Genomic DNA, 56,750 nt, shown 5'->3' with positions numbered 1-56,750 from the left:
CCGGGCGAGAAAGGCGGTGAGCGGCTCGGTGCAGTTGCGCAGCTTGTGCAGGTGCGTGACGGTGCGCGGGGCCTTCAGCGCGAACAGGAAGTCTTCCGGCGTCCGGGCCCGCCAGGCGGCGAAGGTCGCTTCCTCGGGGAGCCCGTAGAACGTGCTGTTGACCTCGACCGCGTGGAAGTCCCGGGCGTAGTGCGGGAGCCACTCGTCCGCGGGGAGGTCCGCAGGGTAGTAGGGGCCTTGCCAGTGGCGAAAGCTCCAGCCGGAGGTCCCGACGCGGACGGTGGGCTCGGTGCCCGACGCGTGGCTCACGGCAGGGCCGAGGTCGCGGGCCCGCAAGGCGTCCTCACCGCAGGCCTTCAACGCCGGCGTCCGATCTCGCCCGCCAGCGCACCCAGGTCCACCGTGTCGCTGGCGTCGATCGGCAGGGCCACCCCCGCCTCGTCCGCGTCCAACGGACGCCAGGCCTCGAGCTGCCGGTCCACCACCGCGGCGGTGGCCTCGGAGGCGTCCCCCCCGGTCCCCTCCCGTTCGGTCAGGCGGGCCCGGAGGGTCTCGCGCCGGGCCGTCAGGTCGAGGACGAGGAACGGTATCCCCAGCTCCCCGGCGATCGCCGCGAAGGGTTCCCGGTGGGCACGCTCGAGGAACACGGCGTCGGCGACGACGGGCAGCCCGGCGGACGCCACCTCCCGCGCCAGCTCCGCCAGCCGCGCGTAGGTCGCCTGGCTCATCTCGCGGGTGTAGATCCCGGTGTCGAAGCCCGACCCCGACGGCGCGTCGGGCGCCAGGTTCGCCAGCCGCTTGCGCTCCACGTCGGACCGGACGCGCACCGCCCCCAGGCGCTCGGCCAGGCCTCCCGCGAGCCAGCTCTTGCCGACGCCGGAGGGGCCCCGGGTGATGGCGAGGAAGGGCCGCCCCGCAGCGGTGTACCCTTCGGCGAGGCTGAGATAGCCGAGGAAGGACGCCTCGGCGGCCGCCCGGTCGCCCGCGGACAGCCCCGGTTGCGCCAGGCGGATGGCGGTCACCTTGGCGCGCACCATGGCCCGGTAGGCCTGGTAGTAGTGCAGCAGGGAGAGACCCGCGTAGTCGCCGGTGCGCTCGAGGTAGGCGTTGAGGAAGCGCCAGGCATAGTCAGGCCGGCCGCGCTGCTCCAGGTCCATGCACAGGAACGCGACCTCGCTCATGACGTCGATCCAGCGCAGGTTCGCGTTGAACTCGATCCCGTCGAAGATCGCGACGTCGCCGTCCACCAGGGCCATGTTGCCGAGGTGCATGTCGCCGTGGCACTCGCGGACGAAACCGTCCCGGCGCCGCGCGGCCATGCGGGGCGCGAGCCGCCGGTAGGCCTCCTCGCTCGCCGCCTGCAGACCCTCGAGGCGCACCACCACGTCCGGCCCCGAGACGAGCGCCAGGGTCTGGACGAAGTTCTCGGCGACGGGGTGATGGGCGCGCTCGGGTGTGCCGAAGTCGCTCTCTGCGGGGGCCCGCTCGGCGCGGGCGTGGAAGTCGGCCGCGATGCGGGCGATGCGGTCGATGCGCTCCGGCGGGAGCTCGCCGCCGGCGATCAGCCGGTCGAGCAGCCCCGCCTCGTCGAACTGGCGCATCTTGACGGCGTATTCCACGGGCTCGCCCGGGCCCCCGAGCACCGGCGCCTCCGGTGTGCCGGTGAGGGCCACGACGTCCAGGTACAGCGAGGGCGCGAGCCGCCGGTTCAGGCGCAACTCCTCCCGGCAGCAGTGGGCGCGCTTCTCGAGCGTGCTGAAGTCGAGGAAGCCCAGGTCGAGCGGTTTCTTGACCTTGTAGGCGTAGTCGCCGGTGAGGAAGACCCAGGAGATGTGGGTCTCCACCAGGCGCAGGCCGCGCACCGGGTGGGGGTAGAAGCCGGGCTCGAGCAGACGCTGGACGTTCAGTCCGCCGGCGGGGGACGTCATTGCGGCAGCGGCCGGGTCACCGCAGACCCGCTCCCCCCGGAACGTTCGACCGACCCGATGCAGCGGTAGACGCCGAAGGTCTGGCGCCCGCCCTCGATGCCGCCCTCGGGCGCGATCGAGTCACCCCCCATCTTTGCGGCCTCGTTGCGGCCGAGCTGCTGCACCTCCTCGGCGACCGTGGGGTAGCTGCGGCCGATGAAGCCGAGCACGGTGGTGCTCGTGGTCGCCGTCGTGCGCCCGAGCTTCTGGCAGACGGTGACCTCCTCGGGCTTCATCAGGCGCACCCTCTCGCCGCCGGGGGAGAGCGTCACCCAGGAACATCCGGCGAGCGCCGTGACGAGGATCGATGCGGGGAGGAGAAGCGCGTGGCGTGGTGTGTTCACGGTCGGTGCCCTGCGGGGTGCGAATGCCTGGCCCCATTGTAGTGCAAAGCCCGCTGTGCGGGCCGTGGGGGCAGGGTGGGAGGGGTGGGCAGGGTGGGCCGAGGGGGGCGGGGAGCGCGCTGCCTTCGCCCGGGCGCGCGCCGGGCCTCAGGCGAGGCTCGCCTCGAAGTCGTACTCCAGCCCCGGGCGGGGCTCCTGGATGTAGTCGCCCTGGGCGTAGTCCACGCCGCAGTGCCACAGGACCGCCAGGCCGCTCGCCTCCTCGATGCCGCTGGCGATGGTGACCCGCTCCAGGCGGCGGGCGTTGTCCTGGAAGGACCGCAGGGCGACCCGGCGCTGCTCGTTGCGGGCGAGGCCCTCGACGAAGCCGCTGCCGAGGCGCACGTAGCGGGCGTCCACGTGGTGCACGAGGCTCAGGCCCGAGGTCCGCGGCCCCGCGTCGTCGGCGATGGCCGCGGCGCAGCCCAGGCGCTGGAGCGCGCTGACGAAGGCCTGGGCGAAGCGGACCTGACGGCGCGCGGCGGTCTCCCGCACCTCGAAGACGAACTGGCCCCCGTCCAGCTGGTTGCGGTGCAGCAGGCGGCTGAGGTGCAGGGGTACCGCCTTGCTCTCGATCGCCGAGTCCGAGAGGCGGACCAGCATGGTCGGCTCGATGCCGGCGGCGCGCTGGGCCTGGGCCTCGGCGAGCGCCCGCTCCACCACCCAGAAATCGAGCTTCATGGCGAGCTCGCCGTCGGAGCCCATGCACTCGAAGGGGTCCAGCGGGAAGGGGTTGCCCTGGCGGTCCAGCATGCGCAGCTGCGTCTGGTAAAAGGGCCTCGGCTGGCCGTGCAGCGGGATGACGGGTTGATACCACAGGGCCAGACGGTCGTCGCCGAGTGCGTTCCAGACGACGTCCGGGGCGACGGTCCGGCGCAGGCTGCCCGCCCCGTCGCCGGCGTTGGCCTCGAAGCGCCGGACCTGGTTGCCCCCCGCCAGGATGGCGCGCCGGCAGGCCTGGTCGGCCCGGCTCAGGACGACCCGCAGGTCGGAGACGCCGGGGGTGACGGCGGCGATGCCGAGGCTCGCCGTCGTCGCGAAGAACTGGCCCCCGACCTCGGTCACCGTCGCCTTGATCGCGGCCCGGACGCGCTCGGCCCGCTGGTCCACCCGCCCCGCGTCGTCGTCCACGGTGAGGATCGCGAAACTGTGGTCGCCGAAGCGCGCGAAGAGGCGACCCGGGGGGACCTCCCGCCGCACCACCTCGGACAACTCCGCCACGATCGCGTCACAGGTCGTGATGCCCCCGGACTGCCGCAGGGAGCGGAAATTCTCGAGCTCCACCAGGACCAGGTGGCCGCCGGTGCGCTCCGTCGGCGGGCGGTCGAGGTAGCGGGTGAGGGCCTCGAGGAAGTAGCCCCGGTTGGGCAGGCCCGTCAGGTAGTCGCGCCCGGCTTCCCCGGGGCCGGGGAGGTTCGACCAGCCGTTCCCGTCCGCGGGCCCGCCCTCCGAACCGGGGAGCCGGTGGGGCGCCTCGGCGCCGGTGAGGCCACCCTGCGCGGGCCGGTCCGGGCGCAGCCCGTGGAGGCGCTCCAGGCGCCGCAGGCGCCGCCGGTCCTCGAGGGAGGCCACCTCCCTGCGCACCACGGCGAGGAGGTGGTCGCGGTTCGTGGGGTCGACGACGTCCCGCGCCCCCAGGGCGAGCAGGGCGACGTCCTCCCCCTGGCGGCGGGCGGGTGCCACCCCCACCAGGGGGAGGTCCCGGTGGGTGGTGCGCAGCACGGTCAGCGCGCGCGGGATGCCGAAGCCGGGGACGCGCTGGGTCGCGAGGACCAGGTCCCAGGGGCGTTCGCGCAGCGCCTCGGCAAGCGCCGCCGGGTTGTCCACCACCGCGCCCGAGATGGCGTACCCCCCCTGGCGCAGGACCGCGAGCAGCTCGTCGGCGCCGGAGTCCGAGCGGTCGATGACGACGACGTGCAATCGCTGGCGGGGGTCCATCGCTCGGTGCGACCTGCGGGAGGTCGCGTGTGCCCTCGATGCCGCGCAAATGGGGAGCGCAAACAGGGATAAGAGCAAATTGCGGGCCCGTTCGCAAAAAACAGGCCCTTCACAGTGCGTTGCAGAGTGGGGCGGCGCAGGGACCGGGGCGGCCTGTCAGGCCCGGCGACAGGGGGCGGTGGCCGGGCAGGGCGCCGGGGAGCCGCGGGGGCCGTGGGCCCCCGGGGAAAACCGGCCCGGGGGCCGGGCGTTGGGGCGGACACCGCGGACGGGCCAGAGGAAGCGCGGCACTGTAAAGCCTACCGACACCACCGGGCCCCCAGACCGGGATGCCCCGGGGCCCCTGGGGCGCGCCGGTGCCCCAGGGCGCGGCGGGGGCCCGCGGGAGCTGCGGGCCAGGCCCCCACAGGGTCCGGGGGCGGATTCAGGTGAGCGTGCGTACGCCCTCGTCCGTGCCGAGGATCAGCACGTCCGCAGGGCGGCGCGCGAAGACCCCGTTCGTGACCACGCCCGTGATCTGGTTCAACTCGGCCTCGACCGCCACCGGGTCGGTGAGGTTCAGGTTGTAGACGTCGAGGACGACGTTGCCGTTGTCGGTGACGAAGCCGTCACGCCAGATGGGGTTGCCGCCGAGCCTGACGATCTGCCGGGCCACGTAGCTGCGTGCCATGGGAATGACCTCGACCGGCACGGGGAACTTGCCGAGAACGGCGACGAGCTTGGAGTCGTCCGCGATGCACACGAACTTCTCCGCCGCCGCGGCGAGGATCTTCTCCCGGGTGAGCGCGCCGCCGCCGCCCTTCACCAGCCGCAGGTTGCGGTCCGCCTCGTCGGCGCCGTCCACGTACACCGGGACGCTGCCCACGCCGTTCAGGTCGTAGACCGGGATGCCGTGGCGGCGCAGGCGCGCCGCGGTGGCATCGGAGCTCGCCACCGTGCCCTCGATGCGCCTGCGCAGGGAGGCGAGCAGCTCGATGAAATGGTTCGCGGTGCTCCCCGTGCCGACCCCGATCACGGCGTCGTCCGCGACATACTCGAGGGCCGCCTGGGCCGCCGCCTTCTTCTTGTCGTCCTGCGTCATGATCGCTTCCTCGTGGGTGCCGGACATGCCATCTTTGCAGTATAGGCCCCTTCGGCGAAGCCCCCCCCAATGCCCCTCCAGTACATCGAGCGCATCCTGAAGTCCCGGGTCTACGACGTGGCCCGGGAGACGCCCCTCGAGGCGGCGCGGCTGCTCTCGGCGCGCCTCGGCAACGCGGTCTTCCTCAAGCGCGAGGACCTGCAGGCGGTGTTCTCGTTCAAGATCCGGGGGGCCTACAACAAGATCGCGGGCCTGTCGCCGGAGGGGCGGGCGCGGGGCGTGATCACCGCCTCGGCGGGCAACCACGCCCAGGGCGTGGCGCTGTCGGCCCGCCGGCTCGGCATCCGCGCCCTCATCGTGATGCCGGAGACGACCCCCGCCATCAAGGTCGCGGCGGTGCGCCGGTTGGGGGGCGAGGCCGTGCTCCACGGCGGCGCCTACGACGAGGCCTACGAGCACGCGGCGCAGATCGCCTGGCGCGAGGGGATGACCTTCGTGCACCCCTACGACGACCCGGAGGTCATCGCGGGCCAGGGCACCGTGGCGATGGAGATCCTGCGCCAGCACCCCGGGCCGCTGCACGCGATCTTCGTGCCGGTCGGCGGCGGCGGGCTCATCGCCGGGATCGCCGCCTACGTGAAGACCTTCTGGCCCGAGGTGAAGGTGATCGGAGTGGAGCCCGACGACGCGCCGAGCCTCGAGCGGGCGCTGGCCGCCGGGAAGCGGGTCGTCCTCGAGTCCGTGGGCATCTTCGCCGACGGCGTGGCGGTGCGCCAGGTTGGGGAGGAGCCCTTCCGGGTCTGCCGCGAGGCGGTCGACGAGGTGCTGCTCGTGACCGGCGACGAGATCTGCGCCGCCATCAAGGACATCTTCGACGAGACGCGCTCCGTCGCGGAGCCCGCCGGCGCCCTGGCCGTGGCCGGCCTGAAGAAATACGTCGAGCGCGAGGGGCTGCGCGGGGCGGACCTCGTCGCCATCGACTCCGGGGCGAACATCAACTTCGACCGGCTGCGCTACATCGCGGAGCGCGCCGAGACCGGCGAGCAGCGCGAGGCCCTCCTCGCCGTCACCATCCCGGAGGAGCCGGGGAGCTTCCGGAGCTTCTGCGAGGCGATCGGCCACCGCAGCATCACGGAGTTCAATTACCGCTACGCGAGCGCGAGCCGGGCCCACGTCTTCGCAGGGATTGAGCTGCGCGAGGGGCGGGCCGACAAGGATCGGCTCGTGGGCGAGCTGCGCGCGAAGGGTTATGCGGTCCTCGACCTGTCGGACAACGAGATGGCGAAGCTGCACGTCCGCTACATGGTGGGCGGGCGGGCCCCCGAGGTGGTGGACGAGGTCCTGTACCGCTTCGAGTTCCCCGAGCGCCCCGGGGCGCTGCTGCACTTCCTGACCCAGATGGGCTCGCGCTGGAACATCAGCCTCTTCCACTACCGGAACCTCGGCGCGGACTACGGGCGGGTGCTCGTGGGGGTGCAGGTCCCGCCCGCGGACGCGGGGCGGTTCCAGAAGTTCCTGGCCGACCTCGGCTATCCCCGGGAGGAGGAGACGGGCAACCCGGCGTACCGGCTGTTCCTCAGCTGAGGAGTCCCCGCCCGGCCGGGATATACTGGCTTTCATGCGCTACGTATCCACCCGGGGCGGGATGCCGCCTCTGCCGTTCTGCGACATCCTCCTGGAGGGCCTCGCGCCCGACGGCGGCCTCACGGTCCCCGAGGGCTACCCGCCGGTGGACCGCGCCACGCTCGCCGCGTGGCGGGGCCTCGGGTACCGGGAGCTCGCCTTCGAGGTGCTCTCGCGCTTCATCGACGACATCCCTGCCGGGGACCTGCGGGGGATCGTCGAGCGGACCTACACCGCCCGGGCCTTCGGCTCGGAGGCCATCACGCCGCTGCGCACCTTCGAGCCCGGGCTGCACCTGCTGCAGCTCTCGAACGGGCCGACCCTCGCGTTCAAGGACGTCGCGATGCAGCTGCTCGGCAACCTGTTCGAGCACGAGCTCGGGCGGCGCGGCGAGACCCTGAACATCCTCGGGGCCACCTCCGGCGACACGGGCTCCGCCGCGGAGTACGCGGTGCGCGGCAAGCGCGGCGTGCGCATCTTCATGCTCTCGCCCTACGGCAAGATGAGCGCGTTCCAGACGGCGCAGATGTACTCGCTCGCGGACGCCAACGTGTTCAACCTTGCGGTACGCGGGGTGTTCGACGACTGCCAGGACATCGTGAAGCAGGTCTCCGCGGACCTGGACTTCAAGGCCCGCTACCGGATCGGCACGGTCAATTCCATCAACTGGGCGCGCCTGGTGGCCCAGGTGGTGTACTACTTCCGGGGCTACTTCGCGGCCACGCGCTCGAACGACGAGGAGGTCTCCTTCGCCGTTCCCTCCGGGAATTTCGGCAACATCTGCGCGGGCCACGTCGCCCGCAGCATGGGTCTGCCCATCCGCCGGCTGGTGCTCGCCACCAACGAGAACGACGTGCTGGACGAGTTCTTCCGCACCGGCCTGTACCGCCCGCGCAGCGGCGCCGAGGTGCACCAGACCTCGAGCCCGTCGATGGACATCTCCAGGGCCTCGAACTTCGAGCGTTACGTCTACGACGTCGTGGGGCGGGACGCGGGGAGGGTGCGCGAGCTGTGGCGGCGGATCGGCGCCGAGGGCCACTTCGACCTCGCCGGCACGCCGGACTTCGAGCGTGTGCGCACGAGCGGCTTCGTCTCCGGCTCGAGCACCCACGCCGACCGCCTGCGCACCATCCGTGCGGTGTACGAGCGCCACGGCTACATGGTGGACACCCACACCGCCGACGGGATCAAGGTCGCCCTCGAGCACCGGGAGCCGGGCGTGCCCATGGTGTGCCTGGAGACCGCGCTCGCGGCCAAGTTCGAGGACACGATCCGCGAGGCCCTCGGGCGCGCCCCCGAGCGCCCGCCCGCCTACGCGGACCTCGAGTCGCGCCCCCGGCGCTTCGAGGTTCTCGACGTGGACACCGCCGCCGTGAAGCGCTTCATCGCGGAGCACGCCGAGGGGCCTGCCTAGGGGCCCGGCTGGCGGGCAGGGTGGCCGATGTCCTCGCCCCAGCGCTTGACCCTGCCCACGGCGACGTCAAAGAGGTCGAGGACCCGGCCTACCGTGTCGTCGACGATGTCGTCCACCGTCTTCGGCAGGGTGTAGAAGGCCGGCACCGGCGGCATCACCACGGCCCCCGCCTCGGTCGCCGCCAGCATGTTGCGCAGGTGCCCGGCGTGCAGCGGGGTCTCGCGCACGACCAGCACGAGCCGCCGGCGCTGCTTCAGCACCACGTCGGCGGCCCGCGTGAGGAGCGTCGAGGTGACGCCCGTGGCGATCTCGGCGAGGCTCTTCACGGAGCAGGGGATCACGACCATCCCGAGGGTGGGGAAGGACCCGCTGGAGATGGCCGCGCCGAGGTCGTCCACCTCGTAGGACACGTCGGCGAGGGCGCGGAGCTCCCGGGCCCCGAGGGCGGTCTCCTGGGCCCGGGTCAGGTCCGCCGCCCGGGACACCACCAGGTGGGTCTCCACGCCGGTGGGGCGCAGCCACTCGAGCAGCCGCACACCGTAGAGGACCCCGGTTGCGCCGCTGATCCCGACAATCAGTCGTCTGCTCGCCACTGCGCCTCCCCGGTCACCCCTCGCCCGCGACCTCCTTGCGATAGTAGTCCATCAGGATCTGCGCTACCTCGGGGTGCGAGAACTCCCGCGGCGGGGCGATGCCCCGGGAGAGCATCTCGCGCACCTTCGTCCCCGAGAGCAGCACGAAGTCCTCCTTCGTGTGGTCGGGGGCGTCGCGCATCATCACCACCCGGTTCAGCTTCTTCGACCAAGCGGTGTGGTCCGCCTTGAAGATCTCGATCTCGAGCGCCCCCTTCGGCACCTCCTCGTCGAAGATCCTCTGGGCGTCGAAGGCCCCGTAGTAGTCGCCCACGCCTGCGTGGTCGCGGCCCACGATGAAGTGCGTGGCGCCCATGTTCTGGCGGAACACCGCGTGCAGCACCGCCTCGCGCGGACCCGCGTACAGCATGTCGAAGCCGTAGCCGGTCACCATCGCGCTGTTCGGCGGGAAGTAGAGCTCCACCATCTTGCGGATGGCGGCGTCGCGCACCGGCGCGGGGATGTCGCCCGCCTTCAGGCGCCCGAGCAGCATGTGGATCACCACGCCGTCCGCCCCCACCGCCTGCATGCCCATCTTGCAGAGCTCCTCGTGCGCGAGGTGCATGGGGTTGCGGGTCTGGAAGGCGATCACGCGGCGCCAGCCGCGCTCGGCGATCTCGTTGCGGACCTCGACCGCGGTGCGGAAGGTGTCCGGGAATTCACTCTGGAAGTAGCTGAAGCCGAGCACCTCGATCGGCCCCGAGACGCAGTACCGGCCGAGCGAGCGGAAGGTCGCCACGCCCGCGTGCGCGGGGTCGAGCGTGCGGAACACCTTCTCCACGATGAAGTCGAGCGCCGGGTCCGCGAGCTCCTCCACGGCCTCCACGTCCATGACCGCGAGGACGGGGTGGCCCTCGACGTTCGGGTCGCGCAGGGCGATGCGCCTCGCACCCTTCACGCTCGCCGGGTCCCGGGTCAGGTTCAGCACCGGCACCGGCCAGAAGAGCCCGCCCGTCGTGCGCATGCGCTCGGCGACGGAGAGCGCGTCGGCCGCGCTCATGAAGCCGGTGAGGGGGTTGAAGTAGCCCGCCCCCAGCATCACGGCGTTCGCGGCGGCGGCCGAATTCAGAAGCAGGGACGGCAGGCGCTCGGCCTCCTGCAGCAGCTCCCGGTGGCGCGCCGGGTCGTACACGAAGAGGGGATTCAGCGTGTCGGAGCCGTGGGGCTTGATCATCGTAGGCTTGCTCTCCTGAACGGGCGGGCCCCCGGGGTGACCCGGCGGGGTGGGGCCGGTGCGCGAGAAGGCGGTATTCTGACCCGTCGTCGGGGGGGAGCGCACCCGTCCCACCGGCACTGGCCCATGCCACTGGTCCCCCCTACCTCCCGGGCGGCGCCCGCGCTAGCCTTGGGGAGGAGGATCCATGGGATGCCCGCAAACCTGACCCGCGAGTACCAGCCGGCCGAGGCGCCTGCCGTCGCCGTGGACCACGCGGTCTCGGGGGCGGGGGTGGCGTGACCGAGCTGCGCACTTGATCGCGCCCGCGCCCGCGCCCGCGCCCGCGCCCGCGCCCGCGAACGGGAAGGGGCCGCGCCGCCACTGGGCCCCCCTCGGCACGCCGGAGGGCAATGGGGTGCTCACCGGCCTCGGCTCGGCCCTCGCCGGCGTCGTCCCCCTGCTCGCGCTCCTCGCGCTCGCCTACCTCTCGGCGCGGGACCAGGTGGCGCGCGAGACGGACATCGCGGTCCGGCTCGCAGTGCGCAACGCCGAGCACGTCTTCGACTGGGCGCTGGCCGACCTGAACCGGGTCATGCCGCTCGTCGACGCCCCCTGCTCGCCCCAGACGGTGGAACGTTTGCGCCGTGTGGTCCTCGAATCGGCGGCAGCCCGGGAGGTGGGCCTGTTCCGCGCCGACCTGCAGGTCCACTGCACGAGCCGGGGACCGGTGGGCGTGTACCCCCCGGCGGCGGACCGGGCCCGCTTCCCCGCCGAGGGCACCTTCGTGGGCTTCTACGAGTCCGAGCTCGTCGACGACCCGGCGGTGGTCGTGCACCGCCGCGTCGTGGGGGGTGCCGGGGCCGGGGTCCTGGTGTCTCCCTCGGAGTTCCGCAACGACGTCCTCGGCGAGGTGCTCGGCCTCCAGGGCGGCTTCCGGATGGAGGTGGTGGGCGGGCCCGTCGTGGCCGAGAGCCCCGGCATGGTGCCCACCGGCACCCGGGGTTATCTCTTCGCCGCCGCGGAATCCGCCCGGCACCGGGTCCGGGTCGAGGCCGCCCGGCCCGACTCCGACGTGCTGGACGCCTTCCTCGAGCGCATCCCCCGGTTCGGGTGGGTGGGGGTGGCCCTGGGCACGCTGGCCGCCGTGGCCTTCTCCCGCGCCATGCGCCGGCGGCTCTCGCTCGAGACGGAGCTGCGCACGGCGCTGCGCCGGGGGGAGCTCGAGGTCCACTACCAGCCGCTCGTGGACCTCGCCGCGGGGCGCTGCGCCGGGGCCGAGGCGCTGGTGCGCTGGCGCCACCCCCAGCGTGGGCTGGTGCACCCTGGGCTCTTCATCGCGATGGCGGAGGAGACGGGGCTCGTCATGCCCATGACCGACTGGATGCTGAGGCGCGTGCGCGACGACGTCCTGCAGTGGTTCCGCGCGATCCCCGACTTCCACGTCGCGGTCAACCTGGCGGCCCAGCATTTCGCCGACGAGGCCATCGTCGAGGAGGTCCGGTCGGTCCTGCAGGGGTCCGGGCTCGAGCCCTCGGTCCTGATGCTGGAGGCGACCGAGCGTCAGCTCATCGAGGGCGGAGAGGGCGCCGCGCGGCGGGTGATGGAGTCCCTGCGGGCGCTCGGCTGCTCTCTCGCGGTGGACGACTTCGGCACCGGCCAGAGCAGCCTCTCCTACCTGCAGCGCTTCCCGATGGACTACCTGAAGGTGGACAAGAGCTTCGTCGACACCATCGGCACCGACTCGGTGAGCCGCCCGGTCCTGGACGCGATCATCGACCTCGGCCACCGGCTCGGTCTCACCGTGATCGCGGAGGGGGTCGAACATCCCCACCAGGTCGAGTACCTGCGCCAGCGGGGTGTGCAGCTGGCCCAGGGGTTCCTGTTCTCGCCGCCTCTGCCGGCGGCGGAGCTGGCGGACTACATGGCGGCCTGCGACGCCGCCGCGTGGGTCGCGAAGCGGTGAAGGGGCTTTCCGGACCCAGGGGATCCACGACCACCGCGCCTGCGCCCGGCCCGGGGTGCGCCCCGTGAGTCTTCCCGTCCTGGTGCTGCTTGCGGTCTTCGCCGCCATCGCCTTCCGCCGGGTGGGGCGCCTGCGCATCCGGATCTGGCAGGCCATGAGCGCCGGTGCCCTCGCGGTGCTCCTGAGCGGGGACATCTCCCCGGCGGACGCGCTGCGGTCCATCGACCCGGACGTCATGCTGTTCCTGTTCGGGATGTTCGTGGTGGGCGAGGCCCTGGTGGCGAGCGGGTACCTCTACACCCTCGCCTGTCACACCCTCGGCCGGACCCGGAGCACCGACACCCTGGTGCTCGCGGTGCTGTTCGGCGCCGGCCTCGCATCCGCCCTGTTGATGAACGACACCCTCGCGATCGTGGGGACGCCGCTCATGCTGCGGCTCGCCGGGAGGCACCGGATCGACGGCCGCGTGCTGCTGCTGACCCTGTCCTTCGCCGTCACCACGGGCAGCGTGATGAGCCCGATCGGTAACCCCCAGAACCTCCTGATCGCCATCGGGGGGGGTGTGGCCAGTCCCTTCGCCACCTTCCTGCGCCACCTCTTCGTCCCCACCGTGCTGAGCCTCTTCGCGGCCTACGCGGTGCTGCGGGTGGCCTACCGGCGCGAATTCCACGGCGGCGCGCTGGAGCAAGCCGAGGCCGGCCCCGGCGACCCGGCCCTCGCCCGGCTGGCGCGCCTCTCGCTGGCGGTCGTGGTTCTGATGGTGGTCGCGAAGGTCGCCCTGGTCTGGACCGGTGCGCCCTTCGAGGTGCGCCTGTCCTGGATCGCTATCGCGGGGGCCCTGCCCGTGCTCGCCGCGAGCCCGCGGCGCGGGGAGATCCTGCGGCGCCTGGACTGGCCGACGCTGCTGTTCTTCGCCGCGATGTTCGTGCTGACGGCGAGCGTCTGGCAGACCGGTTTCTTCCAGGACGCCCTCGGGCGCCTCGGCCTCGACCTCACCGGCACGGGCGCCGTCCTGGGCGTGGGGGTGCTCCTGAGCCAGCTCGTCTCCAACGTCCCGCTGGTCGCCCTGTACCTGCCCCTCCTGCAGCACGCGGGGGTCTCCGAGGCCGGGCTGCTCGCGCTCGCCGCGGGGAGCACGCTCGCCGGCAATCTGCTCATCCTCGGTGCGGCAAGCAACGTCATCATCGTCGAGGCGGCCGACCGGCGCGGGACCCACGTGAGCTTCGCGGAATTCGCCCGCGTGGGTATCCCGCTCACCCTGCTGCAGGTGGCCATCTTCCGGGTGTTCCTCGGTGCGTAGGCGCGCGGCCGACCCCGGTTCCGGCGCCGGCGGGCGGGTCCGCTCGCGCGCCGTGCTCTCCCTCGCCGTGCCCCTCGGCCTCACCCTCTGCGGCCTAGTCGCCCTGCCATTCCTTCTGCACTATCACCTGGAGACCGAGCGGGCGCGCCAGCACGCGCTCGACGGCGAGAACCGGATCCTCGAGCTCGCCCAGCAGGCCGCTGTGCAGGAGGTGGCCAGCGTGCTGTCCGACCTGCGCTTCCTGCACGAGCAGAACGAGATGCGGGAGTTCCTGCGCGGGGATGTCCCGGCGGCACGGGAGAGGCTCGCCGCCGAGTACCTCACGTTCGTCAGCCAGAAGCCGCGCTACGAGCAGGCCGCGGTCATCGGTGCCGACGGGCGGGAGGTGGTGCGGGTCGACGGGAACGACGGCCGGCCCGCCCTGGCTGCCGCACCGGTGCTCGAGTCGAGAGGGGACTGCGCGCACTTCCAGGAGACGATGCGCCTCGGGCGCGGTGAGGTCCACCTCTCGCCCCTCGACCTGAGCCTCCGGGGCGGTGCCGTGCAGATGCCCCTCGGTCCCGTCCTGCGGGCCTCCGTCGCGCTGTTCGGCCCGGACGGGGAGCGCCGGGGTGTGCTGACGCTGAGTTACCACGGGCGGCGCCTGCTCACTCGCCTGCGCGCGTACGCGCAGGGGGGGCCGAGCCAGCTGTGGCTGCTGAACGAGCAGGGCTACTGGCTCGCGGGACCCGACCCGGCGCTCGAATGGGGCTTCGCGTTCCCGGAGCGTGCAGACCGGACCCTGGCGGCCCGGGAGCCCGAGGCCTGGGAGCGCATCCGCGCGGAGGTGGCCGGCACCGTCGACACTGCGGACGGTCTCCTCACCTTCCGCAGGGTCTACCCGCTCGCCGGGGACGTGTCCGCCTCGGACCCGCCCGCGATGGCCTCGCCCCACCGCTACTCCTGGACCCTCGCGACCCTGCTGCCCCACAAGGCGCTCTCCGAGCGCATGGCCGGGCTCGCGGGGACGCTGCTGGCGATCTACGCGGTCACGGCCCCCCTGGTCTTCGGCGGGACGCTCTGGATCACCTACCGTTCCGCGCGCGGGCGGGTCCGGCTGCGCGATGCCCAGCGCCGGGAGCGGGAGCGGATGCTGGAGCTCGCCCACGTGAACCGGCTCGCCAGCGTCGGGGAGATGGCGACCCAGATGGCCCACCAGGTCAACCAGCCCCTGACCGCCATCGTCACCTACTGCGCGGCGGCGCAGCGCAGCCTGCAGTCCGGCGCCGGGGACCCCTCGCGCCTGCGCGAGTGGGTCGACGCCATCGGGGAGGAGGCCCAGCGCGTCAGCGCCATCGTGGGCGGGCTGCGGGAATTCGTACGCTGGGGCAAGATGGCCCCCGTCCCCCTGGACCTCGCGGAGATCGTCGCGGGGGTGGTGGGGGTGCTGCGCCCCGATGCCGACCGCAGGCGCGTGAAGCTGAGTGTCGAGACCCGCCCCGACCTGCCGAGGGTGCTCGCCGACCGGGTCCTGATCGCCCAGGCGCTCCTGAACCTCGTGCGCAACGCGATCGAGGCCGTGTCGGCCGAGCCTCCCGAGCGGCGCCGGGTCGTCGTCTCGCTTGCGCCCGAGGGCCACCGGGTGACGGTGTCCGTCGCCGACACGGGGCCGGGCGTCGACCCCGAGCTCACGGGACGGCTCTTCGACTCCTTCGTGACCACGAAACCCGAGGGCCTCGGCATGGGGTTGTCGATCACGCGGTCGATCGTGGAGGCCCACGGGGGGCAGTTGCGCTACGAGCCGGCCCCCTCGGGCGGCGCGGTGTTCTCTTTCAGCCTGCGGAGGTCAGCGCCATGAGCGCGGGGGACGAGGTGCGGGTGTTCATCGTCGACGACGACGCGTCGGTACGCCGCTCGCTGCGGGCGCTGCTCGGGGAGGTGGGAGTCCCGGCCGCCGACTTTCCCTCCGCCGAGGCGCTCCTCGAGGTCGTTGGCGAGGACACGCGCGGCTGCGTGCTGCTCGACGTGCGCATGCCCGGGATGAGCGGCCTGCAGCTGCAGGAGATCCTTCGCGAGCGGGGCCTGAAGCTCCTGGTGATCGTCCTCACCGGGCACGCCGACGTCCCCATGGCGGTGCGCGCGATGAAGGCGGGTGCGGTCGACTTCATCGAGAAGCCGTTCAACCCGCAGCTCCTGATCGAGCGGATCCAGGCCTGCCTCGAGGCCGAGGCCCAGACCTTCGCCCGGGGGCAACGGCGCTGGGACGCCGAGGCGCTCCTGCACTCGATCTCCACGCGCGAGCGGGAGGTGCTCGAGTTGTTGGTCACCGGCAAGCCGAGCAAGGTGATCGCCTCCACGCTCGGAATCAGCGAGAAGACGGTGGACGTGCACCGTTCCCACCTCATGCGCAAGACCGGCACGCGCTCGGTGGCCGAGCTGGTGCAGCTGTGGGTCGTCGCGTGCGGGAAGGAGCCGGTGTCCTAGGGGGCTCTCGGACCTGCCGCCAGGCACGTGCCCACTGTCGCCTGGGCGCACCCCGGGGCGCGCGGGTGCGCGGCCGGGGATGGAGAGGCGATTCAGATCTCGATGGACATCCCGAGACCGTCGCTGTGCGTCACGGTCCCCTGGAACATCCGCGGCCGCGCTCCCTCGTACACGCCCATCAGGTCCTCGATGAGGAGTTCCGTGCCGACCGGAAACGCGATGGGCCCCTGGCGCAGGTCGATCACCTGCTCGCCGGCCTCGCGGATCCCATACAGGCCGATGGGGTGACCCTGATAGCGCAGGTGCACGAGAGGAAGCTTCGTCCTCGCGCCGTGCAGTCCCCGCTCGGGCGGCGTCGTTGCGCGTACGTCCATCATGGGTTTCGTCCTCCTTATCGGGCCCCCCGCACGTATCCTTATACGGGACTTGGAGCATCCCTGAAATCGGCGGTTTATCTATGGCAACTAAGGGATTCCTTAGATGGGATGACCCCTGCCTTCGGCGTGCATGGGCGACCGGGCTAGGCTATAGAGAGTAGTCGGAGCGGCGCCGGGCGCGCTGCGACGATCCACCCGACGGCAAGGAGCATCGAGATGCGCATGCAGGCGAAACACGTTGGATTCTTTGTCCTGACCTTCGCGGCGGTACCCGTGTGGGCCCAGGGCGGACAGCCCTACCCCCAACCGGACCCCGCCGCGGGCTACGGCCAGGCCGCACCCTACGGTCAGCCCCCGGCTTATGGTCAGCCCCCGGCCTACGGTCAGCCTCCGGCTTATGGTCAGCCTCCGGCCTACGGTCAGCCCGGCGGGTATGCACCGCCCCCGGGTTACCCGCCGCCCGGTGCCGGTTACGGGCAGGCGCCCGGCTACGGTGGGAGCGGCCCCGCACCGCTGGCGCCGCGGCGCTACGTGCCGCTGCGTGAGCTGGACCCCTTCGTGAAGGACGCACCGCCCCCCGGGGGTGGTCCCGGTCAGCCCGGCGCCCCCGGTCCCGGCGGGCCGGCGCCTGGCGGCGAGGCCGGTCCCGGGGCAGCCCCGGGAGCGGCTCCGTTCGGGGCGCCGCCGGAGAAGAAGACGGGCCCGATGGACAAGATGATGGGCCCGATGGAGAAGATGACGCAGCCCATGCAGAAGATGACGCAGCCGATGGAGAAGATGATGGGGCCCATGGGGAGCATGTTCGGGGGCAAGGAAGAGCCCGCCGCGCCCGCTGGCTACGGTCCCGCGCCCTACGGTGCCCCGGGCTACGGCGCCCCGGGCTACGGCGGTGGACCCGGCGTCGGTGGCGCGCCTTACGGTCAGCCCGGCGCCCCGGCCTACGGTCCGGGCGGGTACGGCGGACGTTGATCCCCGACGGGGACCGGGCACAGTCGCCGGGGTCGGATGCAGCACCCGGCCCCGGCGACTGTAAGCCGCGAGCGGTCGCGGGCGCAGGGGCGGGGCGATGGACCCCGGGCCTCGTCCTGGCCGCGATCGCGCTGGTGTTGCAGGCGTGTGCGTCCGCGCCGCCCAAGGCGGTCGACGACGCCTGTGCGATCTTCCGGGAGAAGCCGGACTGGTGGGAGGCGACCCGCGAGGCCGAGCAGAAGTGGGGCGCGCCGGTGCCCCTGCAACTCGCCATCGTCCGCCAGGAGTCGGGTTTTCGCGAGGACGCCAAGCCGCCCCGTGACACGCTGCTCGGCATCCCCATGTGGTGGCGGTTGTCGAACGCCTACGGCTTCGCCCAGGTGAAGGACGAGACCTGGGACTGGTACCGGGACCGCACCGGCAACCGCTGGGCCGACCGGGACGACTTCGAGGACGTCGCGGACTTCATCGGCTGGTATTCCGACGTGAGCCACCGCACCCTGGGGATCGGGAAGTCCGACGCCTTCAACCAGTACCTGGCCTACCACGAGGGGCACGGAGGATGGAAGCGCAGGACCTATCGGGAGAAGGACTGGCTCGTGGGGGTCGCGCGCAAGGTCGAGCGTTACGCGCGCACCTACGGCGAGCAACTGCGCACCTGCCGCAAGGAGCTCGAGGAAGACCGGAGCTGGTGGCCCCTGTAGAAGGGCGGGCCGGCGTCCCCCCGCGTGCGTCTCCCCGGGCCTTGGGGAGGCCCCGGCGGGAATACCGGCCGCCGGGTGTTACCGGCGGCCGGGTGGGGGCTTACCAGAACTGATGCGGGCTCACCAGGCGATGTAGGCGTAGCCCTTTTCCTGCAGTTCCATCAGGTCGGCCGCTCCGACTGGAACCACCTTCACGAACGGCAGCATGTCCTCGGCCTTCCAGTTCAGGCCCTCCATGGTCCGCGCGCAGGCGTGGAACTCGACGCCGTAGTCCGCGAGGCTCGAGACCCGCTGCCGGATCAACTCCTCCACGGGACGTCCCGGTTTCTTCGCCACGATGTGGATCCCCTCGCCGAAGCAGGTCACCACGACGTGGATGTCGTCGGTGTACTCCCGCAGCATGGCGGAGACCGATCCGAGCACGTGCTCGTGGTAGGTGTTGTCCGCCTCGTTGAACTGGTAGAGGACCTTGTGCGTGGGCTCGTCGCCCGGGAATTTCGTGTCGTCGGCGGCCTCGGCACGACGTCCGACGGTGCCCGCCACGAGGGCACTGCCGGTGCCGAGGAGCGCCGCCAGCCACCGCCTGCGTGTGCCACTCACCGGGGTTCCACCCTTCATCCACTCGCTCCACCTGGACACTGCTTCACCCTCCTGTCTCTGGCCGAATTCTCGTTAATCCTAGCAGTTGGCCTGCCGGAACTGCAGCGCGGCGGGCGGGACCGGCGCCCGGGCCCTGTTCCCGCTCAACGCAGACGGCGCCGGAAGGAAGGCTCGGGCAGCCGGCGGCCCACCTGCTTGCGCACACAGGCCTGCACGGCCCCCGGCAGACTCTGGGTGAGCACCTGGACGGACACGCAAGCCATGAACCGGAGCATCCAGCCGGCGCTGGCGTTCGTCAGGTCCACCTGCTGTCGGCGCAGCTCCTCCAGGAGCTCGGATTTCCGATATTTCTTGCGTCCCAGTTGGCGGGGTGCCGCCCGGGTGGCCGTGCGACCCAGGCAGCTGGCGACCGCCACGGGCAAGGGCTCGGTCGCGGTTCGCCTCGCCACGCAGAGGGACAGGCGCAGCATGGCCCCGGCGGACCGGTCGACGACGCGGATGCCCTGGCGGCGCGCCTCCCGCAGGATGCGGGAGTGCAGGCTCTCGCGGGGCGGCCGCAGGCGGCTCACGAGCCGCTCCAGGGGAGACCGGCTCTTGCGGAACCGCTTGAGCGGCCCCATCAGCCGTAGGTGTCCCGGGTGATGTTCTCGTACCAGCTCTTGCCGTACTCGGCCTCGCGCCGGCGCTGCTCGATGGGTGCGTTCTCCGGTGAGTAGCCCCCGGCGCCCGGCACCTCGATGATCCGGCCCTCGGGCCCGATCGTGTAGATGCTTGCGGCGGAGATGCCGTAGTCCGGGGCGAGCAGGCTCCAGCAGGTGTTGGTGTAGGCAGGCCGCGGCGGCCGGGTCCCGAGGATCGTCGAGGCGATGTGGGCGGCTGCCACTTTGGCCTGGGTGTTGGACGAGTAGGCCGCCTTCGCCATCGCCCCGGCGCTGGTGGCGTCGCCGACCACGTACACCCCTTTGGCGCGGGTGGACTCGAAGCTCTCCGGCACGATGGGGCACCAGCCCCGCTCGTCGGTGAGCCCGGACTTCTCCGCGAGCAGGCCCGCCTTCTGGGGCGGGACGACGTTCAGCACGTCGGGCCTGTACTCGTCGAACTCGGCGCGCACGACGCGCGTCTTCGGGTCGATCGACTCGACCTTGCCGCCCTCGGCGCCGGGGCGCCACTCGACCATGTCGCCGTAGTTGTGCTTCCAGCCCTCCAGGAACAGGGGTCTCTTGGAGAAGGAGTCCTTCGGGTCGAGGATCAGCACCTTCGACCTGGCTTTGCCGTGGTGGGTCAGGTAGTGGGCGATCTGGGCGGCCCGCTCGTAGGGTCCCGGAGGGCAGCGGTAGGGGGTGGGCGGTGCGACGATGACGAGCAGGCCCCCGTCGCGCATCGCCTCGATCTGGCGCCGCAGCAGGAGCGTCTGGGCACCGGCCTTCCACGCGTGGGGAATCGTCTCGCTCGCCGCCTCGTCGTAGCCCGGGATCGCGCCCCAGCGAAAGGCGATCCCCGGGGCGACGACCAGGAAGTCCGCGGTGAAGGTCTTACCCCCCCCCGTCTTCACCGTCTTCGTTGCGGGGTCGAGGTCCAGCACCTCGTCGATCACCACGTGGACCCCGCGCCGGGCGAGCCCGGCGTAGCCGAACGTGAGCGATGCGATGTCCCGCTCGCCGCTCAGCACCTCGTTGCTGAAGGGGCAGCTCACGTACGACTCGTCCTTCTCGATCAGGGTGACCTCGGCGTCCGGGGCGTACTCCCGGGTGTACCGGGCCGCGGTGGCCCCGGCGAAGCCTCCGCCCACCACCACTACCCGTGCCGCTGCCGCCCCCCGGGACCGTCTGGGGAGACCGACCGCGGCGAGCGCCGCCGCTGCACCGGCCCGCTGGATGAACTCCCGACGCTCGATCGTGCTCACGGCCTGCTCTCCTCCTGTCCGTTCACCCCTGGCGCGGCGGCGCCCGTCGCGCTGCGCCGCTCGCGGGCGGGGGGTTGCGTGGGGCACGCTGCTCGCAGATCATTTTCGGTCTAGCTGTCAGTGTAGCCCGAGGCGGGGAAAGCGGCCCGTCGAGACCCGAGGGAGCTCTGGATGGTGCACGCACTCGCACGCCTGTGGATCTTCGTCCTGGCCCTCGGCGCGGCAGGCGCCGGCGCCGCCGAGGGCCCCCGCGACGAAGCCTTCTGGTACGGCACCGCCCCGGACGGCTCGCCGACCGTGCGCCTGCACTTCTTCTGGAGCGCGACCTGCCCCCACTGCCAGGTGGCGAAGCCGTTCGTCGACGCGCTGCCCGGGCGCTATCCGTGGATCGAACTGCGCAGCTACGAGATCAGCGGGAGCCAGAAGAATGTCGACCTGTACGTCGGCGCCGCCCGGTCGGTGGGCGGCGAGGCCCGCTCGGTCCCGGGTTTCCTCTTCTGCCGCAAGATCGAGGTCGGTTTCCACGACGCCGAGACGACCGGGGCCGAGCTGGCCCGCAAGCTCGAGGCCTGCCGCTCGGCGCGGGTGGCTGCGCTCGCGGGTGCCGCCGCGGGCGGGCCCGGAGGCACCCCTGGCGAAGGGGCCCCGGCCGTGCCCGGGGCGAGGGAGACGGCCGAGGCCACCCAGGCGAGCCTCCCGGTGCTGGGGACCGTCGACCTCGAGCGCTGGTCCCTGCCCCTGCTCACCGTCGTGCTGGCGTCGCTCGACGCCTTCAACCCCTGCGCCTTCTTCGTGCTGCTCTTCCTGCTGAGCCTGCTCGTGCACGCCCGCAGCCGCGCGCGCATGCTCTTCATCGGCGGGGTCTTCGTGCTGTTCTCCGGGCTCGTCTACTTCGCCTTCATGGCCGCCTGGCTGAACGTGTTCCTGATGATGGGGGAGATCCGGGGCGTCACCCTCGCGGCGGGGCTCCTCGCCGTCTTGATCGCGGCGGTGAACCTGAAGGACTACTTCTGGTTCCGACAGGGGTTGAGCCTCTCCATCCCGGAGTCTGCCAAGCCGGGGCTGTTCAAGCGCATGCGCGGCGTCGCCACCGCCGGGGGCGTGGTCCCCATGGTGGTCGGCACGGTGCTGCTGGCGGTGGTCGCGAACTCCTACGAGCTCCTCTGCACGGCGGGCTTCCCTATGGTGTTCACCCGCGCCCTCACCCTGCAGGACCTGGGGGGAGCGGGTTACTACGGATACCTCGTGCTCTACAACGTCATCTACGTGATCCCCCTGGCGCTCATCGTGCTCGTGTTCACCTACACGCTCGGCAGCCGCAAGCTCTCCGAGCGTGAGGGGCGCCTCCTGAAGCTCCTGTCGGGCTACATGATGCTGGGGTTGGGGCTGATGCTCGTCTTCGCCCCGCAGTTCCTCACCCACGCCGGGTCGGCCATCGGCGTGCTGGCGCTCGCGCTGCTCGCCACGGGTGTGACCGCGTGGCTCACGCCGCAGGCCGGTCTCCCCGCCGCGCGCGGGTCCCGCCCCTAGACGGCCGGTTCCGGCAGGGCCCGGGGCCGGCGGCGCCCCCCGGGGAAGGGAGGGTGGGAAAGGGCCCATGGCCATCGCCTGGCGCAACACCTATGAGCGGTACGGGGTCATCGCGAAGGCCCTGCACTGGGCGGTGGCGTTCCTCGTCGCCGTGCAGTTCGCCACTGCGGCCCTGATGGCCGGGGCCTGCGAAGGGGGCGCTCGTGGGCCGGGGCCGGGCGAGGGGCTCTTCCTGGGCACCCACCGCTCGGTCGGACTGCTGCTGCTCGCCCTCACGGCGGTTCGCGCCCTCTGGCGCTGGGCGGCGGGCCTGCCCCACTGGGCGCCCGGGCTCCCGCCCTGGGAGCGAGAGCTCTCGCGAGCGACCGATTGGGCGCTCTATCGGGTCCTCTGGCTGCTGCCGCTCTCCGGCCTGCTGCAGGCCCTGGGGGAGGGCGCGGAGGTCGGCTTCTTCGGGCTCTGGGAGCTGCCGGGGCTCGCCGGGGCAGAACCGGTGCTCTCCCGGGTGGGCGGCGTGGGCCACCGGCTGGTGGCCTGGGCCCTGGTGGCCGCGGTGACGGTCCACCTGGGGCTGGTGGTGAAGCACCAGTGGGTGGACCGGGACGGTCTCGTGCGCCGGATGCAGCCCTGAAGCGGCGTGGCGAGCACAAAAAAGGGGCGCCCCGGAGGGCGCCCCTGGCACTGCAGGGACCGACCAGCCGACCTAGCCGACCTTCTCCTCGGCGGAGTCGCTGTCGCCCTTGTTGTCCTTCCAGGACAGCTTCAGGGTGTCACCCGCCTTCGCGTTCACTTTGAACGCCAGGTACGGGTTCTTGGAGATGCCGGAGCTCCACTGCCCCGTCAGCACCGGCTTGCCGTTCAACTCGGCAACCATGTCCTGAATGAAGTGCGCCGGCACGACTTCGCCGGTCGTCTTGTTCTTGCTCATCAGCTCCATCGGATGGCTGATGAGTGCCTTGACCTCTGCCACGCCGTCGACAGCCTTGGCGCGGATCTTAATGGTGCCACTGGCCATATCTCACCTCTTCTCCGATCTTGCCGTTAGCCGCCGCAGCCACCGATGGTGACCTTGACCTCTTTCTTGGCCTCGTAGACCTTGCCGCCGGCCTTCACGAGGGCCTGCACGTTCATCGTCGAACCCATCTTGATACGGATCGAGACGTACGGCAGGGCGCCAGCGCCCAGGTCGAAGGACGCGATCAACGGCAGCGCGTTCTTCTCGGCAACGATGGAGATCGACTGCACGTCCTTCATCGTCGACTCGACGGTCACGGGCACGACCGCCCCGTTCTCCGCGATGTCCGGAGCCTTCACGGTGACGTCCGCGCTCGCCGCGGCGCCCGCCAGCCCGAGGGCCTTCAGGGCGTCGTCCACTGCCTTGGCCTCGAAGGCCTCCTTCGACCAGGCAGCCAGCACCTGCTGCGGGGCCAACAACCCGGCGCCTACCGCGACGCCGATCGCGCTGCTGGCCAGCGCACCCTTCAGTATCGTCCTGCGCTGAATGCTCATGTTGCTGAAATTCCTCGTTCGTTGTCAGTCACACCCAACCGCGTGTAGACCTGCGTGACGGCCCTATTGCCCCGCCATCGGCAACGGGGGCCTCGCCGCACCCGTAACGGGCTAACGCTAACGGACTGTCGGGAGTCTTCACGTCTGTCCACGGCGGCCTCCCCTTCGCCCACCCCAGCAGACAACAGGCCAGGACAAAGGTTCAACCGAACCGAAAACGCAGGCGCGACGGTAGTCTGCCCCACGAAATCCAACAGGTCAAACGAGCGCCGGACCCACCACGGCGAGACCGGCGAGAGAAATTGCGCCGCGTCAAATATGGCGTGCCGAGAAACGGCGCGGGACCGCCGGTCCCCTCACCGCCCCGAGCGCCGCTTGGCCTTCAGCTCCGCGAGCTCCTCCTTGAGCGGGGCGAGCCGGGCGTCGATTCGCGACGCGGCGTAGAAGTCGTCGCCCGCCTCCTTGCGCGCCCGCTCCAGGTGATCGACGGCCTCCTGCACCTGGCCCATCTGGTACTGGTACTCGGCCATCGCCAGGTGCGCCTCGAGCAGGTTCCCGGCCAGCTCCTGGCTGCGGGCGAGGAGCCGATGGTAGTTGGGGCCGGGCTCGCGGTTGCGCCCATAGGCGAGCAGGGCGTCCCGTGCCTCGCGCACCCGGCCGGTGCGCAGCAGTGCGTCCACGTAGGCAAAGGTGAGCACCCGGTCCTGGGGGTAGAGGGCAAGCCCCTCCCGCAACAGCTCGAGGGCCTTCCCGGTCTGGCCCGTCGCCTGCTCGAGCTGGGCCCGCTCGGCGCGCAGGGCCGCGTTGTCCGGGTCGGCCTGGGAGAGCGTCCGCATCTCCGCCAGGGCCGCGGCGGCCTTGCCCGCGCGCTTCAGGGCGAGCGCGTGGCCGTAGCGGGCCGCCGTGGCCCGGACCCCCTGACTCCCAGCGAGGGTCCGCTCGAAGTCCCGCTGCGCCTGGACCGGGTTCTCCGCGGACAGGGCCTGGATCTTGGCCCGGACCATGGAGAAGGCGAGGCTGTCCGGCTGGTGCCCGGAAGGGTATTGCTCGGCGCGGGCGCGGCTGTCGGCGATCCGGGACTCGGTCACCGGGTGCGTGCTCAGGAACTCCGGCGGCTTGCGCGCGTACTGGGTGCTCTTCTGCAGGCGCTCGAAGAAGGCGGGCATGCTGCGCGGGTCGAAGCCGGCCCCGGCGAGGGCGGCGATGCCTACCCGGTCCGCTTCCGCCTCGTGCGCCCGGGTGAAGTCGATCTGCAGCTGCAGGGCGCCCGCCTGGGTGGCCGCGATCGCGGCCATGCCCGCCTGGCCGCTCTGGGAGGCGAGCAGGACGGCCGCTGCCAGGGCGGCGAGCGTCGGGATCGTCATCTGGCTCGCCGCCTCGAACCGGCGGGCGATGTGGCCCTGGGTCACGTGGGCGACCTCGTGCGCGAGGACCGCTGCGAGCTCGCTCTCGGACTCCGTGGCGAGGATGAGCCCGGTGTGCACGGCCACGTAACCGCCGGGTGCTGCGAAGGCGTTGATGCGGGGGTCCTGGACGACGAAGAAGGTGAAGCGTTCGGGACCCCCGTCGCTGTGGGCCACGACCCGCTGGCCGAGGCCCTGCAGATAGGTCTCGACCTCGGGGTCCTCCAGGATCACGGCGTCCCGGCGCAGGGCGCGCATCAGCGCCTCGCCGATGGCCTGCTCGCGCTGGGAGGACAGCACGCTGCGCGAGGACGCCCCGATGTCGGGCAGCTCGATGCGGTCGGCCGCGACGGCCGAGGCGAGCGTCAACGCGGCGCCGGCCACGACGCCCGCGCCGGCGCGCAGCCGGCGGCTCATCACGGTTGTGAACAAGGTCTTCTCACCTCGCCGGGCGCACCCCGGTTACTTTACAATGATGAATCCTTTCCCGCAGGGACAACACGGGCGCCGAGTCGTTCACCCCGGACCTGCCACCCACCGCCAGCGAGGGAAGAGCCCGCCATGCCGAAGAACGCCTTCTACGCCCAGTCGGGTGGAGTCACCGCCGTCATCAACGCGAGCGCCGCTGGCGTGATCGAGACGGCGCGCCGGCACCCGGACCGGATCGGAAAGGTCTACGCTGGGCGGAGCGGCATCATCGGGGCGCTCACCGAGGACCTCATCGATACGAGCTTCGAGTCGCCGGAGGCGATCGCAGCCCTGCGCCACACCCCGTCCGGGGCCTTCGGGTCCGCCCGGTACAAGCTGAAGAGCCTCGAGGCGAGCCAGGTCGAGTACGAGCGCCTGATGGAGGTCTTCCGGGCCCATGACATCGGGTATTTCTTCTACAACGGTGGGGGTGACTCGGCGGACACCTGCCTGAAGGTCTCCCAGCTCTCCGAGCGGGCGGGTTTTCCAATCCAGGCGGTGCACGTGCCGAAGACGGTGGACAACGACCTGCCGGTCACCGACAACTGCCCGGGCTTCGGGTCGGTGGCGAAGTACATCGCGGTCTCCACCCGCGAGGCGAGCTTCGACGTGCGCTCCATGTCCTCGACCTCCACCAAGGTGTTCGTTCTCGAGGTGATGGGGCGCCACGCCGGGTGGATAGCGGCCGCGGGCGGGCTCGCCTCGGACGCGGCCACGCCCATCCCCATCGTCATCCTGTTCCCCGAGGTCCCCTTCGACCAGGAGCGCTTCCTCGCCCGGGTGAAGGAGAACGTGGAGCGCTGGGACTACTGCACGGTGGTGGTCTCCGAAGGGACCCGCTCGCCCGACGGCAGGTTCCTCGCCGAGGCCGGCACGCGCGACGCCTTCGGGCACGCGCAGCTCGGCGGCGCCGCGCCGGTGGTGGCGCAGATGGTGAAGGACGCCTTCGGCTACAAGTACCACTGGGCGGTGGCGGACTACCTGCAGCGCTCGGCGCGCCACCTGGCCTCGAGGACGGACGTGGAGCAGGCCTACGCCATGGGCAAGGCCGCCGTGGAGCTGGCGCTCGCCGGTGAGAACTCGGTCATGCCCACCATCGTGCGCGAGTCCAGCTCGCCCTACCGCTGGAGCGTCGGCCACGCCGAGCTCTCGCGCGTGGCGAACGTGGAGAAGATGATGCCGAAGGAATTCATCTCGGCAGACGGCTTCGGGATCACCGGCGCCTGCCGGGAGTACCTGCTGCCGTTGATCCAGGGCGAGGACTACCCGCCCTACCACAACGGGCTGCCCGCCTACGTCACCCTGCGCAACGTGGCGGTGGCGAAGAAGTGTCCGGAGTTCAAGCTGAAGAAATGAGCAGTGGAAGGCCACGCGGCGGCCCCGGCGGGGTCGCCGCACTGTAGGGGCGGCGGCGTGGGGACGCCTGTCCGCCCGGTTCGCGACCCGTAGGGAGGGAAGTCGATGTTGATCTTTGCTCTGCTCAGTGCCCTGGTGGCACTCGCATTCGGCGTCTGGTCGATGCGCTGGGTCCTTGCCCAGCCGGCCGGCAACGCCCGGATGCAGGAGATTGCGGCGGCCATCCAGGAAGGCGCCAGTGCCTACCTGAACCGCCAGTACACCACCATCGCCATCGTCGGTGTGGTCCTCTTCGCCGTGCTGTGGTACTTCCTGCACGCGCCCACGGCGATCGGCTTCGCCATCGGCGCGGTGTTCTCCGCGGCAGCGGGCTACATCGGGATGAATATCTCGGTGCGCGCCAACGTGCGCACGGCGCAGGCCGCCGACTCCGGGCTGAACGCGGCGCTGCAGCTCGCCTTCCGGGGCGGTGCCATCACCGGCCTGCTGGTGGTCGGGCTGGGCCTGCTCGGTGTCGCGGGCTACTACGCGATCCTGGTCTACGGCGTGGGGTTGGAGGTGAAGGAGACCCTGCACGCCCTGGTCGGGCTCGGCTTCGGCGGCTCCCTCATCTCGATCTTCGCCCGGTTGGGCGGTGGCATCTTCACCAAGGGCGCGGACGTCGGCGCCGACCTGGTGGGCAAGGTCGAGGCCGGCATCCCCGAGGACGACCCCCGCAACCCCGCGGTGATCGCGGACAACGTGGGCGACAACGTGGGCGACTGCGCCGGAATGGCGGCCGACCTCTTCGAGACCTACGCCGTCACCATCATCGCCACCATGCTGCTCGGCTCGCTGGTCTTCGGCGTGGCCGGTGACGGCACCGCAGCGGTCATCTACCCGCTCGCCCTCGGCGGCGCCTCCATCATCGCCTCGGTGGTCGGCTCGCTGTTCGTGAAGGAGGCGAAGAACGGCAAGATCATGGGCGCCCTGTACCGGGGCCTCATCGTGGCCGGCGCCCTCGCCGCTGCGTTCTTCCTCCCCATCACGTACTTCATGATGGGTGACGTTCTGGCGGCCAAGGGCCTCGGCTTCGGCGCGCTCTACGGGGCGGCGCTGGTCGGTCTCGTGCTGACCGGCGCGATGGTGTGGGTCACCGAGTACTACACCGCCAAGGAGTACGCCCCGGTGAAGCACATCGCCGCGGCGTCGACCACCGGTCACGCGACCAACATCATCGCGGGGCTCGGCGTGTCCATGAAGTCCACCGCCATCCCGGTGCTGCTGGTGGCGGCGGCGATCTGGGCCTCCCACGCCCTCGCGGGCCTGTACGGGATCGCCATCGCGGCGACCGCCATGCTCTCCATGACCGGCATCATCGTGGCGATCGACGCCTACGGCCCGATCACCGACAACGCCGGCGGCATCGCGGAGATGGCGAACCTGCCCGAGAAGATCCGCAACATCACCGACCCGCTCGACGCGGTGGGCAACACGACCAAGGCCGTGACCAAGGGCTACGCCATCGGCTCGGCTGGGCTGGCGGCGCTGGTGCTCTTCGCGGACTACACCCACGGGCTCGAGGCGGCGAACAAGGCGGTGACCTTCGACCTCTCGAACCACATGGTCATCATCGGCCTGTTCATCGGCGGCCTCGTCCCCTACCTCTTCGGCGCGATGGCGATGGAGGCGGTGGGCCGCGCGGCGGGGGGCATCGTGGTGGAGGTCCGGCGCCAGTTCCGCGAGATCAAGGGCATCATGGAGGGCAAGGCGAAGCCCGACTACTCGCGGGCGGTGGACATGCTGACGCGGTCGGCCATCAAGGAGATGGTGGTGCCCTCGCTGCTCCCGGTGGCGATTCCGGTCGTCGTCGGCCTGGTGCTGGGCCCGCAGGCCCTTGGTGGCGTGCTGCTCGGCGCCATCGTCACGGGGCTCTTCGTGGCCATCTCCATGACCACCGGTGGCGGCGCCTGGGACAATGCCAAGAAGTACATCGAGGACGGCGCTCACGGCGGCAAGGGTTCCGACGCCCACAAGGCGGCGGTGACCGGTGACACCGTCGGCGACCCGTACAAGGACACGGCGGGCCCGGCAGTCAACCCGCTCATCAAGATCATCAACATCGTCGCCCTGCTGATCATCCCGCTGCTGCCGGCGGCTTGATGGGGCAGGGGCCCGCGGCGCCCGCCGCGGGTGGGGAACGAGGCCGTGCCGGATCCGTCCGGTGCGGCCTCGCGCTTTCTGCCCCGTCCGCGCGCAGCGGGCGGGGCCCAACCTCAGGAGAAGGCCGATGAACCTGGACCGTGTGGACTCCGGCCGTGACGTGCCGAACGAAGTGAACGTCATCATCGAGATCCCGGCCCACGCGGACCCGGTGAAGTACGAAGTCGACAAGAAGACCGGCGCGATGTTCGTCGACCGGTTCATGACCAGCGCGATGCACTACCCCTGCAACTACGGCTACATCCCCCGCACGCTCTCCGCCGACGGGGACCCGGTCGACGTGCTGGTGGTGACGCCCTATCCGCTCATCAGCGGCTCGGTGGTCCGCTGCCGGCCGGTGGCGGTGCTGAAGATGACCGACGAGTCGGGCGACGACGCCAAGGTGCTCGCGGTGCCCGCGGCGAAGCTCTGCAAGGGCTACGAGCGGGTCTCCCGTGCCGAGGACCTGCCGCCGACGCTCCTCGACCAGATCGCGCACTTCTTCGAGCACTACAAGGACCTGGAAGAGGGCAAGTGGGTCCGGGTCCAGGGCTGGGGGTCGCTCGAAGACGCCCGGGCCGAGATCGAGAACGGCGTTCGGATGTACGGCGAGGCCCCCGAGCGGCCCCGGTTCTGAGGGCGGCGCCTGCGGGGGCTAGGGGCTGCGCGGTATCGCGAGCCCCGCCTCGCGCAGGAGCTCGGCCGTCTCGTGCAGCGCCAACCCCATGACCCCGGAGTAGCTGCCCTCGAGCCGGGTGACGAAGACCGCCGCGACCCCCTGGATCCCGTAGGCCCCGGCCTTGTCGAGGGGCTCCCCGGTGGCGCAGTAAGCGGCGCGCTCCGCGGCGGTGGTGTCCCGCAGCCACACCGTGCTGGTGGAGACCCGCACCGCCTCCCGGCCCGGTCGGGCGAGGGCCACGGCCGAGACGACCCGGTGGCTCCGCCCGGACAGGCGCGCCAGCATCGCCGCCGCGTGGGCCGCGTCGCGCGGCTTGCCCAGCACCTCCCCGTCCAGCACCACCTCGGTGTCGGCCCCCAGCACGGGGGTCGGGTCCCGCGGGGCGAGTCCGGCCCGGCCGGCCCGCGCCTTCGCGAGGGCGAGGCGCTGCACGAGCGCTGCCGGGTCCTCCCCCGGGCGCGGGGTCTCGTCGACCTCCGCCGGAACGACCCGGAAGCGGACCCCGATCTGGCCGAGCAGCTCCTGCCGGCGGGGTGAGCGGGAGGCGAGGTAGAGGTCCGGAGGGGCCGTGGGGGAGTCGGGCGGGCCCCCGGCGCCCGGGCCCCGGGGGGTGCGCCGCCCGGTCCCCGGGGTGGTGGGCCCCGGGGCCCGGAGGGGACTCCCCGCCACCGCGCCCCGGTGGTACGGGTGGCCCGCGAGGATGCTCCAGGCACGGTAGAGCTGCTCGGCCACCAGGACCCGCACCAGCATGTGGGGCAGGGTGAGGGCGGAGAGGGACCAGACCTGTCCCGCGGCCTGCAGGCACTCGGGGGCGAGCCCGTCGGCGCCCCCCACCAGCAGGGCCACGTCCCGGCCGCCCCCGAGCCAACCCTCCAGCCGGCGGGAGAGCTCGAGGGTGTCCCAGGGCGCCCCCCGCTCGTCCAGGGCCACGACGACCGCGCCGGCGGGGACTGCCGCCAGCAGTCGCTCGCCCTCGGCGGCCCGGCCCTGGCTCGCGGGCAGGCCCCGCTGGCGCGCCGGCAGCTCGACCTCGCGCAGGACCAGCGTGCACTCCCGGGGCATCCTGCGGGCGTATTCCTGGACGCCCTCCGCGACCCAGCGAGGCATCCCGGCTCCCACGGCGACCAGGTGGACGCGCACCGGGGGTTACCCCGCGGTCGCCTCCCGGCCGGGCGGCACCGTCCACAGGCGCTCGAGCTGGTAGAAGTCCCGCACCCTGGGCAGCATGACGTGCACCACCACGTCGGCGAGGTCGATCAGCACCCACTCGCCCTCCTGGTCCCCCTCGACCCCGAGCGGCGGGTGGCCGGCCTCGCTCGCGCGGGTGCCCACGTTGCGGGCCAGCGCCCGCACGTGGCGGTCGGAGTTGCCGCTCGCCACCACCATGAAGTCGGTCCACGAGACCTTGCCGCGGACGTCCAGGACGATCACGTCCAGGGCTTTCAGTTCCTCGAGGGCCGCGACGGCCAGGTCGCGCAGGGATTCAGTGTCGTGCAAGGTACAGTCCTCTCTCTCGGATGATTTCCAGTACAGGGTCGGGCAGGAGCCAGCGCGGGTCCCGGCCGGCGGCGAGGAGCGCCCGGATGCGGGTCGCCGAGACCTCGAGCCCCGGCAGGTCCACCAGCACGACGCCGCCGGCCAAGCGCCCGGCCAGCCCCTCGGGACGCTCCACGCGGGCCCCTTGCAGGAGCTCGGCGACAGGGCCCCGGGCCGGGAGCCGCCCCCCGGGGCGCCGGGCGACCGCGAGGTGCGCGAGCGCCGGGATCTCCCGCCAGCGGTGCCAGGTGTCGAGGCCGCGGAACGCGTCGGCGCCGAGGCACAGGCAGAGCGGCTCCTCCGGGTGCTCGGCACGCAGCTCGGCGAGGGTGTCGACGGTGTAGGAGGGGCCGGGGCGCGCGAGCTCCCGCCCGTCCACCTCCAGGGCGCGCGTCCCTGCCACCGCGGCCTCGAGCATCGCCAGCCGGTCCTCGGGCGCTGCGGCCGGGACCGGCCGGTGCGGGGGCACGCGCGCCGGGACGAGCTTCAGCACGCGCAGCCGGAGCGCCTCGACGGCCTCGAGCGCGAACCGCAGGTGGCCGTGGTGAACGGGGTCGAAGGTGCCCCCGAGGACTCCGATCACTGGCGGATGTGCCCGTCCCCCAGGACCACGAACTTCTGGGAGGTCAGCCCCTCGAGCCCGACCGGCCCGCGGGCGTGGAGCTTGTCCGTGCTGATGCCGATCTCGGCCCCGAGCCCGTACTCGAATCCGTCGGAGAAGCGGGTCGAGGCGTTGACCATCACCGAGCTCGAATCGACCTCGGCGAGGAAGCGCCGGGCCCGCGTGAAGTCCTCGGTCACGATCGCGTCGGTGTGGTGGGAGCCGTAGCGCTCGATGTGGTCGATGGCCTCGTCGAGGCCGTCGACGACGCGCACGGACAGGATGGGCGCCAGGTACTCCGTGCTCCAGTCCTCCTCGGTCGCCTCCCGGGCGTAGGGCAGGAAGGCCCGGGTCTCGGGGCAGCCGCGGAGCTCCACGCCTGCGTCCCGGTACATCTCCCCCAGGACCGGCAGGATGGACGGCGCGATGGCCCGGGCCACCAGCAGGGTCTCCATGGTGTTGCAGGTGCCGTAGCGCTGGGTCTTCGCGTTGTAGGCCACCCTCACCGCCTTCTCCATCGCGGCCCGGTCGTCGATGTAGACGTGGCAGATCCCGTCCAGGTGCTTGATGACGGGGATCCGGGCCTCCTCGGTGATGCGGGCGATGAGCCCCTTGCCGCCCCGGGGGACGATGACGTCCACGTACTCACGCATGCGGATGAGCTCGCCCACCGCGGCGCGGTCGGCCGTCTCCACCACCTGCACCGCGGCCCGTGGCAGCTCGGCGGCGGCCAGGCCCTCCTGGATGCACTCGGCGATGGCGCGGTTGCTGTGCAGCGACTCCGACCCCCCGCGCAGGATGCTCGCGTTGCCGGCCTTCAGGCAGAGCGCGGCGGCGTCCGCGGTCACGTTGGGCCGCGACTCGTAGATGATCCCGATGACGCCGAGCGGCACCCGCATGCGCCCGACCTGGATCCCCGTCGGGCGGTAGGCCATGCCGGTGATCTCGCCGATCGGGTCGGGCAGGGCGGCCACCTCGCGCAGGCCCTGGGCCATGGCCTGGATGCGCGGGTCGGTCAGCGCGAGGCGGTCGAGGAAGGCGTCGTCGAGACCCCGGGCGCGACCCTCGGCGAGGTCGCGCTCGTTGGCCTCGCGCAGGGCATCGGCCTGGGCGAGGAGGGCGTCGGCGGTGCGCAGCAGGGCCAGGTTCTTGGGGCTGGTGCCCGCGGCGGCAAGGGCGCGGGCGGCGCGCCGGGCGTTGCGCCCGAGCTCGAGCATGTAGGCTTGGATGTCCATGGCGGCCTCGCTGGTCGTGAGGCGGCGATCATGTACCACGCGGGGCGCGGAGGCCACAGCGTCACGGGGGCCCGGGGGACTTTCCCGCGACCTCCAGCACCAGGCGGGACAGCTCCGTCCAGGGGTCCGCAGGCTCCAGGCCCTTGACCATGCGGTCGATCGAGCCCAGCCGGCGCAGGAGCGCGAGCCACCGGGAGGGCTCGTGGCGCTCGAGCGCGGAGCGCACGGCCCCCTGGCGGCTCTCCCAGACCCGATAACGGGGGAAGAGCCGGGCGAGGGGCTCGCCCCGGGCCGCCGCCCGGGCGATGGACGCCAGCGTCCGCAGCTCCCGGGCGAGGGCCCAGACCACGAGGGGCGCCTCGACGCCCTCCGCGCGCAGGCCCTCCAGCACCCGGGCGCCGCGCCGGGCGTCGCCGGCTACCACGGCGTCCACGAGGTCGAAGACGTCGTAGCGCGCGCTCTCCCCAGTGCTCGCGAGGACCTCCCGGACGTCGACGCGGCCGCCCGGGTGCAGCAGGGCCAGCTTGTCGAGCTCCTGGGCGCAGGCGAGGAGGTTCCCCTGGGTGCGCTCGGCGAGGAGTGCCGCCGCCTCGGCGCTGAGCTCGAGCCCCGCGCGCCGGCCCCGAGCCTTCACCCACCCCGGCATCTCCGGGAGGGCCACCGGGCGCGTGGGTACCGAGACGCCGGCCTTCTCCAGGGCCTCGAGCCAGGCGGCGGAGCGCTGCTTCGGCTCGAGCCTGCCGAGCACCACGAGGAACACCACGTCCGGGGGCGGCTTCCCGGCGAGCCGGGCGAGCACCGCGGCGCCCGCGTGCCCCGGGCGGGAGCCCGGCAGGCGGACCTCGAGCAGGCGCCGGGGGGCGAACAGGGAGGGGCTCGCGGCCTCGGTGCCGAGCGCGGCCCAGTCCGCGTCGGTCACGGGCTCGAAGGTCACCCGCTCCGAGAAGCCCCGGTCCCGGGCGCTCGCCCGGATGGCGTCGACCACCTCGTCGGTCTGCAGCGGCTCGCCGCCGTGGACGACGTAGATCGGCCGCAGGCCCGCGGCGAGCTGGCGGCTCAGCTGCTCAGGGCTGGCCTGCACCGGCGGCGCCTTCGCCCCGCAGGGCGAACCGCAGGCGGCGCAGGACCTGCTGCACCGCGTCGCGCCTCATCTCGGCGTAGATGAGGGCCTCTTCGTCGCCCATGGCGATGACGGCCGTCGGATCGAAGGTGTAGTCGCGCACCAGGCTCACCGTCTGCGGGGGCAGGATGGCGCTCCCGTCCTTGCGTGCGAGCTGGTAGGTGAGCGCGTAGGAGAGCTCGTACTCCCGGGCCTTCCCGGTCCTGGGGTCGACCGCCAGCAGCCGCCGGTCCTGCCTCTCGCCGGTGACCAGCACCGCCACGTCCGCGTCCGCGCGGTCCGTCACCTGCCGGGCGCCGCCCGCCTCGAGGTACATGGCGATGGGCTCCCCGAGGAGCGCGCTCGGGGCCTGCACGTAGACCTTCGAAACGCCGGGCGGCAGCTCCACCGCCCCCCTCGGGTGGAAGCCGCAGGCCCCCACCAGCAGGGCGAGGACCGCCAGCGCCGGGACGACCGCCGGCAGGGGGATGCGGCCGCCGCCCGCGCCCCGGCCTCGCCCCGAGGACTCGTGCCCCGAGGACTCGTGCCCCGAGGGCTCGCGCCCGGAGGAGTCTTGCCCGGAGGGCATCATCCCTGCACCACCACGTTGACGAGCTTGCCGGGCACCACGATCACCTTGCGCACCACCTTGTCGGCGATGAACCGGCGGACGTTCTCGCTGGCGAGGGCGGCGGCCTCGACCTCGGCCTGCCCCGCCCCCGCAGGGACGCTGACCCGCCCCCGGAGCTTGCCGTTCACCTGCACCACGAGCTCCACGGTGTCGCGGGTCAGGGCCGTGGGGTCGGGGACCGGCCAGGGGGCGTCCACCAGGGCCCCGGCGTGGCCGAGCTCCCGCCACAGCACGTGGGACGCGTGGGGGACGATGGGGGAGAGCAGGAGCACCACCGCCTCGAGGCCCTCCTGCATCAGGGCCCGGTCCGCGGGGGACTCGCCGCCCGCGCGGGCGAGGGCGTTGACGAGCTCCATCACCGCCGCGATGGCGGTGTTGAAGGTGTAGCGCCGGCCGAGGTCGTCGGTGACCTTGGCGATGGTCTCGTGGACCTGGCGGCGCAGCTCCCGCTGCCGGTCGTCGAGCGCCGAGGCGTCGAGCCGCCCGGCGCCGATCCCTGCGCCAGCGAGCGCGGGCGCAGGCCCGGCGTTGACGTGCGCGGCCACCAGCTTCCACAGCCGCTTGAGGAACCGGGAGGCGCCCTCCACGGCGTTGTCCGACCACTCCAGGGACTGCTCCGGCGGGGCCGCGAACATGATGAAGAGCCGCGCCGTGTCCGCGCCGTAGCGATCGATGAGCGCCTGGGGGTCGACGCCGTTCCTCTTGGACTTGGACATCGTCCCGATGCCGCCGTACTCCACCGGCTTGCCGTCGCCCCTCGCACTCGCGCCGGTGACCCGGCCCCCCTCGTCGAGCCGCAGATCGAGCTCGTCCGGGGCGAAGTAGGTGATGCCGCCCTTCTCGCCCTGGCGGAAGAAGATGTGGTTCAGCACCATGCCCTGGGTGAGCAGGCGCTCGAAGGGCTCGTCGTAGCTGACGAGCCCCAGGTCGCGCATCACCTTGCTCCAGAAGCGCGAGTAGAGCAGGTGCAGGATGGCGTGCTCGATGCCCCCGATGTACTGGTCCACCGGCATCCAGTAGCCGACCCGCCCGTCGACCATCGCGCCCGCCGCGTCGGAGCTGCAGTAGCGGGCGTAGTACCAGGACGAGTCCACGAAGGTGTCCATGGTGTCGGTCTCGCGCCGGGCCGGCCCGGCGCAGCGCGGGCAGGTGCAGGCGAGGAAGTCCTCGCGCTTGGCCAGGGGGTTGCCACTGCCGTCGGGGACCACGTCCTCGGGCAGCACCACCGGGAGTTGGTCGTCCGGAACCGGGACCTCGCCGCACCGAGCGCAGTGGACGACGGGGATCGGGCAGCCCCAGTAGCGCTGGCGGGAGATCGCCCAGTCGCGCAGCCGCCACATCACCTGCTGGTCGCCGAGCCCGCGGGCCCGCAGGTCCGCGGCGATCGCCTCCACGGCGTGGTCGTAGTCCAGGCCGTCGTAGGGGGCGGAGTGCACGCAGCGCCCGTGCTCGGCGTACCAGGGCTGCCAGGCCTCGTCGGAGAACGGCCTGCCGTCGTCCCAGGCGATGGACTGGCGGATCGGCAGGCCGTACTGCCGGGCGAAGGCGAAGTCGCGCTCGTCGTGGGCGGGGACCGCCATCACCGCACCCTCGCCGTAGCCCATCAGCACGTAGTTGCCGACCCAGACCGGCACCTCGGCCCCGGTGAGGGGGTGGGTGACGGTGAGTCCGGTGGGCATCCCCTTCTTCTCCACCGTGGCGAGGTCCGCCTCCATCACGCTGCCCCGGCGGCACTCGTCCACGAAGGCGGCGAGGGCCGGGTCCCGGGCCGCGGCGTAGGCCGCCAGCGGGTGCTCGGCCGCCACTGCGCAGAAGGTCACGCCCATGATGGTGTCGGCGCGCGTGGTGAACACCCACAGGCGCTCCTCGCGCCCCTCCAGCGTGTAGGGAAAGGCGAAGCGCACGCCCTGGCTCTTACCGATCCAGTTGGCCTGCATGGTGCGCACGCGCTCGGGCCAGCCGGGGAGCCGGTCCAGGTCCGCCAGGAGCTCCTCGGCGTAGCGCGTGATCGCCAGGTTGTACATGGGGATCTCGCGCTTCTCGACCGGCGCGCCCGTGCGCCAGCCGCGCCCGTCGATCACCTGCTCGTTGGCGAGCACGGTCTGGTCGACGGGGTCCCAGTTCACCACCCCGGTCTTCTGGTAGGCGATCCCCTTCTCCAGCATCCGCAGGAACAGCCACTGGTTCCAGCGGTAGTACTCCGGCTTGCAGGTGGCCAGCTCCCGGGACCAGTCGATCGCGAAGCCGAGCGAGCGCAGCTGGCGCTTCATGTAGGCGATGTTTTCGTAGGTCCAGCGCGCCGGCGGCACGCCGTTCGCGATGGCCGCGTTCTCGGCGGGCAGCCCGAAGGCGTCCCAGCCCATCGGCTGCAGCACGTTGCGGCCCTGCATGCGCTGGTAGCGGGCGATCACGTCGCCGATCGTGTAGTTGCGCACGTGCCCCATGTGCAGGCGCCCGCTCGGGTACGGGAACATGGACAGGCAGTAGAACTTCTCCCGGCCGGGGTCCTCGCGGACGCGGAACACCTCGTTCTCGTCCCAGTATCGCTGGGCCTCGGCCTCTACCTCTCGGGGTTCGTAGCGCTCGTCCATGGGGGTCGTCAGATGGGCCAGTGACAGGCGCGTGAGCATAGCCCACGTGGGGCGGGGGCTCTAGCCGGCGGTCGAAAAGGCGTTATCCTGCTTCCCCTCTCACGCCCCTCTGAGGAGAACCCAGCATGACCCGTTTTGCACGCACCACCTGCCTTGCGCTCGCCTGTGTCTTTGGCCTGAGCGCCTGCGCCACCGACGAGTACGGCCAGCGCGCCCCCATGAGCGACACCGCCAAGGGCGGGATGATCGGCGCCGGCCTCGGGGCGGCGGTCGGGGCCCTTGTGGCCGACAAGCACGGCAAGGGCGCGCTCATCGGCGCGGTCGGCGGCGGCGTCGCCGGCGCCCTCGTGGGCAAGTACATGGACGACCAGAAGCGGGACTTCCAGAAGGTCCTGCAGCCGGAGATCGCCTCGGGGGCCATCACCCTGCAGGCCCAGCCCAACAACCAGCTCGTGGTCAGCATGACCGGCGGGACGGCCTTCGACACGGGCTCGAACCAGATCAAGGCCGCCTTCTACCCGAGCCTCGACAAGATCGCCGGGGTGGTGAACCGCTACGGCAAGACCCAGCTGGCGATCGTGGGCCACACCGACAGTACCGGCGCGCTGCAGATGAACATGGACCTGTCCCAGCGCCGCGCCGGAGCGGTGCAGGACTACCTGCTCTCTCGCCAGGTCATTCCCCAGCGCCTGAGCGCGACCGGCGTCGGGCCGAACCAGCCCCGGGCGGACAACGCCACCGAGGCGGGCCGGGCCCTGAACCGCCGCGTGGAGATCACCATCATCCCCGTGGTCGAGGGCTGACGGCTACGGCCCTCGCTCAGCCGAGGGCCCGCTTGTCGGCCACCAGCTTGTCGATGAGGGGGCCGAGGATCACCTCCATCGCGAGCCCCATCTTGCCGCCCGGCACGACGAGGGTGTTGCGCCGGGACATGAACGAGTCCCGCAGCATCGACAGCAGGTAGGGGAAGTCGACCTTCAGCTTCGCGGGCTCCCGGAAGCGGATCACCACGAAGCTCTCGTCCGCCGTGGGGATGTCCCGGGCGATGAACGGGTTCGAGGTGTCCACGGTCGGGACGCGCTGGAAGTTGATGTCGGTGCGCGAGAACTGCGGCGCGATGTAGTGCACGTAGTCGGGCATGCGCCGCAGGATGATCTCGGTCACGTCCTCCGGGCGGTAGCCCCGCTCCCCGGTGTCCCGGAAGATCTTCTGGATCCACTCCAGGTTCACGATCGGCACCACGCCGATCAGCAGGTCTATGTGCCGGGCGACGTTGGCCGTGTCGGTCACCACGCCCCCGTGCAGACCCTCGTAGAACAGCAGGTCGGTCTTCTCCGGGATGTCCTGCCACGGGGTGAACTCCCCGGCCTTCTGGCGGTAGAGCGCGGCCTCTTCCTCGTCGTGCACGTAGTAGCGCCGCTGGCCCCGCCCGTTCTCGCCGTAGGTGCGGAAGGTGTCCTCGAGCTTCTCGAAGAGGTTCGCGTCGGGACCGAAGTGGCTCAGCGTGCGCCCTTCGGCCTGGGCCTTCTTCACCCGCTCCCGCATCTCCACCCGGCTGTAGCGGTGGAAGCTGTCGCCCTCGTAGATCGCCGGGGTGATCCCCTCGCGGCGGAAGATGTGCTCGAAGGCCCGCTTGACGGTGGTGGTGCCCGCGCCCGACGAGCCCGTGACCGCGACGATGGGGTGTTTGCGCGACATCGAAGACTCCTCCTTTCCTGGCACGCCCTCACGCCGGGGTCGCCCCTCGGCCCGTTGGCCGCCGTGCGCCCCGTGCCCCGCGCTCGCGCCCGGTTCCGACCGGGAGTCTAGTCGAATCGCGATCCGCCCGCGCGCCTCTCCCGGGAACGCCTCCAGGGCCAGCGGCCGGCCGGGGCGAAGGTGCGCACCAGGAGGCGCAGGCGCTCCAGGTCCCCGCCCGAAGGGGCGTAGCGCACGGCGACATAGGCGCCCGTGACCGACTCGATGGCCCCCGCCTCGGCGGGCAGGGACCGGCTGGCGCGCCGCGCGAAGGCGAGGGGGGCTTCGGCTGGGGCCCGCGCGACACCCCGGCGCGCGAGGACCCGGCAGAACCGGTCGTAGGCCCGGCGCGCCGGGTCGAGCCGCCGCCCGCGCCGCAGGTGCAGGAGCAGGGAGACCACGAGCAGCGGGACGCCGGTGAGCAGGGCCAGGGCGGTACCGAGCCGGCGCCAGTCGCCGGGGTCGATGCCCACGCGCCCGAGCAGCTCGCGCTGCCGGCGCTGCTCGTAGCCGAGCACCCACTGGTTCCACCAATTGTTGGCGGCGTCCCAGCCGTGGCGCATCCCGTGCAGCAGGCGATAGACCCCGGAGTCCTCATCGAGGAGCAGCCCCGCGAAGGGCGCGACGGCCTCGGGCAGCGCGGCGTCGAACCCTCGCTCCACGCGCGCCGGGGACACCGCCCCGGTGGGGTCGACGCGCACCCAGCCCCGTTCCTCCAGCCACACCTCGGCCCAGGCGTGGGCGTCGCGCTGGCGTACCACGAGATAGCCGTCCAGCGGGTTGACCTCGCCCCCCTGGTAGCCGGTGACGACCCGCGCGGGCACGCCCGCCGCGCGCATCAGCACGGTGAAGGCGCCGGCGTAGTGCTCGCAGAAGCCCTTGCGCGACCCGAAGAGGAACTCGTCCACCGGGTCGCCCAGCAACAGCGGGGGGTTCAACGAATAGACGAATGGCTGCTCGCGGAACAGGAGGAGCGCCTTCCTCACGCGGGCCTCGGGGTCCGCGTCCCCGGCCTGCCACCCCTGCGCGAGCGCGACGGCGTCCGGGTGGGCCCCGGGGGGCAGCTCCAGGGCGAGCCGGCGCTGGCGTTCGCTGAGCGTGGGTAGCCGGTAGCGGGTGGCCGAGGTGGCCTCGTAGCGCATGCGCTGGCGCACGGGAGCGGCCGCGAGGAGCTGCAGGTCGCCGCGGACCTGTGTCCCGGGTGGTGGCTCGACGGGTGCGTCGAGGGCGTAGAGCCAGCGCCGGCCGTGGGGCTCGAGCGTCACCTGGTAGCCCGTCGCAGGGCCCTCGGCGAGGACCTGGGGGGCCGACTCCTGCCCCCCGTCTCCCGCGCTCCAGCTCCGGCCGTCGGTCGTCCAGAGCACCGGGCCGCGCCAGTAGAGCTCGCCCCGGGGGGGCTGCGCGCCGGAGAAGCGCACCCGGAAGGCGACTTCGTCGGACAGCCCGAGCCGGCTGATGAGCCCCGGGCTCATGGTGTCGTCGAGGCCGCTGCGGGCGGAGTGGGCGTCGGAGGGCAGCGCCCACAGGGGGCCGGGCAGGCGGGGGAAGAGCACGAAGAGGGCTACCGCCACGGGGCTCGCCTGCAGGAGCAGGGAGCCGGCCAGCCCCAGTTGGCGGCGGACGGGCCAGGCCGTGCCGGGGGGCAAGGCCAGGGCGGCGAGCGTGGCCGTGAGCAGGGTGAGGGCGGCCGTGAGATAGAGGCCGGTCGGAATCGACTGGGTGTAGAGCAGGTTGGTGACCACGAGGAAGTACCCGAGCAGGACCCCCACGAAGGCGTCCCGACGGGTGTGGGTCTCCACCAGCTTCAGCCCGCTGAAGGCGACCAGCAGGGCCACCCCGGGGTTGCGCCCGAAGACCTGGCCGTAGCTCGCGTACACGCCGACGGCCACGGCCAGCGCGAGCGCGAGCCGCAGCGCGCGCCCCGGCGGCGCTGCGCGCCCCGCGAGCTCCGCCAGGCGCCACAGCGCGAGGGCGAGGAACAGCGCCGTGGCCCAGAGCGGGACGCGCCCGGCGTGCGGCAGCACCACCATCGCGAGCGCCCCCGCGAGCCAGAGGACCTGGGGGGTGGAGACCCCGGGCGGCGCGCTCACGGTGTCCCCGGCCGGGCGCCGTAGAGCGCGAGCGCGGCGAGGCAGCGTTCGGCGTGGCCCTCGCCGAGCCCCGAGGCGAGCGAGGTCCCCGGGAGCTCGAGGGCGTACCGCACCCCCGCCCGCTCGGCCTCCAGCACCCAGCGGGCGAGCTGCGAGAGACGCTCCTCGGTGCCGCCCGCGCCCGCCTCCGCCAAGCGCAGCGTCACCTCCTGGCCCGCGTCCCCGGCAAATAGCTTTACCGGCAGATCGCGCCCCCGCGCGGCGGCCTTCCAGTGGATCCGCCGGCTCGAATCCCCGCGCACGTAGTCCCGCAGGCCCGCGAAGTCCTGCTCGGCGGGGCCCCGGGCGCCGGGCGCGGGCGCCGGATCGGGGCTCGACGGCGCCGGCAGGGGCAGGCTCCCGGCCGGGCGGGGGTAGACGAGGCAGCCTGTCTCGAGCTCGAGCGGCGACCAGGCGCGCACGAGGCCGAGGGGGTAACGCGTGCCGACCCGCAGGCGTCCCAGGGCGAGGCGCCCGCGCCGGGGCGCGGGCACGGGCAGCTCGACGCACACGCTCCCCGCCCCGGGCAGGGGGGCGCCCACCTCGTGCCAGCGACCGCGGCGGGTCCCCGCGTCCGCCCGGCGCCAGGCTACGGTCACCGCCGGGCGGAGGCCGGGGGCCTCGAGGCAGACCCGGAAGAGGGCCTCACCCCCGGCGAAGACCGGCTCCACGCGCGCGGGGCGCAGGGTGAGCCCGAGAAGGTTGCGGTGGGCGTGCAGCGCGGAGACCAGGCCGAGTCCCGCGAGCAGGAAGGCCACCAGGTAGGCGAGGCTGTTCGCGTAGTTGATGGCGCCGATCAGGATGGCCCCGGCGGTGGCCCCGAAGGCGAAGCCCTGGGCCGTGGGCAGCACGAAGACCCGGCGCCGGTCGACCGTGTACGCCCCCGCCGGCGGCGTCGCCCGGCCGACCCCGAAGAAGTCCCGCAGCAGCACGCGCCAGGGGCGCTCGGCCATTCAGGGCACCGGCACCCCGGCGAGGAGCCGGGCCGGCCCCTCACGGGAGGACCCGCCGGAGTCGTCCACGAGCCGCAGGCGGTGGCCCACGACCCCGGGCAGCACCGCCTGGACGTCGTCCGGCAGCACGTGGTTCCGGCCCGCCATGAGCGCCCAGGCCTGGGCGGCGCGCAGCACCGCCAGTCCCGCCCGGGGGGAGAGGCCCGAGCGTAGCTCCGGTGACTCCCGGCTGAAGCGCACGAGCGCCTGCAGGTAGTCGAGCAGCGCCTCCGAGGTGTGCACCCGGGGGACCGCCCGCTGTACCGCGACAAGGTCCTCGACCCCCAGGCAGGGGGACATTCCCTCGAGGAGCTCCCGGCGGTCCTGCCCCCGGAACAGCTCGCGCTCGGCGGCGGGGTCGGGGTAGCCCAGCTGCAGGCACATGAGGAAGCGGTCCAGTTGCGACTCGGGCAGCGGGAAGGTGCCGACTTGGTGGGAGGGGTTCTGGGTGGCGATGACGAAGAACGGCTCCGGCAGCGGGCGCGTGGTGCCCTCCAGCGTGACCTGGTGTTCCTCCATCGCCTCGAGGAGCGCGCTCTGGGCCTTCGGGGTCGCCCGGTTGACCTCGTCGGCGAGGACCAGCTGGGCGAAGATCGGCCCCGGGTGGAACTCGAAGCGCCCGGTCTGCCGGTCGTACACCGACACCCCCAGCACGTCGGCCGGCAGGAGGTCGCTGGTGAACTGGACGCGGTGGAAGGACAGCCCGAGCGACCGGGCGAGCGCGTGGGCCAGGGTGGTCTTGCCCACGCCCGGCACGTCTTCGATGAGCAGGTGCCCCCGGGCGATGAGGCAGGCGAGCGCGAGGCGGATCACCTCCCCCTTGCCCAGAATGGTCCGGGAGACCTGGGTGACGACGGGCTCGAGGAGCTCTCGCATGACGGCCACAGTGGGAGGGGCAGGCCCGGTGATCGGCGGCATCCATCCGGTTAGTCGCGGCGCCGGGCAGAAAGTTTAGCTCGCCGGCCCCCGGCGGCGCGGCCCCCCTTCCGACTGCTGGTATCCTTGGGCGGAGCGGGCTTGGAGCGGGGGTGCTGAGGTGAGGAGGCGGCGCAGGAGGTCCCTGGAGGTCGGGCGGCGCGTCCTGGGCGCGCTGTTCTGGACCACCGTGGCCGTCCTCTCGCTGGTCCTGGCCCTGCCGGCGCTCATCCCCCACGTCGTGCCCTGGGTCGCGGCCCGCTACGGCTTCGACGTGGCCATCGAGCGGGCGAGCTACGCCCTGCCCGGGCCGGAGCTGCGCCTGCAGGGGCTGCGGGTCGGCGCCGCCGGGCAGGCCCTGCAGGCCCGGGACGTGCGCGTCGCCCTCGACGCGCGCGCCCTGCTCGCGGCCCGCCTCGAGCTCTCGGCCCTCGCAGTCGAAGGGGCACGCTTCACCCTCGTGCCGGTCCCGCAGGAGCAGCGCTCCGGGTCGTGGCAGCTCTTCGGCCTGCGCCCGGTCCTCCCCGCGGGCCTTGCCCTGCCCGTGCCGGCCGCGCTCGAGCTCCGGGACGTGGGGCTCACCTTCCCGGACAGCGCCGTCCCGGACCTCGATCTGGACTTCCTCAGCCTCGCCCCGGCGCCTGCGGGGAACCGGCTGCTCGAGGCGACCGCCCGCACCGCGGGCGGCGAGGTCCGCGTCGAGGGCTCCCTGACGGGGCCCGGCGCGGCGGGGGGCGAGTTGCGGCTCCGGCTGGAACGGGTCGACCTCGAGGCGCTCGCGGGACTCCTGTCGCCCGTTCTCCCGGGCGCGCGGGAGGGCCGCGTCGGGGGAGACCTGAAGGCCGGTTGGTCGTCCGCGCGCGAGCCGGTGACCCTGGAGGGCGCGCTGGACTTCGTGCAGGTCGCCGCGGACCTCGCCGGGTCGCGGGTCGCGGACGCCACCGGGCGTTGGGAGGGCACGGTCCGCCTGGCGCGGGGGGGCGCGGGGGTGACCGGTGCGCGGGTCGTGGGGCGGCTCTCGCTGGACCGGGGCGCCCTGTCCACCTCCGCCGGCAGCTTCGAGGCGGAGGGGCTCCTCTTCGAGGGTCGGACCGGCTGGGAGATGTCTGCCGGTGAGCTTGGGGAGTGGACCCTGGACGGCGACGGGGAGGTGGAGCACGCCGCGGTCCGCGAGGGGCCGTGGGCGGGTGCGCGGGCGCGGCAGGCGGCGTTCTGGGGGCTCTGGCGGGGCCCGGGCCGGGAGCCCTCCCTGGGCCAGCTGCGGGCGGCTCGGGTCGACCTGCCCGCGGCTCGGGGCGAGGCGGTGCGGGTTCAGGGCCTGTCGCTCGGCGAGGAAGGGATCAGCCTCGGCGAGCTGACCGCAGGGCCGGTGACGGTGCCGGGCCCGGACGACGCCCGCCCGGCCACGGCGCAGTCCGTGGAGGCGACGGAGGTGGTCTTCACCCCCTCCTGGAGTCGCGCCGGGATGGTGATGGTCACGGGCCTCGTCGCCCCCGGGCCCCAGCCCGACGGGGGGCTCGAGCTCGCCGGGGCCGTCCTGCAAGGGGTGCGGGTCGGCGGGGGCGAGGGTACGCACCTCGCAGAGGTCCAGCTGCGCGGCCTCGCCCTCGCCGGGGTCCGGGACGAAGGCGGGCGCTGGCGCTGGCCGGCGCTCCCGCTGGCCGCGGGCGAGGCTCCGACGGTGGACGGTGTCCTGGTGGCTCCCGGCGCCCGCGTCTCCTGGACCGACCTCACGACCGACCCGCCGGTGCGCATCGCGCTGACGGACGTGGAGGGCCGGCTCGGCGCGCGCGACCGCACTCGCCCGGGGCGTTTCTCCGCCCGGGCGAGCCTCGCCGAGGCGCGGACGGAGGTCTCGGGCGAGCTCGGCACGGCAGGGGGGGGCGCTGCGGCCAGCCTGCGGGCGACCCTCTCCGGGGTACCGCTCGCGGTCCTCTCGCCCTATCTGCGGGAGGCGCTCGGATGGGACCTCTCCGCGGGGTCGGTCTCCGCCGAGGTCGACGCCCGCGCCTCCTCCGCCGGCTGGGGTGGGCGCGTGCGCCTGGGCCTGTCGGGCGCCGAGGTCGTCCCGGCGCGGGGCAGTGGAGCCGGCACCCGCTGGCTCGCGCGGGGGCTACTCCTGCTCGCGGACGGTCAGGGGCGCGCAGCGGCGGACCTGACATTCGGCGGTGGCGCGCGCCTGGAGCGGGCCCTCTCGGACGCCCTCGCGGCCTCGGTCGAGTCGGCCTACCGCGCGGCGGGCCTCAGCCGGGCCCAGGCGGTCCAGCTGCTCCGGGAGGGGGCGGTGCCCCTCGCCCGGGTGGAGCTCGACGCCGGGGGGGAGCCCGAGGGCGCCGGCGCGGCCCGTCTGGAGTCCCTGGCGGCCCTCCTGCGGGCGCATCCGGGGGCCCACCTGGAGGTCTGCGGCCCCGGTCCCGAGGCCGAGGTAGTCCGTGAACGTTTGCAGCGCGCCGGCCGCCTGCCGGCCACCCAGCTGGGGACCTGCGCCGACGTGCCCGCCGGCGACCAGGCCCTCGGCCCGCCCGGCGTCGGCCTGACCCTGCGCTCAGCGCCCTGAAGAGGACCCCATCCATGGAAGGACATTCCCCGCTCGACTCCCTGAACGAAGCCCAACGCGTGGCGGTGACCGTGGACGGGCAGCACGTGCTGGTGCTCGCGGGCGCCGGCAGCGGCAAGACCCGCGTCCTCACGCACCGGGTTGCCTGGCTGGTGGACACGGGCCGGGTGACCCCCTGGGGCGTGCTCGCGGTGACCTTCACCAACAAGGCGGCCGGGGAGATGCGCGGGCGGATCGAGCAGCTGCTCGGGGTGCCCGTCCGGGGGATGTGGGTGGGGACCTTCCACGGTCTGGCGCACCGGATGCTGCGCACGCACTGGCGCGAGGCCGGGCTGCCCGAGGGCTTCCAGATCCTGGACTCCGACGATCAGCTGCGGGTCGTGCGCCGGATCCTCCGCGAGCTTGGCCTGGACGAGGCCCGCTACGCGCCGAAGCAGGCCCAGTGGTTCATCAACTCGCGCAAGGACGAGGGCCTGCGCCCCGGGCACCAGGGTGACCGGGGAGACCCCTGGTCGGCCCAGATGCAGCGGGTCTTCGAGGCCTACGAGGCCGCCTGCCGGCGCTCGGGGCTGGTGGACTTCGCCGAGCTCCTGCTCGCGAGCCACGAGCTGCTGCGGGGCAACGAGGCCCTGCTCGCGCACTACCGCCAGCGCTTCCGCCACGTGCTGGTGGACGAGTTCCAGGACACCAACCCGCTGCAGTACGCCTGGCTCCGGCTGCTCGCGGGGGAGGCGGGGCACCTCTTCATGGTGGGCGACGACGACCAGTCGATCTATGGCTGGCGCGGGGCGCGCATCGAGAACATCCAGCGCTTCACCCAGGACTACGCCGACGCCCGCATCGTGCGCCTGGAGCAGAACTACCGCTCCACCGGGACCATCCTGAAGGCGGCCAACGCCCTCATCGCCCGCAACCAGGGCCGGCTGGGGAAGACGCTGTGGACGGCCGGGCGCGAGGGCGAGCCCCTGCAGCTCTACCGGGCGTTCAACGAGGTGGACGAGGCCCGCTTCGTGGTGGGTGAGATCCAGCGCTGGGTCGACGGCGGCGGGCGCTGGGGCGACGCCGCGCTGCTCTACCGGGTGAGCGCCCAGTCGCGCGTGCTCGAGGAGACGCTCGTCGCCCGGGGCATCCCCTACCGGGTCTACGGGGGGCAGCGCTTCTACGAGCGGGCCGAGGTGAAGGACGCGCTCGCCTACCTGCGGCTGGTGGCGAACCGCGACGACGACGCCGCCCTGGAGCGGGTCATCAACCAGCCTCCGCGCGGGATCGGCGAGCGCAGCGTGGAGCTCATCCGGGAGCAGGCCCGGGCCGGGGGGATCCCCCTCTGGCAGGCCGCGCTCCGGACCGTGCGGGAGCGGGCCCTGCCGCCGCGGGCGCTCAACGCCGTGGCGGGGTTCCTGCGCCTCGTCGACGCCCTCGCCGAGGCGACGCGCGGCCTCGGGCTCCACGAGCAGATGGAGCACGTCGTCGCCGCCAGCGGCCTCGTCGACCACTTCCGCGCCGACACCGGCGAGCGCGGGGTCTCCCGCATCGAGAACCTGGAGGAGCTCGTGACCGCGGCGCGCGAGTTCGACGGGGGCGAGGCGGGGGACATGGACCCTCTCGCCGCCTACCTTGCCCACGTGGCCCTCGAGTCCGGGGAGCAGCGCGCGGAGGCGGGCGAGGAGGGCGTGCACCTGATGACGCTGCACGCGGCCAAGGGGCTCGAGTTCCCGGTCGTCTTCCTGTGCGGGCTCGAGGACGGGCTCTTCCCGCACCAGCACAGCCGCGACGACCCCGCCCGGCTGGAGGAGGAGCGCCGGCTCTGTTATGTGGGGATCACGCGGGCGCGGGAGAAGCTCTATCTCACGATGGCGGAATCCCGGCGCCTGCACGGCACCGACCACCCCGGCATCCCGTCCCGCTTCCTGCGCGAGCTGCCGCCGGACCTCGTGCGGGAGGTCCGTCTCGGGGGCACCGTTTCGCGCCCCGCGCCGTTCCCGCGCCGGGCGGAGCCCTCGGGCCCCTTCCGCCTCGGCCAGCAGGTGCGCCACCCCCAGTTCGGGGAGGGCACGGTGCTGGATCTGGAGGGCTCCGGCAGCCAGGCCCGTGTCCAGGTCAACTTCGGCCGCACCGGGACCAAGTGGCTGGTCGTCGCCTACGCCCGTCTCGAGCCGGTGTGAGCGCCGCCATGGACGTCGCGCGCCGCCCACGCTATCCTTGCCCGCCTCGCGTCGCGCCCGTAGCTCAGCTGGATAGAGCGTTGGCCTCCGGAGCCAAAGGTCGTGAGTTCGAATCTCGCCGGGCGCGCCATACCGACTTCCCTGCCGGGCTGAAGGCGTCCCTGGGGGGGTGAGCGTGAGCGAGTCGAAGACGGACGCCGCGGGCGACCGCTATCTGCAGGAGCGGCGGCGCGCCCTGCGCTTCTTCAACGGGTCGTCCTTCCTCTACCCGGTCGTGGAGCGGCGCCTGGAGCCGGAGTACCGCGACGCCCTGGACGAGCTGGGCCTTGCCGCCGGCGCCACCGTGCTGGACCTCGCCACGGGCACCGGGGGGCTCGCGGGCGCGTTCGCCGCGCGCGGCCACCCCGTCACGGGCCTCGACTTCGCCGAGAGGCTCCTCGCGCGCGCCCGGCGCAGGTTTCCCGAGGTGGAGTTCCGCCACTTCGACCTGCTGCACCTGGACCGCCTGGAGGCGAAGTCCCGGGACGTCGTCTCCATGGCCTATTTCCTCCACGGCCTGTCGCCGGAGTTCCGGCGCTTCGTCCTCGCCGAGGCCGCGCGCATCGCGCGCGAGCACGTCCTGGTCTTCGACTACTGCTGCGACGGCGGCCTGCTCGTGCGCCTGATCGAGTGGGTGGAGGGACCGAACTACCCGCTCTTCGTCGCGGAGGACCGGGAGCGCGAGCTCCTCGGCGCGGGCCTGGAGCTCGAGCGGGCCAGGCGGGTGTCGAAGTTCGGCGGCTACTGGCTCTGCCGCCCCATCTAGCCACCCCATCTGGCCAGTTCGACCCCGTCTCGCCGCGGGTGTAAAATTTCGCGAAAAAGGGAGGACTCCGACCATGAGCGAATTCATCATCGACTTTCCCGGCGGCGCCCGCGTGGACGCCCACTACGGCTCGTACACGGTGCACACCGACCAGCCCCGCTCCGGCGGCGGCGACGACTCGGCCCCCGCCCCGTTCCTGGTCTTCCTCGCCTCCATCGGCACCTGCGCTGGCATCTACGTGCTCGGCTTCTGCCGCCAGCGCGGCCTGCCGGCCGAGGGGATCCGCCTGGTGCAGCGCATGGAGATGGACCCGGCGACGCGCCTGGTGCGCCGGATCTACCTGGACATCCAGGTCCCACCGTCCTTCCCGGAGAAATACCGGGACGCGCTCATCCGCGCGGCCGACCAGTGCGCAGTCAAGAAGCACCTAGAGAACCCGCCCCAGTTCAGCGTCACGACCAGCGTGACGGAATAGGACGCCCCCGGGCCGACCGGCCCGCTCAACGCGAGCCCGGGCCGACCGGTCCGCGCGGCGCCGGGCCCGACCCGGCGCGCGCCTCCCCCAGCTCCTCGTCGATCTCCTCTTCCAGCGCCGCGCCGTGCCGGTGGCGCCGGTAGAGCCACACGCCGAGCAGGCTCGAGCCCACGAAGAGCAGGACCGCGAGGCTGATGCGCACGCCCGGGTGGAAGGTCACGCCGCTGCCCGCGAGGGCGAAGGCGGCGGTCTGGGGCACGTACCCCAGCGCGGACCCGGCGAAGAAGGGGGCGGCGGCGACGCTGGATACCCCCGCCACCAGGTTGGTGACCAGGTTGTTGCCGACGGGCAGCAGGCGGATGACCAGCGCCATGGCGAAGGGGTGCCCGCGCAGGAAGTCGTCGAGCTTGCGGATGCGGCTCGGGAACCGGTCCAGGACCAGGCCGCGCCCGAGCCAGCGGGCGTAGCCGAAGGCCAGCCAGGCGCCGGCGGCGGTGGCGAGCAGGGCGAGCGCGGAGCCCCGGGTGAAGCCGAAGGCGTAGCCGCCGAGGAACGCCACGACCTGGCGCGGGAAGCCGAGCGCGGTGGTGAGCGCGCCCATCCCGAGGAACAGCAGATCCCCCGCCCAGCCCTTGTCCCGCACCCGGTCGTCGACCCAGTGCTCGGAGAGCATGTCGGCGAGGTCCAGGTGCTCGGAGAGCCAGCCCAGCAGGGCGAGCGACAGGATGAGCGAGAGGCCCCGGAGCAGTGCGCGCAGGCTCATCCGGGATGGCGACCGCAGTGAGGGTGGCGGTTGGGGTGGCGGTGACGACAGCGGTGGGGGTGGCAGCCGCCGCAGCAGCGGCGGGGTGGAGCCCCCTGGCTCCACCCCCCGCTCTTCGGTGCCGGTGCTACACGCAACCCTGGGCGAGCATCGCGTCGGCGACCTTGACGAAGCCGGCGATGTTCGCGCCACGCACGTAGTCGACGAACCCGTCCTGGTCCTTGCCGTAGCGCACGCAGTTGGCGTGGATGGACTTCATGATCTGCTGCAGCCGCGCGTCGACCTCTTCACGCGGCCAGCGGACCACGCCGGCGTTCTGCGTCATCTCGAGGCCCGACACGGACACGCCGCCCGCGTTCGCAGCCTTGCCCGGCCCGTAGAGGATCTTCGCCGCGAGGAACACGTCCACGCCCTCCGGGGTGGTGGGCATGTTGGCCCCCTCGGAGACACACTTGCAGCCGTTCGCGACGAGCGTCTTCGCCGCGCGGCCGTCGATCTCGTTCTGCGTTGCGCTCGGGAAGGCGAGGTCGCACTTCACACCCCAGGGGCGCTCGCCGGCGAGGAAGCGCGCCCGCGGGAAGCGGTCGGCGTACTCCTTGATCCGCCCGCGGCGCACGTTCTTCAGTTCCATCACCCAGGCCAGCTTCTCCGCGTCGATGCCGTCCTCGTCGATGATCGAGCCCGAGGAGTCGGACATGGAGATCGGCTTCGCGCCGAACTCGATCAGCTTCTCGACCGTGTACTGGGCCACGTTGCCGGAGCCTGAGACCAGGGCCACCTTGCCGCGCACGCTGTCGCCGCGGGTGGCGAGCATCTCCTGAGCGAAGTACACCGAGCCGTAGCCGGTTGCCTCGGGCCGAATGAGGGAACCGCCGTAGGGCAGGCCCTTGCCGGTCAGCACGCCGTTGAAGCGGTTGGCGATGCGCTTGTACTGCCCGAAGAGATAGCCGATCTCACGGCCACCGACGCCGATGTCGCCGGCGGGGACGTCGGTGTCGGGCCCGATGTGGCGGAAGAGCTCGGTCATGAAGGACTGGCAGAAGCGCATCACCTCGTTGTCGCTCTTGCCCTTGGGGTCGAAGTCCGAGCCGCCCTTGCCGCCGCCCATGGAGAGCGTGGTCAGGCTGTTCTTGAAGACCTGCTCGAAGGCGAGGAACTTGAGCACGCCGAGCGTGACCGTCGGGTGGAAGCGCAGGCCGCCCTTGTAGGGGCCGATGGCGCTGTTCATCTCGATGCGGAAGCCGCGGTTGATCTGCATCTGCCCCTGGTCGTCGATCCATGGCACGCGGAACAACACCACCCGCTCGGGCTCCACCATCCGCTCCAGGATGCGGGCCTCGCGGTACGCCGGGTTGGCGTCCACCACGGAATACACCGAGGCGAGGACCTCGCGCACCGCCTGATGGAATTCGGGCTCGTTGGGATTCCTGGCCACCACGTCGGCCATGAACTGCTCGACCGCCTTGGCGATGCGTGCGGCGTTGGCGCCGCCCGGAACTTCACTCGTGCTCGATGACATGCTCACTCCCGAGGGCCAAGCCCCACTGTTGTTGACGCCGACCACGAGCGGAGCGGTCCTCTCATCCCCCCAGCCGCCCCGCCGCGTTCAAGCTCACGGTCCCCGCGTGCCCGACAAAGCCGTGCCACACAATTGCAGCAGCCGCGGCACGCGGGGGTAGTCCGCTGCGGACGCGAACGATAGTCTCGCCGCCGGGCATTCGCAATAACCTATACTGGCCCGGACTCCCCGCGGGGTCGCGCGCCGGCCCCGCCCTCGGCGGAACCCGGAGACCGACCATGATCGAATCCCCTTTCAGCACCGGCATCCCGGCACTCGACCGGGTATTTCGTGGATTGCTGCCTGGCGACAACCTGGTCTGGCAGGTCGACCACATCGACGACTTCGCGCCCCTGGTCCCCGCCTGCTGCCAGGCGGCGCGCAGGGCGGGGCGCAAGCTCGTGTATCTGCGCTTCGCGGAGCACCCGCCGCTGCTGGAGGAAGGGGACTGCGCGGAGGTGCGCCAGCTGGACATCTCCCACGGGTTCGAGCGCTTCATCACCGGCGTGCGTGCGGCGATCCGCGAGGCGGGGCGCGGCGCCTTCTTCGTCTTCGACTGCCTCTCCGATCTCGCCGAGACCTGGTCGAGCGACCGCATGCTCGGAAACTTCTTCATGCTCACGTGCCCCTACGTCTACGACGTGGAGTCGCTCGCGTACTTCCCGATCCTTCGCGGCCTGCACTCGGCGCAGGCCACCGGGCCCATCACGCACACCGCGCAGATCGTGACCGACGTGTTCCGGCACAAAGGCCTGGTCTACATCCAGCCGAGCAAGGTGGAGCACCGCTACTCGCCGACCATGTACATGCTGCACGCGTGGGAGGGCGAGGACTTCCGTCCGATCTCGGACAGCTCCGTCATCGCGGAGATCCTGACCGAGCAGCCCTGGGCGGGGCTCGACTCCGTGCGCTTCCGCCTCGGCAAGTGGAACCGCACGTTCCTGCTGGCTGAGCGGGTGTGGGAGGTGCAGCAGCGCGGGGAGAAGCCTGCGGTGGACCCGGGGCAGTTGTTCCGCTCCCTGTTGCGCATGGCCTTCACCCAGGACGAGCGGGTCCTGCAGCTCGCGGAGGCCTATCTCGACCTCGGCGAGGTGCTGAGGATCTGGAAGCGGATGATCGGCACCGGCCTCATCGGCGGCAAGTCGGTCGGCATGCTGCTCGCGCGCGCCATCCTGCGCAAGCAGGATCCGCGCTGGAGCTCGCTGCTCGAGGCTCACGACTCCTTCTACATCGGCTCGGACGTGTTCTACTCGTATCTGGTGGACAACGGCTGCTGGCTGCACCGCCAGCGCCAGCGCTGCCAGGGCGATTTCACCGACGACCTGCACGAGGCGCGCCGGCGGATCATCACCGGCCGGTTCCCCGACGAGATCGTGGCGGACTTCTCCGAGATGCTCGACTACTTCAGCCAGTCGCCCATCATCGTGCGCTCGAGCAGCCTGCTCGAAGACAGCTACGGCAACGCCTTCGCCGGAAAGTACGAGAGCGTGTTCTGCGCCAACCAGGGATCGCACGAGAAGCGCCTGGACGATTTCATCGCGGCGGTGAAGACGATCTACGCGAGCACCATGAGCGAGAAGGCGCTGCGCTACCGCGAGCAGCGCGGGCTGCTCGACCGCGACGAGCAGATGTCGCTGCTCGTGCAGCGCGTCTCGGGCCGCCGCTACGGCAACCTGTTCTTCCCGCAGGTGGCGGGCGTCGGGCTCTCCGTGAACCCCTACGTCTGGAACAAGCTGATCGACCCCCGGGCGGGGATGGTGCGGCTGGTGTTCGGGCTCGGGACGCGCGCGGTGGATCGGTCCGACGACGACTACACGCGGGTCGTCGCGCTGAACGCGCCCCAGCGCCGGCCCGAGAGCGACGTGGAGGAGGTGCGCCAGTTCTCGCAGCGGCGCGTCGACGTGATCGACCTCGACGCGAGCCAGGTGGTGGCGGTGGAGTTCAACGACATGGTCGCGCGCGGGTACGACCTGCCGCTGCACGTCTTCGCCTCGCTCGACCAGGGGCTCGTGCGCCGCGCCGCGCGCGACGGCCTGCCGCCGCCGACCGCGCAGCTGCTCACCTTCGAGCACCTGCTCGCGAAGACTTCCTTCGTGGCCGACATGCGCCGGATGCTGCAAACGCTGGAGGAGGCCTACCGGTACCCGGTCGACCTCGAGTTCACGGCGAACTTCTTCGACGGGGACCACTACAAGATCAACCTCGTGCAGTGCCGCCCGCTGCAGGTGGCCACGGAGGTCGCGGCCGAGAGCCTTCCGGCCGAGCTCGCCCCCGGGGACGTGGTGCTGGAGGCGTCCGGCGCGGTCATCGGGAAGAGCCGCCAGCACGCCATCGACCGGGTGGTCTACGTCACCCCGTCCGTGTACGGGCAGCTGCCGACGCAGGAGCGCTACGCGGTCGCGCGCCTCATCGGGCGCATCCTGCACGCAGACAGGGAGTCACCCGCGCGGCGGGTCCTGCTGGCCGGGCCGGGGCGCTGGGGCACCACCATGCCGATGCTCGGCGTGCCGGTTTCGTTCTCGGAAATCGACACGGTCTCGGTGCTCTGCGAGATCGTGGCCATGCGCGAGAACCTCGTGCCCGACGTCTCGCTCGGGACGCACTTCTTCAACGACCTGGTGGAGATGGACATCCTCTACACGGCGCTCTTCCCGGGGCGCCCCGGCAACGCGTGGAGCCTCGAATTCTTCGAGCAGTCCCCGAACCGCCTGGCGGAACTGGTGCCCGACGCGGCCGAGTGGTCCCACGCCGTGCGCGTCGTCGACCTTGCTCCGCCCTCGTCGGGGGGGGCGAGGCTGATGGTCTGGGCGAGCTCGCTCGACCAGCGGGTTCTGTGCTATCTGTCCGGCCCGGCGCAGGGCTCGGGCCGGGGGGATTAGGGGGAAACCGCGATGCTTGCCGAGGTCACCGTCGGGCTCTGCTCCATCAGCGACCGCGCGTCGAGCGGCGTGTACCAGGACCAGGGCATCCCGGCCCTGGCAGAGTGGCTCGGCCGGGTGCTCCTGAACCCGATCCGCCGGGTCGAGCGGCTCATCCCGGACGAGCAGCCGCTCATCGAGCGCACGCTCGAGGACCTCGTGGACCGGGAGGGCTGCTGCCTGGTGCTCACCACCGGCGGCACCGGACCGGCGCCCCGGGACGTCACCCCGGAGGCCACCCTCGCCGTCGCCGACCGAGTGCTGCCCGGCTTCGGCGAGGCCATGCGGGCTGTCAGCCTCCGCTACGTGCCGACGGCCATCCTCTCGCGGCAGGTGGGGGTGACACGCGGGTCCTGCCTCATCCTGAACCTGCCGGGGCAGCCGAAGGCCATCCAGGAGACCCTGGACGGGGTGTTCGCCGCGGTGCCCTACTGCATCGACCTGATCGGGGGGCCGTGGGTGGAGACGCGCGAGGAGCTCGTGAAGGCCTTCCGCCCGAAGTCCGCGCGCCGCTCCCCTTCCCCGGGGGCCAGCGGGGCAGGCTGAGCCCCGGGGCGGCAGGGCCCCGCTCAGTCGACCTCAGCGCGATTGCGGCCCGCCTGCTTGGCGCGGTAGAGGGCCCGGTCGGCCCGCTCGAAGACCGACGCCGGCGTGTCGCCCGGGCGGAACTCCGCCGCGCCGCAGGATACGGTGATCAAGACCCGCTGGTCCTGGTACTGGAACTGCAGCGCCTCGACCGCCTGGCGCAGCTTCTCGGCGACGCTTGCGGACGCGTCCCGGCCGGTCTTCGGCAGCAGCGCCACGAACTCTTCGCCGCCGTGGCGGGCGAGGAAGTCCGACTCGCGCAGGGTCCCCGCAAGGACGTCGCTGATGGCCTTGAGCGCCCGGTCGCCAGCGGCGTGCCCGTAACGGTCGTTCAGCGCCTTGAAGTGGTCCACGTCCAGGACCAGCAGCGAGAGAGGGTCCCCGTAGCGCCGCCAGTGGGCGAACGCCTGGGCGGCGCGCTCCGCGTAGGCGAGGCGGTTGTACAGGCCCGTCAGGGGGTCCCGCACGGCACGCTCGCGGGCCCGGTGCAGGCGCTCACGCAGCCGGCCGGTCTCGGCCACCAGGCGGACCAGCCGTTCGGAGGTCGCCCGGGCCTCCTCGTCTGCCTTGGCGTGGCGCCGCCCCTCGACGCGCAGGTGCTCGCCCACGTGGGTTTCCACGGCGGCGAGCCCCAAGCGCACCGCCTCCTTCAGCCCATCCACGTCCCGCGCCCGCTCGACCGAGATGCGCATCCCGGCGACCTCGTGCTTCACCTGCTCGCCCAGGGTCTCGCGGCCCTCCTGGGAGGCCTGGCGGTCGAGGCGGGACCGGGACAGGTTGTCCCCCAGCTCGGCCAGACGCTCACTGACGTCGCTGAGAAAGCTCTCGAGGCCCCGCTTCTCCTCTTCGAGGCCCCTGCGCACGCGGCCCACCAGGTCGGCGACGGCCTTGACGAGGGGGGGAAGTTCCACCGGAGGGACCGGTCGGCTCAGACGGTCGAGCAGCCCCGCCACGGTGTCGCCCTCCGCGTCCCGGGGCTCCAGGCGGTGGAGGATCTCTGCGAGGACGTCCTCGGGGGTGACCGCCCCGGCCGCGCCCGCCCGGACCGCGTCGGGCGCGCCCCCGGCGCTGGCGCTCCGGCCCTTGCGGGGCGCAGGCGCGCGCAGGGCGGCGTCGGCCAGGTCGCTGGCGATGGCCGCGAAGCGCGGACTCTCCGCGTTCTCCCGGCCCGCCTCCCGGAGCCGCTCGAGCTCGGGGGCGAGGTCGGGGTGGGCCTCGACGGTGGCCAACGCCATCCGGCCCAGGGCCCGGCGCAGGAGCCGCTCGACCTCCGACCACCCGCGCTCCTTCTGCTCGAGCTCGTCGAGGCTGTGCAGATAGCGGGTCCTCCAGTGGTCGACCGGGTCCTCGGGCTTGGATCTTGCGCGCAGCATCCTGGGTCGGGCCGGTTGTGAGGGTGACTTCGGCTCTTGTTCGACCCGAGCGCCCAAAACTTTAAGGCGCGCGCCCCTGCGGGTCCGGAGCTCGCCCCAAAAAAAAACCGGGGCGGGCTGCACGCCCACCCCGGTCGGTGACCCTGGGGACTACTTGCAGGCCTGGCCCGCGTAGAAGGCCGCCAGGTTCGCGATGTCCTGGTCGTTCAGGCCGGAGACCATGGGCTTCATGCTGGCCGCCTGGCCACCGGTGCGCTCGCCGGCCTTGTAGGCCTTCATCGAGGACTCCAGGTACTGGACGTTCTGGCCCGCGATCTTCGGGTACATGGGCACGGTCGCGTTGCCGTCGGGACCGTGGCAGCCGGCGCACGCGGCCGACTTCGCCTTGCCCGCCGCCGCGTCGCCGGCGGCCAGGGCGCTACCCCACGCGCCCATCAGGGCGCAGGCCAGTGTCGCAACGAGGACCTTCTTCATTTCGTTCTCCCGGTG

The 56,750-nt window shown here is 72.4% G+C and carries 49 protein-coding genes and 1 tRNA gene (1 of these 50 running past the window's edge); 21 read left to right on the top strand and 29 right to left on the bottom strand.

From position 1 onward, the window contains the following. The 5 genes from KA217_08830 to rpiA all read right to left on the bottom strand — a co-directional run. A protein-coding gene (locus tag KA217_08830) for a DUF72 domain-containing protein (protein ID MBP7712551.1) crosses the window boundary here: on the bottom strand, positions 1–309 show its 5' end (the start). The gene continues 495 nt to the left of window position 1, outside the view; 309 of the gene's 804 nt are visible here — the first part of the coding sequence; the start codon lies at positions 307–309; its stop codon lies off the left edge, out of view. A 47-nt stretch (positions 310–356) separates the two neighbouring features. Continuing rightward, positions 357–1,928, bottom strand: coding sequence for an AAA family ATPase (locus KA217_08825; protein MBP7712550.1), 1,572 nt, complete (start codon positions 1,926–1,928; stop codon positions 357–359). Then, complete coding sequence (locus tag KA217_08820; protein MBP7712549.1) at positions 1,925–2,311, bottom strand: DUF4156 domain-containing protein; 387 nt, start codon at positions 2,309–2,311, stop codon at positions 1,925–1,927. Before KA217_08820 ends, KA217_08825 begins: the two co-directional genes overlap by 4 nt. 147 nt (positions 2,312–2,458) lie before the next feature. Further along, the gene (locus KA217_08815; protein MBP7712548.1) at positions 2,459–4,288 is read right to left on the bottom strand and encodes an EAL domain-containing protein; all 1,830 of its coding nucleotides are present in this window, start codon (positions 4,286–4,288) and stop codon (positions 2,459–2,461) included. 424 nt (positions 4,289–4,712) lie between these two features. After that, entirely contained in the window at positions 4,713–5,369 is a 657-nt protein-coding gene (rpiA, locus tag KA217_08810; GenBank protein MBP7712547.1) for a ribose-5-phosphate isomerase RpiA, read from the bottom strand. Between the two features lie 69 nt (positions 5,370–5,438). On the opposite strand from rpiA, the gene ilvA reads away from it, so the two are divergent. Both ilvA and KA217_08800 read left to right on the top strand, forming a co-directional pair. After that, positions 5,439–6,953, top strand: a complete 1,515-nt coding sequence (gene ilvA, locus KA217_08805; protein ID MBP7712546.1) for a threonine ammonia-lyase, biosynthetic — start codon at positions 5,439–5,441, stop codon at positions 6,951–6,953. A gap of 34 nt (positions 6,954–6,987) precedes the next feature. Then, complete coding sequence (locus tag KA217_08800) at positions 6,988–8,406, top strand: threonine synthase (GenBank protein ID MBP7712545.1); 1,419 nt, start codon at positions 6,988–6,990, stop codon at positions 8,404–8,406. Here KA217_08800 and KA217_08795 read toward each other — a convergent pair. Both KA217_08795 and sat read right to left on the bottom strand, forming a co-directional pair. After that, positions 8,403–8,999: a UbiX family flavin prenyltransferase gene (locus tag KA217_08795; GenBank protein MBP7712544.1), complete on the bottom strand. Its 597-nt coding sequence runs from the start codon at positions 8,997–8,999 to the stop codon at positions 8,403–8,405. The genes KA217_08800 and KA217_08795 overlap by 4 nt on opposite strands. 13 nt (positions 9,000–9,012) lie before the next feature. After that, positions 9,013–10,212, bottom strand: coding sequence for a sulfate adenylyltransferase (gene sat, locus KA217_08790; GenBank protein MBP7712543.1), 1,200 nt, complete (start codon positions 10,210–10,212; stop codon positions 9,013–9,015). 295 nt (positions 10,213–10,507) lie between these two features. On the opposite strand from sat, the gene KA217_08785 reads away from it, so the two are divergent. The 4 genes from KA217_08785 to KA217_08770 all read left to right on the top strand — a co-directional run bounded on the left by KA217_08785 (position 10,508) and on the right by KA217_08770 (position 15,920). Beyond that, positions 10,508–12,157, top strand: coding sequence for an EAL domain-containing protein (locus tag KA217_08785; protein MBP7712542.1), 1,650 nt, complete (start codon positions 10,508–10,510; stop codon positions 12,155–12,157). 154 nt (positions 12,158–12,311) lie between these two features. Next, complete coding sequence (locus tag KA217_08780) at positions 12,312–13,457, top strand: anion transporter (GenBank protein MBP7712541.1); 1,146 nt, start codon at positions 12,312–12,314, stop codon at positions 13,455–13,457. Continuing rightward, positions 13,450–15,294, top strand: coding sequence for a GHKL domain-containing protein (locus KA217_08775; GenBank protein ID MBP7712540.1), 1,845 nt, complete (start codon positions 13,450–13,452; stop codon positions 15,292–15,294). Before KA217_08780 ends, KA217_08775 begins: the two co-directional genes overlap by 8 nt. Continuing rightward, the gene (locus tag KA217_08770) at positions 15,291–15,920 is read left to right on the top strand and encodes a response regulator transcription factor (protein MBP7712539.1); all 630 of its coding nucleotides are present in this window, start codon (positions 15,291–15,293) and stop codon (positions 15,918–15,920) included. Before KA217_08775 ends, KA217_08770 begins: the two co-directional genes overlap by 4 nt. Positions 15,921–16,012: 92 nt before the next feature. Here KA217_08770 and KA217_08765 read toward each other — a convergent pair whose 3' ends face one another. Beyond that, on the bottom strand, positions 16,013–16,297 hold the full coding sequence (locus tag KA217_08765) for a hypothetical protein (GenBank protein ID MBP7712538.1): 285 nt from the start codon (positions 16,295–16,297) through the stop codon (positions 16,013–16,015). Positions 16,298–16,519: 222 nt separating this feature from the next. Here KA217_08765 and KA217_08760 point away from each other — a divergent pair, with 222 nt between their 5' ends. After that, a complete protein-coding gene (locus tag KA217_08760) occupies positions 16,520–17,266 on the top strand; it encodes a hypothetical protein (protein ID MBP7712537.1) in 747 nt (248 codons plus the stop codon). Positions 17,267–17,382: 116 nt separating this feature from the next. Further along, complete coding sequence (locus tag KA217_08755; protein MBP7712536.1) at positions 17,383–17,970, top strand: transglycosylase SLT domain-containing protein; 588 nt, start codon at positions 17,383–17,385, stop codon at positions 17,968–17,970. Positions 17,971–18,090: 120 nt separating this feature from the next. Here the strand turns inward: KA217_08755 and KA217_08750 are convergent, their stop codons facing one another. The 3 genes from KA217_08750 to KA217_08740 form a co-directional block, all read right to left on the bottom strand. Next, positions 18,091–18,588 carry a DsrE family protein gene (locus KA217_08750; GenBank protein MBP7712535.1) on the bottom strand — a complete coding sequence of 166 codons (498 nt, stop codon included), beginning with the start codon at positions 18,586–18,588 and terminating at the stop codon, positions 18,091–18,093. A gap of 125 nt (positions 18,589–18,713) precedes the next feature. Beyond that, positions 18,714–19,190, bottom strand: a complete 477-nt coding sequence (locus KA217_08745; GenBank protein MBP7712534.1) for a hypothetical protein — start codon at positions 19,188–19,190, stop codon at positions 18,714–18,716. After that, entirely contained in the window at positions 19,190–20,473 is a 1,284-nt protein-coding gene (locus KA217_08740; GenBank protein ID MBP7712533.1) for an FAD-dependent oxidoreductase, read from the bottom strand. Before KA217_08740 ends, KA217_08745 begins: the two co-directional genes overlap by 1 nt. Positions 20,474–20,644: 171 nt before the next feature. On the opposite strand from KA217_08740, the gene KA217_08735 reads away from it, so the two are divergent. Next, positions 20,645–22,003 carry a thioredoxin family protein gene (locus tag KA217_08735; GenBank protein MBP7712532.1) on the top strand — a complete coding sequence of 453 codons (1,359 nt, stop codon included), beginning with the start codon at positions 20,645–20,647 and terminating at the stop codon, positions 22,001–22,003. Positions 22,004–22,070: 67 nt separating this feature from the next. After that, positions 22,071–22,634: a cytochrome b gene (locus KA217_08730; GenBank protein ID MBP7712531.1), complete on the top strand. Its 564-nt coding sequence runs from the start codon at positions 22,071–22,073 to the stop codon at positions 22,632–22,634. Between the two features lie 72 nt (positions 22,635–22,706). On the opposite strand, the gene soxZ is transcribed toward KA217_08730, so the two are convergent. The 3 genes from soxZ to KA217_08715 form a co-directional block, all read right to left on the bottom strand. After that, entirely contained in the window at positions 22,707–23,018 is a 312-nt protein-coding gene (gene soxZ, locus KA217_08725) for a thiosulfate oxidation carrier complex protein SoxZ (protein MBP7712530.1), read from the bottom strand. A 26-nt stretch (positions 23,019–23,044) separates the two neighbouring features. Continuing rightward, positions 23,045–23,512 (bottom strand): thiosulfate oxidation carrier protein SoxY, encoded by a 468-nt coding sequence (gene soxY, locus KA217_08720; protein MBP7712529.1) that lies wholly within the window; start codon positions 23,510–23,512, stop codon positions 23,045–23,047. A 356-nt stretch (positions 23,513–23,868) separates the two neighbouring features. Beyond that, complete coding sequence (locus tag KA217_08715; protein MBP7712528.1) at positions 23,869–25,347, bottom strand: M48 family metallopeptidase; 1,479 nt, start codon at positions 25,345–25,347, stop codon at positions 23,869–23,871. Between the two features lie 129 nt (positions 25,348–25,476). On the opposite strand from KA217_08715, the gene KA217_08710 reads away from it, so the two are divergent. The 3 genes from KA217_08710 to ppa all read left to right on the top strand — a co-directional run bounded on the left by KA217_08710 (position 25,477) and on the right by ppa (position 29,557). Then, complete coding sequence (locus tag KA217_08710) at positions 25,477–26,739, top strand: 6-phosphofructokinase (protein ID MBP7712527.1); 1,263 nt, start codon at positions 25,477–25,479, stop codon at positions 26,737–26,739. Between the two features lie 105 nt (positions 26,740–26,844). Next, on the top strand, positions 26,845–28,881 hold the full coding sequence (locus KA217_08705) for a sodium-translocating pyrophosphatase (protein MBP7712526.1): 2,037 nt from the start codon (positions 26,845–26,847) through the stop codon (positions 28,879–28,881). A gap of 127 nt (positions 28,882–29,008) precedes the next feature. Beyond that, complete coding sequence (ppa, locus tag KA217_08700; protein MBP7712525.1) at positions 29,009–29,557, top strand: inorganic diphosphatase; 549 nt, start codon at positions 29,009–29,011, stop codon at positions 29,555–29,557. Positions 29,558–29,575: 18 nt separating this feature from the next. On the opposite strand, the gene maf is transcribed toward ppa, so the two are convergent. The 7 genes from maf to KA217_08665 form a co-directional block, all read right to left on the bottom strand. Next, positions 29,576–30,349, bottom strand: a complete 774-nt coding sequence (maf, locus tag KA217_08695; protein ID MBP7712524.1) for a septum formation inhibitor Maf — start codon at positions 30,347–30,349, stop codon at positions 29,576–29,578. A 396-nt stretch (positions 30,350–30,745) separates the two neighbouring features. Next, positions 30,746–31,096, bottom strand: a complete 351-nt coding sequence (rsfS, locus tag KA217_08690; protein MBP7712523.1) for a ribosome silencing factor — start codon at positions 31,094–31,096, stop codon at positions 30,746–30,748. Next, entirely contained in the window at positions 31,083–31,718 is a 636-nt protein-coding gene (gene nadD, locus KA217_08685; GenBank protein ID MBP7712522.1) for a nicotinate-nucleotide adenylyltransferase, read from the bottom strand. The genes rsfS and nadD overlap by 14 nt, the downstream gene beginning before the upstream one ends. Continuing rightward, complete coding sequence (locus tag KA217_08680) at positions 31,715–32,971, bottom strand: glutamate-5-semialdehyde dehydrogenase (protein MBP7712521.1); 1,257 nt, start codon at positions 32,969–32,971, stop codon at positions 31,715–31,717. The genes nadD and KA217_08680 overlap by 4 nt, the downstream gene beginning before the upstream one ends. Before the next feature lie 61 nt (positions 32,972–33,032). Then, positions 33,033–34,052, bottom strand: a complete 1,020-nt coding sequence (locus tag KA217_08675; protein ID MBP7712520.1) for a DNA polymerase III subunit delta — start codon at positions 34,050–34,052, stop codon at positions 33,033–33,035. Then, the gene (locus KA217_08670; protein MBP7712519.1) at positions 34,036–34,659 is read right to left on the bottom strand and encodes a hypothetical protein; all 624 of its coding nucleotides are present in this window, start codon (positions 34,657–34,659) and stop codon (positions 34,036–34,038) included. Before KA217_08670 ends, KA217_08675 begins: the two co-directional genes overlap by 17 nt. Continuing rightward, positions 34,659–37,292: a leucine--tRNA ligase gene (locus KA217_08665; protein ID MBP7712518.1), complete on the bottom strand. Its 2,634-nt coding sequence runs from the start codon at positions 37,290–37,292 to the stop codon at positions 34,659–34,661. The genes KA217_08670 and KA217_08665 overlap by 1 nt, the downstream gene beginning before the upstream one ends. Positions 37,293–37,417: 125 nt before the next feature. Here KA217_08665 and KA217_08660 point away from each other — a divergent pair, with 125 nt between their 5' ends. Then, positions 37,418–38,095: an OmpA family protein gene (locus tag KA217_08660; protein ID MBP7712517.1), complete on the top strand. Its 678-nt coding sequence runs from the start codon at positions 37,418–37,420 to the stop codon at positions 38,093–38,095. 16 nt (positions 38,096–38,111) lie between these two features. On the opposite strand, the gene KA217_08655 is transcribed toward KA217_08660, so the two are convergent. The 4 genes from KA217_08655 to KA217_08640 all read right to left on the bottom strand — a co-directional run bounded on the left by KA217_08655 (position 38,112) and on the right by KA217_08640 (position 43,026). Beyond that, positions 38,112–38,990, bottom strand: a complete 879-nt coding sequence (locus KA217_08655) for a phosphoribulokinase (GenBank protein MBP7712516.1) — start codon at positions 38,988–38,990, stop codon at positions 38,112–38,114. A 107-nt stretch (positions 38,991–39,097) separates the two neighbouring features. After that, complete coding sequence (locus tag KA217_08650) at positions 39,098–41,119, bottom strand: DUF3488 domain-containing transglutaminase family protein (protein ID MBP7712515.1); 2,022 nt, start codon at positions 41,117–41,119, stop codon at positions 39,098–39,100. Further along, a complete protein-coding gene (locus tag KA217_08645; protein MBP7712514.1) occupies positions 41,116–42,111 on the bottom strand; it encodes a DUF58 domain-containing protein in 996 nt (331 codons plus the stop codon). Before KA217_08645 ends, KA217_08650 begins: the two co-directional genes overlap by 4 nt. Then, positions 42,112–43,026 (bottom strand): AAA family ATPase, encoded by a 915-nt coding sequence (locus KA217_08640; GenBank protein MBP7712513.1) that lies wholly within the window; start codon positions 43,024–43,026, stop codon positions 42,112–42,114. It abuts the gene before it with no gap. Positions 43,027–43,186: 160 nt separating this feature from the next. On the opposite strand from KA217_08640, the gene KA217_08635 reads away from it, so the two are divergent. From KA217_08635 to KA217_08615, 5 genes are all read left to right on the top strand, one after another. After that, entirely contained in the window at positions 43,187–45,622 is a 2,436-nt protein-coding gene (locus KA217_08635; protein ID MBP7712512.1) for a DUF748 domain-containing protein, read from the top strand. 14 nt (positions 45,623–45,636) lie between these two features. Further along, positions 45,637–47,784: a DNA helicase II gene (uvrD, locus tag KA217_08630; GenBank protein ID MBP7712511.1), complete on the top strand. Its 2,148-nt coding sequence runs from the start codon at positions 45,637–45,639 to the stop codon at positions 47,782–47,784. Between the two features lie 53 nt (positions 47,785–47,837). Next, positions 47,838–47,914: transfer RNA gene (locus KA217_08625), tRNA-Arg, on the top strand. 39 nt (positions 47,915–47,953) lie between these two features. Continuing rightward, a complete protein-coding gene (locus KA217_08620) occupies positions 47,954–48,589 on the top strand; it encodes a class I SAM-dependent methyltransferase (GenBank protein ID MBP7712510.1) in 636 nt (211 codons plus the stop codon). Between the two features lie 73 nt (positions 48,590–48,662). Then, complete coding sequence (locus KA217_08615) at positions 48,663–49,064, top strand: OsmC family protein (protein ID MBP7712509.1); 402 nt, start codon at positions 48,663–48,665, stop codon at positions 49,062–49,064. Positions 49,065–49,089: 25 nt separating this feature from the next. On the opposite strand, the gene KA217_08610 is transcribed toward KA217_08615, so the two are convergent. Both KA217_08610 and gdhA read right to left on the bottom strand, forming a co-directional pair. Continuing rightward, a complete protein-coding gene (locus KA217_08610) occupies positions 49,090–49,827 on the bottom strand; it encodes a TVP38/TMEM64 family protein (protein ID MBP7712508.1) in 738 nt (245 codons plus the stop codon). A 127-nt stretch (positions 49,828–49,954) separates the two neighbouring features. Then, the gene (gene gdhA / locus KA217_08605) at positions 49,955–51,346 is read right to left on the bottom strand and encodes an NADP-specific glutamate dehydrogenase (protein MBP7712507.1); all 1,392 of its coding nucleotides are present in this window, start codon (positions 51,344–51,346) and stop codon (positions 49,955–49,957) included. A gap of 278 nt (positions 51,347–51,624) precedes the next feature. Between gdhA and KA217_08600 the strand changes: the two genes are divergently transcribed. Next, entirely contained in the window at positions 51,625–54,264 is a 2,640-nt protein-coding gene (locus tag KA217_08600) for a pyruvate, phosphate dikinase (protein ID MBP7712506.1), read from the top strand. A gap of 12 nt (positions 54,265–54,276) precedes the next feature. Then, positions 54,277–54,849 (top strand): molybdopterin adenylyltransferase, encoded by a 573-nt coding sequence (mog, locus tag KA217_08595; protein ID MBP7712505.1) that lies wholly within the window; start codon positions 54,277–54,279, stop codon positions 54,847–54,849. A 23-nt stretch (positions 54,850–54,872) separates the two neighbouring features. On the opposite strand, the gene KA217_08590 is transcribed toward mog, so the two are convergent. Together KA217_08590 and KA217_08585 are read right to left on the bottom strand one after the other, a co-directional pair. Beyond that, positions 54,873–56,261 carry a GGDEF domain-containing protein gene (locus tag KA217_08590; GenBank protein ID MBP7712504.1) on the bottom strand — a complete coding sequence of 463 codons (1,389 nt, stop codon included), beginning with the start codon at positions 56,259–56,261 and terminating at the stop codon, positions 54,873–54,875. A 150-nt stretch (positions 56,262–56,411) separates the two neighbouring features. Continuing rightward, positions 56,412–56,735, bottom strand: coding sequence for a cytochrome c (locus KA217_08585; GenBank protein ID MBP7712503.1), 324 nt, complete (start codon positions 56,733–56,735; stop codon positions 56,412–56,414). Positions 56,736–56,750: the final 15 nt, after the last annotated feature.

It is taken from the genome of Gammaproteobacteria bacterium (assembly GCA_017999615.1).
In the GTDB taxonomy this organism is placed as follows: Bacteria; Pseudomonadota; Gammaproteobacteria; order JAABTG01; family JAABTG01; genus JAGNLM01.
The sequence above is the reverse complement of the archived record's forward strand: the minus strand, read 5'-3'. Positions and strand labels throughout refer to the sequence as shown.

Excerpts from the sequence above, each read along its gene's own strand:
- KA217_08825 (MBP7712550.1), bottom strand. The coding sequence starts at position 1,928 with ATGACGTCCCCCGCCGGCGGACTGAACGTCCAGCGTCTGCTCGAGCCC.
- KA217_08815 (MBP7712548.1), bottom strand. The coding sequence starts at position 4,288 with ATGGACCCCCGCCAGCGATTGCACGTCGTCGTCATCGACCGCTCGGAC.
- rpiA (MBP7712547.1), bottom strand. The coding sequence starts at position 5,369 with ATGACGCAGGACGACAAGAAGAAGGCGGCGGCCCAGGCGGCCCTCGAG.
- ilvA (MBP7712546.1), top strand. The coding sequence starts at position 5,439 with ATGCCCCTCCAGTACATCGAGCGCATCCTGAAGTCCCGGGTCTACGAC.
- KA217_08800 (MBP7712545.1), top strand. The coding sequence starts at position 6,988 with ATGCGCTACGTATCCACCCGGGGCGGGATGCCGCCTCTGCCGTTCTGC.
- sat (MBP7712543.1), bottom strand. The coding sequence starts at position 10,212 with ATGATCAAGCCCCACGGCTCCGACACGCTGAATCCCCTCTTCGTGTAC.
- KA217_08780 (MBP7712541.1), top strand. The coding sequence starts at position 12,312 with ATGAGCGCCGGTGCCCTCGCGGTGCTCCTGAGCGGGGACATCTCCCCG.
- KA217_08770 (MBP7712539.1), top strand. The coding sequence starts at position 15,291 with ATGAGCGCGGGGGACGAGGTGCGGGTGTTCATCGTCGACGACGACGCG.
- KA217_08765 (MBP7712538.1), bottom strand. The coding sequence starts at position 16,297 with ATGATGGACGTACGCGCAACGACGCCGCCCGAGCGGGGACTGCACGGC.
- KA217_08760 (MBP7712537.1), top strand. The coding sequence starts at position 16,520 with ATGCAGGCGAAACACGTTGGATTCTTTGTCCTGACCTTCGCGGCGGTA.
- KA217_08750 (MBP7712535.1), bottom strand. The coding sequence starts at position 18,588 with ATGAAGGGTGGAACCCCGGTGAGTGGCACACGCAGGCGGTGGCTGGCG.
- KA217_08745 (MBP7712534.1), bottom strand. The coding sequence starts at position 19,190 with ATGGGGCCGCTCAAGCGGTTCCGCAAGAGCCGGTCTCCCCTGGAGCGG.
- KA217_08735 (MBP7712532.1), top strand. The coding sequence starts at position 20,645 with ATGGTGCACGCACTCGCACGCCTGTGGATCTTCGTCCTGGCCCTCGGC.
- KA217_08730 (MBP7712531.1), top strand. The coding sequence starts at position 22,071 with ATGGCCATCGCCTGGCGCAACACCTATGAGCGGTACGGGGTCATCGCG.
- soxZ (MBP7712530.1), bottom strand. The coding sequence starts at position 23,018 with ATGGCCAGTGGCACCATTAAGATCCGCGCCAAGGCTGTCGACGGCGTG.
- soxY (MBP7712529.1), bottom strand. The coding sequence starts at position 23,512 with ATGAGCATTCAGCGCAGGACGATACTGAAGGGTGCGCTGGCCAGCAGC.
- KA217_08710 (MBP7712527.1), top strand. The coding sequence starts at position 25,477 with ATGCCGAAGAACGCCTTCTACGCCCAGTCGGGTGGAGTCACCGCCGTC.
- KA217_08705 (MBP7712526.1), top strand. The coding sequence starts at position 26,845 with ATGTTGATCTTTGCTCTGCTCAGTGCCCTGGTGGCACTCGCATTCGGC.
- ppa (MBP7712525.1), top strand. The coding sequence starts at position 29,009 with ATGAACCTGGACCGTGTGGACTCCGGCCGTGACGTGCCGAACGAAGTG.
- maf (MBP7712524.1), bottom strand. The coding sequence starts at position 30,349 with ATGCTGGTGCGGGTCCTGGTGGCCGAGCAGCTCTACCGTGCCTGGAGC.
- KA217_08680 (MBP7712521.1), bottom strand. The coding sequence starts at position 32,971 with ATGGACATCCAAGCCTACATGCTCGAGCTCGGGCGCAACGCCCGGCGC.
- KA217_08670 (MBP7712519.1), bottom strand. The coding sequence starts at position 34,659 with ATGCCCTCCGGGCAAGACTCCTCCGGGCGCGAGCCCTCGGGGCACGAG.
- KA217_08665 (MBP7712518.1), bottom strand. The coding sequence starts at position 37,292 with ATGGACGAGCGCTACGAACCCCGAGAGGTAGAGGCCGAGGCCCAGCGA.
- KA217_08660 (MBP7712517.1), top strand. The coding sequence starts at position 37,418 with ATGACCCGTTTTGCACGCACCACCTGCCTTGCGCTCGCCTGTGTCTTT.
- KA217_08655 (MBP7712516.1), bottom strand. The coding sequence starts at position 38,990 with ATGTCGCGCAAACACCCCATCGTCGCGGTCACGGGCTCGTCGGGCGCG.
- KA217_08645 (MBP7712514.1), bottom strand. The coding sequence starts at position 42,111 with ATGGCCGAGCGCCCCTGGCGCGTGCTGCTGCGGGACTTCTTCGGGGTC.
- KA217_08640 (MBP7712513.1), bottom strand. The coding sequence starts at position 43,026 with ATGCGAGAGCTCCTCGAGCCCGTCGTCACCCAGGTCTCCCGGACCATT.
- uvrD (MBP7712511.1), top strand. The coding sequence starts at position 45,637 with ATGGAAGGACATTCCCCGCTCGACTCCCTGAACGAAGCCCAACGCGTG.
- KA217_08615 (MBP7712509.1), top strand. The coding sequence starts at position 48,663 with ATGAGCGAATTCATCATCGACTTTCCCGGCGGCGCCCGCGTGGACGCC.
- KA217_08610 (MBP7712508.1), bottom strand. The coding sequence starts at position 49,827 with ATGAGCCTGCGCGCACTGCTCCGGGGCCTCTCGCTCATCCTGTCGCTC.
- gdhA (MBP7712507.1), bottom strand. The coding sequence starts at position 51,346 with ATGTCATCGAGCACGAGTGAAGTTCCGGGCGGCGCCAACGCCGCACGC.
- KA217_08600 (MBP7712506.1), top strand. The coding sequence starts at position 51,625 with ATGATCGAATCCCCTTTCAGCACCGGCATCCCGGCACTCGACCGGGTA.
- mog (MBP7712505.1), top strand. The coding sequence starts at position 54,277 with ATGCTTGCCGAGGTCACCGTCGGGCTCTGCTCCATCAGCGACCGCGCG.
- KA217_08590 (MBP7712504.1), bottom strand. The coding sequence starts at position 56,261 with ATGCTGCGCGCAAGATCCAAGCCCGAGGACCCGGTCGACCACTGGAGG.
- KA217_08585 (MBP7712503.1), bottom strand. The coding sequence starts at position 56,735 with ATGAAGAAGGTCCTCGTTGCGACACTGGCCTGCGCCCTGATGGGCGCG.